At 55.4% G+C, this 56,538-nt stretch carries 55 protein-coding genes (1 of these 55 cut by a window edge); 31 read left to right on the top strand and 24 right to left on the bottom strand.

Annotation, left to right across the window (positions count from 1 at the left end):
• The 5 genes from BLR09_RS13020 to BLR09_RS13000 all read left to right on the top strand — a co-directional run.
• On the top strand, positions 1-583 hold the 3' portion of the coding sequence (locus BLR09_RS13020) for an aldo/keto reductase (protein WP_093202660.1). It extends 389 nt beyond the left edge of the window; 583 of the gene's 972 nt are visible here — the last part of the coding sequence; the start codon falls outside the window, past its left edge; its stop codon occupies positions 581-583.
• A 74-nt stretch (positions 584-657) separates the two neighbouring features.
• The gene (locus tag BLR09_RS13015) at positions 658-1,665 is read left to right on the top strand and encodes a sugar kinase (RefSeq protein WP_093202658.1); all 1,008 of its coding nucleotides are present in this window, start codon (positions 658-660) and stop codon (positions 1,663-1,665) included.
• A 25-nt stretch (positions 1,666-1,690) separates the two neighbouring features.
• Positions 1,691-2,356 carry a bifunctional 4-hydroxy-2-oxoglutarate aldolase/2-dehydro-3-deoxy-phosphogluconate aldolase gene (locus BLR09_RS13010; protein WP_093202655.1) on the top strand — a complete coding sequence of 222 codons (666 nt, stop codon included), beginning with the start codon at positions 1,691-1,693 and terminating at the stop codon, positions 2,354-2,356.
• Between the two features lie 72 nt (positions 2,357-2,428).
• The gene (locus tag BLR09_RS13005) at positions 2,429-3,061 is read left to right on the top strand and encodes a LysE family translocator (RefSeq protein WP_093202653.1); all 633 of its coding nucleotides are present in this window, start codon (positions 2,429-2,431) and stop codon (positions 3,059-3,061) included.
• Positions 3,062-3,104: 43 nt separating this feature from the next.
• Positions 3,105-3,737: a LysE family translocator gene (locus BLR09_RS13000; RefSeq protein ID WP_093202650.1), complete on the top strand. Its 633-nt coding sequence runs from the start codon at positions 3,105-3,107 to the stop codon at positions 3,735-3,737.
• On the opposite strand, the gene BLR09_RS12995 is transcribed toward BLR09_RS13000, so the two are convergent.
• Positions 3,722-5,533 (bottom strand): ABC transporter ATP-binding protein, encoded by a 1,812-nt coding sequence (locus tag BLR09_RS12995; protein WP_245689925.1) that lies wholly within the window; start codon positions 5,531-5,533, stop codon positions 3,722-3,724. The two genes, BLR09_RS13000 and BLR09_RS12995, sit on opposite strands and share 16 nt — an antisense overlap.
• A 240-nt stretch (positions 5,534-5,773) precedes the next feature.
• Between BLR09_RS12995 and kduI the strand changes: the two genes are divergently transcribed.
• Positions 5,774-6,604: a 5-dehydro-4-deoxy-D-glucuronate isomerase gene (gene kduI, locus BLR09_RS12990; RefSeq protein WP_093202647.1), complete on the top strand. Its 831-nt coding sequence runs from the start codon at positions 5,774-5,776 to the stop codon at positions 6,602-6,604.
• A 60-nt stretch (positions 6,605-6,664) separates the two neighbouring features.
• A complete protein-coding gene (locus BLR09_RS12985) occupies positions 6,665-7,849 on the top strand; it encodes a glycoside hydrolase family 88 protein (RefSeq protein ID WP_093202942.1) in 1,185 nt (394 codons plus the stop codon).
• A gap of 65 nt (positions 7,850-7,914) precedes the next feature.
• Here the strand turns inward: BLR09_RS12985 and BLR09_RS12980 are convergent, their stop codons facing one another.
• On the bottom strand, positions 7,915-9,252 hold the full coding sequence (locus tag BLR09_RS12980; protein ID WP_093202645.1) for an Nramp family divalent metal transporter: 1,338 nt from the start codon (positions 9,250-9,252) through the stop codon (positions 7,915-7,917).
• Positions 9,253-9,400: 148 nt separating this feature from the next.
• Here BLR09_RS12980 and BLR09_RS12975 point away from each other — a divergent pair, with 148 nt between their 5' ends.
• From BLR09_RS12975 to BLR09_RS12960, 4 genes are all read left to right on the top strand, one after another.
• Positions 9,401-10,063, top strand: coding sequence for a metal-dependent transcriptional regulator (locus BLR09_RS12975; RefSeq protein ID WP_093202642.1), 663 nt, complete (start codon positions 9,401-9,403; stop codon positions 10,061-10,063).
• Between the two features lie 81 nt (positions 10,064-10,144).
• The gene (locus BLR09_RS12970) at positions 10,145-11,224 is read left to right on the top strand and encodes an LptF/LptG family permease (protein ID WP_093202640.1); all 1,080 of its coding nucleotides are present in this window, start codon (positions 10,145-10,147) and stop codon (positions 11,222-11,224) included.
• A gap of 30 nt (positions 11,225-11,254) precedes the next feature.
• Positions 11,255-12,187 (top strand): DMT family transporter, encoded by a 933-nt coding sequence (locus BLR09_RS12965; protein ID WP_093202637.1) that lies wholly within the window; start codon positions 11,255-11,257, stop codon positions 12,185-12,187.
• A 55-nt stretch (positions 12,188-12,242) separates the two neighbouring features.
• On the top strand, positions 12,243-14,711 hold the full coding sequence (locus BLR09_RS12960; RefSeq protein ID WP_093202940.1) for a S9 family peptidase: 2,469 nt from the start codon (positions 12,243-12,245) through the stop codon (positions 14,709-14,711).
• A gap of 143 nt (positions 14,712-14,854) precedes the next feature.
• Here BLR09_RS12960 and BLR09_RS12955 read toward each other — a convergent pair whose 3' ends face one another.
• Positions 14,855-15,772, bottom strand: coding sequence for a hypothetical protein (locus tag BLR09_RS12955; protein ID WP_093202633.1), 918 nt, complete (start codon positions 15,770-15,772; stop codon positions 14,855-14,857).
• A gap of 168 nt (positions 15,773-15,940) precedes the next feature.
• Between BLR09_RS12955 and BLR09_RS12950 the strand changes: the two genes are divergently transcribed.
• The 9 genes from BLR09_RS12950 (at position 15,941) to BLR09_RS12910 (ending at position 26,861) form a co-directional block, all read left to right on the top strand.
• Complete coding sequence (locus BLR09_RS12950) at positions 15,941-17,125, top strand: glycosyltransferase family 87 protein (protein WP_093202631.1); 1,185 nt, start codon at positions 15,941-15,943, stop codon at positions 17,123-17,125.
• The gene (locus BLR09_RS12945; RefSeq protein WP_176785533.1) at positions 17,109-17,885 is read left to right on the top strand and encodes a glycosyltransferase family 2 protein; all 777 of its coding nucleotides are present in this window, start codon (positions 17,109-17,111) and stop codon (positions 17,883-17,885) included. The genes BLR09_RS12950 and BLR09_RS12945 overlap by 17 nt, the downstream gene beginning before the upstream one ends.
• Entirely contained in the window at positions 17,882-18,682 is an 801-nt protein-coding gene (locus BLR09_RS12940) for a polysaccharide deacetylase family protein (RefSeq protein WP_093202625.1), read from the top strand. The genes BLR09_RS12945 and BLR09_RS12940 overlap by 4 nt, the downstream gene beginning before the upstream one ends.
• Positions 18,683-18,878: 196 nt before the next feature.
• The gene (locus tag BLR09_RS12935) at positions 18,879-21,950 is read left to right on the top strand and encodes an amidohydrolase family protein (RefSeq protein ID WP_093202623.1); all 3,072 of its coding nucleotides are present in this window, start codon (positions 18,879-18,881) and stop codon (positions 21,948-21,950) included.
• A gap of 24 nt (positions 21,951-21,974) precedes the next feature.
• The gene (locus tag BLR09_RS12930; RefSeq protein ID WP_093202619.1) at positions 21,975-23,261 is read left to right on the top strand and encodes an amidohydrolase family protein; all 1,287 of its coding nucleotides are present in this window, start codon (positions 21,975-21,977) and stop codon (positions 23,259-23,261) included.
• Between the two features lie 138 nt (positions 23,262-23,399).
• Positions 23,400-23,939, top strand: coding sequence for an RNA polymerase sigma factor (locus BLR09_RS12925; protein ID WP_093202616.1), 540 nt, complete (start codon positions 23,400-23,402; stop codon positions 23,937-23,939).
• Positions 23,940-24,020: 81 nt separating this feature from the next.
• Positions 24,021-24,593 carry a DUF4136 domain-containing protein gene (locus tag BLR09_RS12920; protein WP_093202614.1) on the top strand — a complete coding sequence of 191 codons (573 nt, stop codon included), beginning with the start codon at positions 24,021-24,023 and terminating at the stop codon, positions 24,591-24,593.
• A gap of 154 nt (positions 24,594-24,747) precedes the next feature.
• Positions 24,748-25,428 (top strand): response regulator, encoded by a 681-nt coding sequence (locus BLR09_RS12915; protein ID WP_093202937.1) that lies wholly within the window; start codon positions 24,748-24,750, stop codon positions 25,426-25,428.
• Between the two features lie 56 nt (positions 25,429-25,484).
• Positions 25,485-26,861 carry a HAMP domain-containing sensor histidine kinase gene (locus tag BLR09_RS12910; protein WP_093202611.1) on the top strand — a complete coding sequence of 459 codons (1,377 nt, stop codon included), beginning with the start codon at positions 25,485-25,487 and terminating at the stop codon, positions 26,859-26,861.
• Positions 26,862-27,038: 177 nt separating this feature from the next.
• Here the strand turns inward: BLR09_RS12910 and BLR09_RS12905 are convergent, their stop codons facing one another.
• On the bottom strand, positions 27,039-27,347 hold the full coding sequence (locus BLR09_RS12905) for a winged helix-turn-helix transcriptional regulator (protein WP_093202609.1): 309 nt from the start codon (positions 27,345-27,347) through the stop codon (positions 27,039-27,041).
• Positions 27,348-27,462: 115 nt separating this feature from the next.
• On the opposite strand from BLR09_RS12905, the gene BLR09_RS12900 reads away from it, so the two are divergent.
• Entirely contained in the window at positions 27,463-27,858 is a 396-nt protein-coding gene (locus BLR09_RS12900; RefSeq protein ID WP_093202606.1) for a DUF6194 family protein, read from the top strand.
• Positions 27,859-27,911: 53 nt separating this feature from the next.
• Here BLR09_RS12900 and BLR09_RS12895 read toward each other — a convergent pair whose 3' ends face one another.
• Positions 27,912-28,382 (bottom strand): DinB family protein, encoded by a 471-nt coding sequence (locus BLR09_RS12895; protein WP_093202603.1) that lies wholly within the window; start codon positions 28,380-28,382, stop codon positions 27,912-27,914.
• Between the two features lie 186 nt (positions 28,383-28,568).
• Here BLR09_RS12895 and BLR09_RS12890 point away from each other — a divergent pair, with 186 nt between their 5' ends.
• Both BLR09_RS12890 and BLR09_RS12885 read left to right on the top strand, forming a co-directional pair.
• Positions 28,569-29,759 carry a sulfite oxidase gene (locus BLR09_RS12890; protein ID WP_317039219.1) on the top strand — a complete coding sequence of 397 codons (1,191 nt, stop codon included), beginning with the start codon at positions 28,569-28,571 and terminating at the stop codon, positions 29,757-29,759.
• The gene (locus tag BLR09_RS12885; RefSeq protein ID WP_245689924.1) at positions 29,756-30,154 is read left to right on the top strand and encodes a hypothetical protein; all 399 of its coding nucleotides are present in this window, start codon (positions 29,756-29,758) and stop codon (positions 30,152-30,154) included. Before BLR09_RS12890 ends, BLR09_RS12885 begins: the two co-directional genes overlap by 4 nt.
• A gap of 71 nt (positions 30,155-30,225) precedes the next feature.
• Here the strand turns inward: BLR09_RS12885 and BLR09_RS12880 are convergent, their stop codons facing one another.
• The 5 genes from BLR09_RS12880 to BLR09_RS12860 all read right to left on the bottom strand — a co-directional run bounded on the left by BLR09_RS12880 (position 30,226) and on the right by BLR09_RS12860 (position 34,364).
• Complete coding sequence (locus tag BLR09_RS12880) at positions 30,226-30,762, bottom strand: YceI family protein (RefSeq protein ID WP_093202934.1); 537 nt, start codon at positions 30,760-30,762, stop codon at positions 30,226-30,228.
• A gap of 7 nt (positions 30,763-30,769) precedes the next feature.
• A complete protein-coding gene (locus BLR09_RS12875; protein WP_093202595.1) occupies positions 30,770-31,684 on the bottom strand; it encodes a DUF5777 family beta-barrel protein in 915 nt (304 codons plus the stop codon).
• Positions 31,685-31,755: 71 nt separating this feature from the next.
• A complete protein-coding gene (locus BLR09_RS12870) occupies positions 31,756-32,190 on the bottom strand; it encodes a QcrA and Rieske domain-containing protein (protein ID WP_218126651.1) in 435 nt (144 codons plus the stop codon).
• A gap of 175 nt (positions 32,191-32,365) precedes the next feature.
• A complete protein-coding gene (locus BLR09_RS12865; protein ID WP_093202592.1) occupies positions 32,366-33,805 on the bottom strand; it encodes an outer membrane beta-barrel protein in 1,440 nt (479 codons plus the stop codon).
• The gene (locus BLR09_RS12860; protein WP_093202588.1) at positions 33,777-34,364 is read right to left on the bottom strand and encodes an RNA polymerase sigma factor; all 588 of its coding nucleotides are present in this window, start codon (positions 34,362-34,364) and stop codon (positions 33,777-33,779) included. The genes BLR09_RS12865 and BLR09_RS12860 overlap by 29 nt, the downstream gene beginning before the upstream one ends.
• A gap of 246 nt (positions 34,365-34,610) precedes the next feature.
• Between BLR09_RS12860 and BLR09_RS12855 the strand changes: the two genes are divergently transcribed.
• Positions 34,611-35,405: a c-type cytochrome gene (locus tag BLR09_RS12855; protein WP_093202584.1), complete on the top strand. Its 795-nt coding sequence runs from the start codon at positions 34,611-34,613 to the stop codon at positions 35,403-35,405.
• Positions 35,406-35,458: 53 nt separating this feature from the next.
• On the opposite strand, the gene BLR09_RS12850 is transcribed toward BLR09_RS12855, so the two are convergent.
• Positions 35,459-36,484, bottom strand: a complete 1,026-nt coding sequence (locus tag BLR09_RS12850; RefSeq protein WP_093202581.1) for an amidohydrolase family protein — start codon at positions 36,482-36,484, stop codon at positions 35,459-35,461.
• Between the two features lie 249 nt (positions 36,485-36,733).
• Here BLR09_RS12850 and BLR09_RS12845 point away from each other — a divergent pair, with 249 nt between their 5' ends.
• A complete protein-coding gene (locus BLR09_RS12845) occupies positions 36,734-37,174 on the top strand; it encodes a nuclear transport factor 2 family protein (protein ID WP_093202579.1) in 441 nt (146 codons plus the stop codon).
• Here the strand turns inward: BLR09_RS12845 and BLR09_RS12840 are convergent, their stop codons facing one another.
• The 6 genes from BLR09_RS12840 to BLR09_RS12815 form a co-directional block, all read right to left on the bottom strand.
• The gene (locus BLR09_RS12840; protein ID WP_093202576.1) at positions 37,175-39,475 is read right to left on the bottom strand and encodes a phosphatidylglycerol lysyltransferase domain-containing protein; all 2,301 of its coding nucleotides are present in this window, start codon (positions 39,473-39,475) and stop codon (positions 37,175-37,177) included.
• 64 nt (positions 39,476-39,539) lie between these two features.
• Positions 39,540-40,175: a hypothetical protein gene (locus BLR09_RS12835; RefSeq protein WP_093202573.1), complete on the bottom strand. Its 636-nt coding sequence runs from the start codon at positions 40,173-40,175 to the stop codon at positions 39,540-39,542.
• A gap of 33 nt (positions 40,176-40,208) precedes the next feature.
• Entirely contained in the window at positions 40,209-40,775 is a 567-nt protein-coding gene (locus BLR09_RS12830; RefSeq protein ID WP_093202571.1) for a DUF4136 domain-containing protein, read from the bottom strand.
• A 21-nt stretch (positions 40,776-40,796) separates the two neighbouring features.
• Positions 40,797-41,345, bottom strand: a complete 549-nt coding sequence (locus tag BLR09_RS12825) for a hypothetical protein (protein ID WP_093202568.1) — start codon at positions 41,343-41,345, stop codon at positions 40,797-40,799.
• 119 nt (positions 41,346-41,464) lie between these two features.
• Positions 41,465-42,841, bottom strand: a complete 1,377-nt coding sequence (locus BLR09_RS12820; RefSeq protein WP_093202566.1) for an AcvB/VirJ family lysyl-phosphatidylglycerol hydrolase — start codon at positions 42,839-42,841, stop codon at positions 41,465-41,467.
• A gap of 112 nt (positions 42,842-42,953) precedes the next feature.
• Entirely contained in the window at positions 42,954-44,462 is a 1,509-nt protein-coding gene (locus tag BLR09_RS12815) for a peptide MFS transporter (protein WP_093202563.1), read from the bottom strand.
• A gap of 77 nt (positions 44,463-44,539) precedes the next feature.
• On the opposite strand from BLR09_RS12815, the gene BLR09_RS12810 reads away from it, so the two are divergent.
• Positions 44,540-45,226, top strand: a complete 687-nt coding sequence (locus BLR09_RS12810; RefSeq protein ID WP_093202560.1) for a peptidoglycan DD-metalloendopeptidase family protein — start codon at positions 44,540-44,542, stop codon at positions 45,224-45,226.
• 1 nt (position 45,227) lies between these two features.
• On the opposite strand, the gene BLR09_RS12805 is transcribed toward BLR09_RS12810, so the two are convergent.
• The 3 genes from BLR09_RS12805 to accC are packed head-to-tail and all read right to left on the bottom strand — an operon-like array spanning position 45,228 to position 48,882.
• Positions 45,228-46,808, bottom strand: coding sequence for a D-apionate lactonase family protein (locus tag BLR09_RS12805; protein ID WP_093202558.1), 1,581 nt, complete (start codon positions 46,806-46,808; stop codon positions 45,228-45,230).
• 47 nt (positions 46,809-46,855) lie between these two features.
• The gene (locus BLR09_RS12800; protein WP_143011082.1) at positions 46,856-47,392 is read right to left on the bottom strand and encodes a hypothetical protein; all 537 of its coding nucleotides are present in this window, start codon (positions 47,390-47,392) and stop codon (positions 46,856-46,858) included.
• Entirely contained in the window at positions 47,392-48,882 is a 1,491-nt protein-coding gene (accC, locus tag BLR09_RS12795; RefSeq protein ID WP_093202552.1) for an acetyl-CoA carboxylase biotin carboxylase subunit, read from the bottom strand. Before accC ends, BLR09_RS12800 begins: the two co-directional genes overlap by 1 nt.
• Before the next feature lie 434 nt (positions 48,883-49,316).
• On the opposite strand from accC, the gene BLR09_RS12790 reads away from it, so the two are divergent.
• Together BLR09_RS12790 and BLR09_RS12785 are read left to right on the top strand one after the other, a co-directional pair.
• Positions 49,317-50,465 (top strand): aminotransferase class I/II-fold pyridoxal phosphate-dependent enzyme, encoded by a 1,149-nt coding sequence (locus BLR09_RS12790; RefSeq protein ID WP_245689923.1) that lies wholly within the window; start codon positions 49,317-49,319, stop codon positions 50,463-50,465.
• A 231-nt stretch (positions 50,466-50,696) separates the two neighbouring features.
• Positions 50,697-50,879, top strand: a complete 183-nt coding sequence (locus BLR09_RS12785) for a histone H1 (protein WP_093202550.1) — start codon at positions 50,697-50,699, stop codon at positions 50,877-50,879.
• 57 nt (positions 50,880-50,936) lie between these two features.
• Here the strand turns inward: BLR09_RS12785 and BLR09_RS12780 are convergent, their stop codons facing one another.
• Both BLR09_RS12780 and BLR09_RS12775 read right to left on the bottom strand, forming a co-directional pair.
• Positions 50,937-51,338 carry a MaoC family dehydratase gene (locus BLR09_RS12780; protein ID WP_093202547.1) on the bottom strand — a complete coding sequence of 134 codons (402 nt, stop codon included), beginning with the start codon at positions 51,336-51,338 and terminating at the stop codon, positions 50,937-50,939.
• A 64-nt stretch (positions 51,339-51,402) separates the two neighbouring features.
• Positions 51,403-51,834 carry a YybH family protein gene (locus BLR09_RS12775; RefSeq protein ID WP_093202927.1) on the bottom strand — a complete coding sequence of 144 codons (432 nt, stop codon included), beginning with the start codon at positions 51,832-51,834 and terminating at the stop codon, positions 51,403-51,405.
• A gap of 212 nt (positions 51,835-52,046) precedes the next feature.
• Here BLR09_RS12775 and BLR09_RS12770 point away from each other — a divergent pair, with 212 nt between their 5' ends.
• Complete coding sequence (locus BLR09_RS12770; RefSeq protein WP_093202544.1) at positions 52,047-52,151, top strand: 30S ribosomal protein THX; 105 nt, start codon at positions 52,047-52,049, stop codon at positions 52,149-52,151.
• Between the two features lie 130 nt (positions 52,152-52,281).
• Positions 52,282-53,217 carry a malate dehydrogenase gene (gene mdh / locus BLR09_RS12765; RefSeq protein WP_093202542.1) on the top strand — a complete coding sequence of 312 codons (936 nt, stop codon included), beginning with the start codon at positions 52,282-52,284 and terminating at the stop codon, positions 53,215-53,217.
• Positions 53,218-53,290: 73 nt separating this feature from the next.
• On the opposite strand, the gene BLR09_RS12760 is transcribed toward mdh, so the two are convergent.
• Entirely contained in the window at positions 53,291-54,610 is a 1,320-nt protein-coding gene (locus BLR09_RS12760) for a DUF3667 domain-containing protein (protein WP_093202925.1), read from the bottom strand.
• Positions 54,611-54,801: 191 nt separating this feature from the next.
• Here BLR09_RS12760 and pgeF point away from each other — a divergent pair, with 191 nt between their 5' ends.
• Positions 54,802-55,554 (top strand): peptidoglycan editing factor PgeF, encoded by a 753-nt coding sequence (gene pgeF, locus BLR09_RS12755; protein ID WP_093202539.1) that lies wholly within the window; start codon positions 54,802-54,804, stop codon positions 55,552-55,554.
• Here the strand turns inward: pgeF and BLR09_RS12750 are convergent.
• Positions 55,535-56,383, bottom strand: a complete 849-nt coding sequence (locus BLR09_RS12750; protein ID WP_093202536.1) for a glycosyltransferase family protein — start codon at positions 56,381-56,383, stop codon at positions 55,535-55,537. The two genes, pgeF and BLR09_RS12750, sit on opposite strands and share 20 nt — an antisense overlap.
• Positions 56,384-56,538 lie beyond the last annotated feature (155 nt).

The raw sequence follows: 56,538 nt of genomic DNA, 5'->3' as shown, positions 1-56,538 counted from the left end.
GGAAGACAGCTGGGCCGATCAGGATGAATGGAAGGAAGCCATTCAGCAGCTCACCAAAGAAGGAAAAGTTGCCCACTGGGGCATCTCCGTCAACCGCTGGGAGCCGGACAATGTCCTCAACACCCTCCGGACGGGGCTTATCTCGTCTGTGCAGGTTATCTACAACATCTTTGATCAGGCTCCGGTAGACAACCTGTTCCCGCTTTGCAAGGAACTCGACGTGGCGGTTATCGCCCGAGTTCCGTTCGATGAAGGAACACTGACCGGTACTTTGACAAAGGAAACGACGTTTCCGGCGGACGACTGGCGCTCCACCTATTTCGTCCCCGAAAACCTCAACGCGAGCGTCGACAAGGCCGAAGCCTTGCGGCCGCTGATTCCGGCAGGTATGACCATGCCGGAAATGGCTCTCCGGTTCATCCTCAGCAACCCGGATGTGGGAACCATTATCCCGGGTATGCGCCGGCTCCGGAATGTCGACGCCAACATGGCCGCGTCGGATGGTCAGGGCCTGTCTGCCGGACTGCTCGAACAGCTCCGTCAGCACCGCTGGGACCGCAAACCGACCAAATGGAGCCAGTAGCCTGCCCGTGTCGGGGTAGGCGAGGCAGAACAGCGTCTCATAGTTAAACGCGGCCGCACCGGCCGCTACCTTTCATGAAAAAAGTTGTCACCTTCGGCGAGGTCATGCTCCGGCTCAGCACGCCCGGCTTCGCCCGTTTTGTACAGTCCACCAGCCTGAATGTTAATTTTGGCGGAGGGGAAGCCAACGTGTCGGCAGCACTGGCTTACCTTGGTGTTCCGGCCAGCCACGTCACGCAGTTTCCGGATAACGACTGGGGCTACGCAGCGGCAGCGGCCTACCGGCGCTACGGCGTGGATACCCGGGATATTCTCTTTCAGGGCGATCGCATCGGTACCTACTTTCTCGAAACAGGCGCTATGATGCGCGCAAGCCGGATTATCTACGACCGGACCAACTCGGCTTTTGCCCAGCTGGACCCGGCGGCGTTTAACTGGGAAGAAATCCTCGCCGATGCCCGGTGGTTCCACTTTACCGGGATTTCCCCGGCGATTTCCGAAGGGGCATACCTGGCATGCAAGCAGGCTGTCGCGACGGCCAACCGGCTGGGTATCACAGTTTCGGCCGACGTCAATTCCCGCAAGAACCTCTGGAAATGGGGGCGCGAAGCCGCGGATGTCATGACCGAACTCACGGAAGGTTGTGATATCATTGTTTGCGGAAAAGGCGATGCCGAAGAACTTTTCGGTATCGTTCCGGTTAACAATGAACCAGGGTTTGTGTCGGTCTGCAAACAGATTCAGAAGCGGTTTCCACGGGTGAAGAAGGTCATCAATACGAAGCGCGGATCGGTTTCTGCTACGAACAATACCCTTTCCGGCCGGATTTGGAACGGTGAACGCCTGTTCCAGACACCTGTTCATGAAATGTTTCCGATGGTCGACCGCATCGGTGGCGGAGACGCCTTCATGGCGGGCTTTATCTACGGACAGGTCAACGGTTTCACCGACCAGAAATCCATAGACTTCGCTACCGCCGCGGGTGCGCTCAAGCACAGCGTCGAGGGCGATTTCAACCTGGTGACGGTCGCCGAAATCGAAACCGTCATGAGCGGAGACGGCAGCGGCCGCCTCAGCCGATAATTTTTCGACAACAGAATTAATCAATATGGCAAGTTTCACCCGGCTTCAGGTATACCAGACGCTGCTGGAAAATCCGATTATGCCGATTTTCCACCACGCTGACCTTGAAGTCTGTAAAAAAATTCTGACCGCCTGCTACGAAGGCGGCATCCGGATCTGCGAATTCACCAACCGCGGGGATTTCGCACATGAGACCTACTCCGAACTCCGGAAATTCGGGAAGAAGAATTTCCCGGATATGGTGATCGGTGCGGGTACCATCATGGACGCCGCTTCTGCGACACTGTTTATTCAGCTGGGCGCCGACTTTGTCGTCGCGCCGGTCCTCCAGCAGGAAGTCGCGATTACCTGCAACCGCCGGAAAATCGGTTGGATGCCGGGCTGTTTTACGCTTTCCGAGATTTCCCAGGCAGAAGAATGGGGCGCTGAAATCGTGAAGCTTTTCCCGGGTCAGGCGACCTCCCCCGAGTTTGTCAAGGCAATCAAGGGCCCGATGCCGTGGACCGATATTGTCGTGACGGGTGGCGTTGAACCTACCGAAGCCAGTCTGAAAAGCTGGTTCGATGCCGGCGTACGCGGCGTAGGGATGGGTTCACAGCTTTTCCCGAAAAAACTCGTCGAAGCCAACGAATGGACGGCGGTAGCCGAACGGATAGCCGAAGCGGTCCGGGTGGCGAAGTCAGTGCAATAGTGCAGAGGGCATGGAGCATGGAGCAGAGGGCTTTCGCCCCATGCCCTCTGCTCCATGCCCCAAGCTTTTTAAATGTTGAAAGTAGTCGTTCTCTTCAGTACCACGTTTCTCATCAGCTTCCTGGGGTCCATTCACCCGGGGCCGGTCAATCTGTCTGTGATTCAGGCAGTATTGAGGAAAAATTTCCACGCTGCGCTGTGGATAGGTCTCGGTGGGGCGTTGGTAGAAATACCGTATGGTTTTGTGGCGCTCCAGGGAGTACGGTTGATCGAACGCTATCCCTACTGGTTCAATCGGCTCCAGTTGCTCATGATTCCGGTGATGATCGGCATGGGCGTCGTCACGCTTTTGCGGCAGGCGAAAACCGATGTCCCGGAACCGGAGCAGAAATCGGTTTCCTTCTTCAAGGGCGTCGCCCTTTCGGCCCTTAACGGGCAGCTACCCGCCTATTGGTTTGCGATTTTACTGACATACAGTGGCTATCCCCTGCTCCGGGTAGGAGATCGCTATGATCAGATCGCGTTTCTTGCCGGCGCTTTCCTCGGGGCTTTTCTATTGCAATACACGTATGCCAGGCTTACGGCGCGTTATCAGCACCGCATCCTCCGCCACCTGCGCGTGGAGTGGATGGAACGTCTCATCGGAATACTTTTTATCGGGGTAGGGCTTTGGCAGGGAATTTTGTACCTTCTCAGAAACCAATAATGACCCCGTTTCTGTTTGAGGAACAGGGTATTCCGGAGGAAAAATGAAGGTGCTGTTTCTGTTTGCCGCGGCGTTTGCCGTCGGTTTTTTCGGATCGATGTATCCGGGACCGGTGAAGTTAAGCGTGGTCCAGTCGGTCATCCAGCGCAACCTGCGCGTGGGCGTATGGGCGTCGGTCGGGGCATCACTGCCGGAGATTGCCGGTAGTGTCCTGGCGATCCACGGCGTACGCTGGCTGCAGGATGTACCGGATATACTGATCTGGTTTCAATGGTCAGCGATACCGTTGCTGCTGCTGATCGGCTGGCTGATTCTCCGGAAAAAAACCGCGGAGCAGGAGCAAACGGAAGAAGACTCCCTTCCCGCCGACGGTTCGGCCTTTGCCCGCGCACTCTTTCTCAACCTGTTCAATCCGCAGCTGATACCGTTCTGGCTCGTGACGGCCGTCTGGTTCAACAGCAAACCGGGACTGGCCCTGAATACCTTTTCAGATGAGCTGGCATTTGTGGTCGGCGCGACGGCCGGTTCCTTTTGCATGAACGGCGTCTACGCGATGATGACAGATCGCCACCGCGACCGCATCCTGGACCGCGTCAACCCGCATACCATTCAATTACTCATGGGCTGGGGGTTCATCGCGCTGGGCGTGTGGCAGGCGGTTCAGGCGTTTGCCTGATCGTCTTCTTCAGAAGTAATTTCTTCGCTTTGTAACTGCTTGTCGTACAGTTCTTTGTAGAGGCCGTTGCGGGTCATAAGATCCTCGTGCGTACCCTGTTCGACAATCTGCCCGTCGTCGAGCAGTACAATCTGATCGGCGAGCCGCGCCGACGAAACCCGGTGGCTGATGATGACCGACGTACGGTTGTCCATGATGCCTTTCAGGTTGTCGAGGATGGTCGCTTCGGTCTGGGTATCAACCGCCGAAAGGCAGTCGTCGAGGATGAGTACCTTCGGTTCCCGCGCGATGGCCCGGGCGATGCTGAGGCGCTGTTTCTGTCCGCCGGAGAGGGTAATACCCCGTTCGCCGATTTTCGTCCCGAAACCTTCCGGAAAGTCCTGGATATTGCCGTAGAGATCGGCGTCTTTGGTCGCCTGTACCACTTTTTCTTCCGAAAGCTGCGGCAGGCCGAAACGGACGTTATTTGAAATCGTTTCGGAGAACAGAAAAACATCCTGCGGTACATAACCCATCTGCCGTCTCAGATCGTGCAGGTCGTAGGCCTGGATAGGCTCGTTGTCGATGCGGATCGTTCCGGACGATACGTCGTACATCCGCAGCAGCAGGTTGGCCAGGGTACTCTTTCCGGAACCGGTACCGCCGAGAATGGCGACCGTCTGCCCGGCTTTGACATGCAGGCTGAAATTCTTCAACGCGATGATACCCGAGTCGGGATAAATAAAGGTCACGTGTTCAAAACGAAGGTCACCGGCGATGTCTTTCTGCAGGTTTTCGGTCGAAACGATTTCCGTTTTTTCCCGGAGAAATTCATTGATACGCTCCTGGGAAGCTGCTGCCCGCTGGGTTTGGGAGGTAGTCCAGCCGAGGGCCGTCACCGGCCAGGTCAGCATGTTGACGTAAATGAGAAACTCGGCGATATTTCCGGGTGTCAGTCGGCCGGCGATGACTTCCTGCCCGCCGACGTACACGCAAAGCACGTTTGAAAGCCCGACCAGCAGGAAAATCAGCGGGGTAAATAATGCGTCTACTTTCGTCAGGTTCAGGGATTTATGCCGGTAGCTGTCGGATTGTTCCGCAAACTGCTTCGTCGAAAACGTTTCCTGGACATAGGCTTTCAGCACCCGGATACCGGAAAAGGCCTCCTGCGCATTGGTAGAAAGCTGGGAGAGGTTCCGCTGGATTTCTTCCGAACGCTTGTTGATAATACTTGACACGAAGAAGATACTCACCGACAAAACCGGTAGCGGCAGCAGTACATACATCGTCAATTTCGGGCTGACAGAAACCATGTAGCTGATCACCATGATGAAAAGGGTAATCAGGTTGAGGCCGTACATGATACTGGGACCCACATACATCCGGACTTTGGAAACGTCTTCGGAGATACGGGCCATGAGGTCGCCCGTGTTGTGCCGGCGGTAAAAGCTCAGCGGAAGAGTCTGGTAATGCGCGTAGATTTCGCTTTTGAGGTCGTACTCGATCATCCGCGACATCACAATGAGCGTCTGGCGGACGAGGAAGAGAAATACGCCCTTCAGGAGCGCCATCGCGATAATCAGCAGCCCGTATACCAGGATATTGAAAGCGAAACTCTCGTACATCGAAGCCTGCACCTTCGTCCCGTCAAAAAGCGAATACAGATCGAGTGTTTCTTTGACGAGGTCGAGGGCATGCCGGACGATTTGCGCCGGAATAATGCCGAATAAGTTCGAAATAACTGTGAAAAGGGTGCCTAATAAAAGCATGCCTTTGTACTTCCACAGGTATTTGTTGAGGTATGCAAGTGATTTCAAGGTAGTTGTCGTCGATAGTCCGCCCGTAGTTCAGACAAACAAAGATAATGCGGAAAGGTTCGTTGGTGGCTATGGAGGATAGGCTTTAAGCAATAGGCGTTAGGCTATAGGCAACAGCCGGTAAGCATGGCTTATAGCTTACAGCCTAAAGCCTATTGCACATTGGAATAAACGCCTCAATTGAAGGGTAACTCCCGCCTCCCGTCGTCTCTTTCCTGTCAAAAGCAATTATTTTTTATCATGCAGACCCGTTATGCGCATCATCCCGACGACGTCCGGCACTACGATACCGAACGCCTCCGGGACCAATTTCTGATCGAGAATGTCATCGCCGCCGATCAGTTTCACTTTACTTACTCGCATTACGACCGCTTTATTGTCGGCGGAGTAAAACCCGTCAGCGGGGAGTTATCCCTGCCGACTTACGAGCAGCTGCGTGCCGATTATTTTCTGGAACGCCGCGAGCTGGGCATTATCAATGTTGGCGGCCCCGGCGTGGTGACGGCCGGCGGAGAGCGGTATGAACTGGAGAAGCTCGAAGCCCTCTACATAGGCAAAGGAACAGCCGATGTCCGGTTTGCCAGTACGGATGCTGCGAATCCGGCCGTGTTTTACCTGGCGTCTACGCCGGCGCACCGGGTATGCCCGACGGCAAAACTGACCCGAGACGGGGCCTCTCCCGTCAAGGCAGGCACGCTGGAAACGTCCAACGAACGCACCATTTACAAGTATATCCACGCGGAAGGGCTGGAATCCTGCCAGCTCGTCATGGGCCTCACGATTCTGAATACCGGTAGTGTGTGGAATACCATGCCGTCGCACGTACACGACCGCCGGATGGAAGCCTACTTCTACTTCGACGTACCTCAGGGTCAGCGGGTATTCCACTTCATGGGGCAGCCGCAGCAAACCCGCCACCTGCTGGTGGATAATTACCAGGCGATTTTGTCGCCGCCGTGGTCGATTCACTCCGGCGCCGGTACTTCGGCGTATTCGTTTATCTGGGCGATGGCCGGTGAAAACTACACGTATACCGATATGGACCCGGCTCCGCTGGAAGACCTCCGTTGATTGCCGCGGACCGTATTTCCGGCCCGCCCGTTCCGATTACCCGACTATAACGATCCCTGGATGAACAAATCATTAGCTGCCCTGGCCGTCGCGGCCGGACTGGTCATCGCTGCCAAGGCGCCCTCTCTCGTTCCGAAAGCGGAACTTCTATTCGCTGAAAATCAATTGACGCTGGCGGATAAAGCCCGGACGTCTACCGAAAAAATTCCCCATTCCCTGAACGCCGACGGAAGTCTGCGCGACATGAAATCCGACTGGTGGTGCAGCGGATTTTTCGGCGGAAACCTCTGGTACCTGTACGAATACTCGAAAAACCCCGCGATGAAGGCGCTGGCCGAGAAATGGACGGCTCCCATCACGAAAGAACAGTACAATACGCATACCCATGACCTGGGTTTCATGCTGTACTGCTCGTTCGGAAACGGGTACCGGCTGACGAAAAACCCGGAATACAAGCAGGTATTGCTGACCGGTGCGAAGTCGCTCGCTACCCGCTTCGATCCCAAAGTAGGCCTGATCAAGTCGTGGGACGGTTTCAAGAGCCGCGACGGAAAGCGCTACGAATACCCTGTCATCATCGATAACATGATGAATCTGGAATTTCTCTTTTGGGCAGCGAAGGAATCGGGAGACAAGAGCCTGTACAATATCTGCATTACCCATGCCGACAATACCCTGAAAAACCATTTCCGCCCGGACGGATCCAGCTACCACGTGGTATGCTACGGTCCGAACGGCGAAGTACTGCTGCGGACAACCCACCAGGGCTACGCACAGGAGTCGGCCTGGGCACGCGGCCAGGCCTGGGGCTTGTATGGATACACGGTGATGTACCGGGAAACGAAGGACAAAAAATACCTCGCCCAGGCACAGAAAATTGCCGATTTCTACCTGTCGCACCCGAACCTGCCGGCCGACAAGATTCCGTACTGGGATTTCAATGCGCCCAATATTCCGAACGAAGAGCGTGACGCTTCCGCCGGAGCGATTACGGCATCCGCGCTGCTCGAACTGAGCGGATACACCAAAGGCGCGAAGGGCAAGGAGTACTTTGCCGCTGCCGAAAAGATGCTGCAAAGCCTCTCCACCCCGGCATACAAAGCCAATCTGGGGGAAAACGGCAACTTTGTCCTCAAGCACAGCGTGGGCCACAAGCCGGGTAACTCGGAAATCGACGTACCCCTGGTATACGCCGATTACTACTACATAGAAGGCCTGATGCGCTATGACAAGCTGAAGAAGTAAGGTTTGATACAAAGAGAAAGGCCGGCCCGGAGATTTCCGGGCCGGCCTTCTTGTATTTCAGGCTTTTACAGGTCGACCGACGAATAAATCAGGTAAACGTTCAGTACCAGAATCACCGCTGCGATTGCCCAGCTCGCTAACCGGAGCCAGGCGGCATTGACAAACCGTCCCATGATATCCGACCGGGAGGTAAACCACACCAATGGAATAACCGCGAAACTCAACTGCACGGACAAGACCACCTGGCTGAATACCAGCAGTTCCGATGTCCCTTTTTCGCCGTACCAGAGGGTAGCAAAAAAAGCGGGAATGACGGCGATGGACCGCGTCAGGAGGCGCCGCACCCAGGGTTTGAGCCGCAGGTTCAGAAAACCTTCCATCACGATCTGGCCGGCCAGCGTACCGGTGAGCGTGGAGTTTTGGCCTGCCGCCAGCAGCGCCACGGCAAAGGAAACGCTCGCCAGTTTGACGCCGAGAATGGGGTCGAGGAGACGGTGCGCATCGGTAATATCCGCGACGTCGTGATTGCCGGAAGTATGGAACGCGGCGGCCGCCACGATCAGAATAGCTGAATTGATGAAAAAGGCAAGAAAGAGCGACAGCGTCGAATCCAGGGTCGCGAACTTGATGGCTTCCTTTTTGCCGGCAGACGTCCGGGAATAGCTGCGCGTCTGAACGATGCTGCTGTGCAGGTACAGGTTATGCGGCATGACCGTCGCCCCCAGAATCCCGATCGCTACATACAGCATGGAGGGATTGGTGACGATTTCCGGCTTGGGCAGGAGGTTTTGCGCGACGGCCGGCAGGCTGGGATGGGAAACGATCATCTGGTAAACAAAACACACCAGAATGACGGCGATCAGCCCGCCGACGATGCTCTCCAGCACCCGGAAGCCCCGGTTCTGAAACCACAGAATTACAAATACATCGAGAATCGTAACGAGCACGCCGAGCGTCAGCGGCAGGCCGAAGAGCAGGTTCAGGGCCAGCGCTGAACCGAGTACTTCGGCAACGTCTGTTGCAGCAATCGCAATTTCCGCCAGAACCCACAGCGTAAGGCCGACGGGGCGGGAAAACTGGTCCCGGCAGGCCTGCGCCAGGTCGCGGCCGGTAGCAATCCCCAGCTTCACGGCCAGGTGCTGCAAAATCATGGCAAACAGATTGGAAATCAGGATAACAGACAGAAGGGTATAGCCGAAGCGCGCGCCGCCGGCGATGTCTGTCGCCCAGTTGCCCGGGTCCATGTAGCCTACGGCTACCATGAGGCCGGGTCCGGCGAAGGCCAGAAATTTCCGCCAGGCGCCCGCCCCTTCCGGTACCGGCACCGTTGCGTGCGACTCCGGCAGGGATTGGTCCATCAACGAAGAAAATCGGTTGCGGGGTGTAAGGGTCGGTACTTCCATCAGCTTACAGGGTCATGTGTCAAACGGGAAGAAAGACGAAACAAAGGTACCAGTAGTTTTGTAAAATCAAAATAGTTTTTTAGGGTAGTCTAAAATTTTATTTTCGGGGATAGTGAAGTACCTTTGCGGGGTCGCATCGATTTCCCGAATGGCTTCATTAACAGAAGAGAATTATCTAAAGCTGATCTACCACCTGTCTGGCGCGCTGCGGGAGGAGGTGAGTACCAGTGCCCTGGCCGAGCAGACGCAGACCAAAGCTGCTTCTGTCACAGACATGCTGAAGAAGCTGGCTGAGAAAAACCTGATTCACTACAAGCGGTATCAGGGCGTCCGGCTGACAGAGGAGGGGGAGTACATGGCGCTGAAAGTCATCCGCCGGCACCGGTTGTGGGAGGTATTCATGGTGGAAAAACTGGGTTTCCGCTGGGACGAAGTGCATCCGATTGCCGAGGAGCTGGAGCATATTGCTTCGGATGAATTGATCAACCGGCTCGATGCTTTTTTGAATTTTCCCGTATCAGATCCGCACGGCGATCCGATTCCAACTGCTTCTGGGAGTATGCCGGAAGCCGATTACCACAAACTTTGCGATACGTCCCTGAACGATCAGGTTACTGTCATGGGCGTATCTGAGCATGCCTCGTCGTTTCTGCAATTTCTGAGCAAGGCAGGGCTGGTGCCGGGAAGTACGGTGCAGGTGGTTGAAATCAACGCATTCGACCGCTCCATGCAGATCCGGATCAACGGCCTGGAACCGTCTTTTATCAGCCATGAGGTCGCCCGGAACATCCTCGTCAGCCCTGAATCGTGACTTTCGCCGGCATATCTTTGCAATTTTTAACGGCTGGCGTCCGGAATCCGTCCTAGCTTTGCCGACCGAATCCCTGCATCCGTGAAAATATTAGACTGGTATATATTCAAGCGATTTCTCCGGACCTACCTCTTTGTGGTTTCCATGGTGACGCTGATCATTCTCGTGGTCGACTACACCGAGAAAGTCGAGGATTTCATCCGGAACAAGCCGCCTACCTACGAATTGTTCGTCACCTACTACCTCAACCTGGCGATCTTCTGGGCAAACTATGTCAGTCCCCTGATGGTCTTCATCACGGTCGTATTCTTTACGGCCAACATGGCGGCGAAGACGGAAATTATTGCCATTCTGAGTACCGGAGTCAGTTTTTTGAGGTTTACGAGGCCCTATGCACTGGCTTCGCTGCTGATTGCAGGGCTGATTTTCTACCTGGTATCGTACGTTATTCCCATTGCAGATACCAAGCGCCTGGCTTTCGAACAGAAATATGTCCACGGCGGTACGTACTATTACGACAAGCGGGACGTCCATATTCAGGTCAGCCCGAACGTGTATGCCTACCTGTCGAGCTACAATAACTCCACCCAGCAGGGAGACAAGTTTACGCTCGAAAAAATCGAGAATAATCGCCTGGTTCAGAAGCTGACGGCATCCTATATCGTCTGGAAACCCGAACTGAAGAAATGGTCGGCTGTGGATTATTCCATCCGCACCATCACCGAAACCGGGGAGACGATGACCTACGGGAAAAGCCTCGATACCACGCTTGCCCTGGAGCCCAAAGACTTCGAAAGTACCCAGGATATGGAGAAAACCTTCACGCTGACGGAACTCAACAAGCACATTCAGAAGTTGCAGTTACGCGGCGCGGAAGGGGTGGAGCTGTACCAGATTGAACGGTACTCCCGCATGGCCAATCCCTTCGCAATCATCATCCTGACCGCTATCGGGGTGATCGTCTCGGCGCGGAAGTCCCGGGGAGGAGTCGGGTTTCAGATTGCCCTCGGCTTTGCGCTTGCGTTTTTGTACATATTGTTTTTCATGATGAGCAGCGGGATCGCCAAGAAGGGAGCCTTCGATCCGTTCTGGGCCGTGTGGCTTCCGAACATCGTTTTCTCGGTTATTGGCGTCGTGCTGTATCGTACTGTTCCGAAGTAGCGGACGCGGAGTCCGGCTTCTGAAGTCCCTATGAAACCCACCCTGCGCGATTACGTCCAGTTGCATTTTCTGGTGCTGATTTTTGGTTTTACGGCGATTCTGGGCCGGTTGGTGAGCATTCCGGCGCTGACGCTCGTGCTGTGGCGAACCGGATTGGCGGCGGCCTGCATGTGGGGACTGTATGCCTGGAAAAAGACACCTTTATTTTCCTCAGACTTGTCATCTCCCGAAAAACGAAACCTTCAGGTACGTATGCTGGGTACGGGCGCTATTATTGCCGCGCACTGGATCTTGTTTTTCGGCTCAGCGCGTGTATCAAACGTATCGGTATGCCTGGCGGGTTTGTCGACGGCTTCGTTGTGGACAGCCTTTCTGGAGCCGTTGTTCAGCCGGAAGCGGGTAAGTCCATTGGAGGTATGCCTCGGCCTGCTCGTGATTCTGGGACTATACCTGATATTTCTCTTCGAATTCAATCACGCTCTTGGCCTGGCGATGTCTGTAGCATCGGCGATGCTGTCGGCGCTCTTCTCTGTTTTTAACTCCCATTTCAGCAAGCGGGTGGAGCCGACGACCATCACGACATACGAAATGACCGGCGCGTGGGTCAGTACAGCCTTGTTTCTGCCGGTATACTACCTGTTTCTGGCTCCGGGTGAAACCCCGGATCTGGTGCCGCACGGCGACGACTGGCTCTGGGTAGGTATCCTGGCGCTGGTATGCACGGTTTACGCATACGCGGCCTTTGTTCGGCTGTTCCGGACCTTTACGGCTTTTGTTCTCAACCTGAGCCTCAACATGGAGCCGATTTACGGTATTCTGCTGGCGTTTGTGATTTTCGGGGATGCAGAAAAAATGACCGGCGGATTTTACGCAGGGGCCTCGCTGATCTTCGGCGCGGTGGTGTTGTATCCGATTTTGAATCGTTGGTCGAAACAGGAAGAGAAAACGGCCAGTCTTTCCTAATATTGAAGCAAGCGGTTTGCCGCTGTTTCCTCTTCACTTCAAACTGTATTTCGAAATGATCAGACGTTTCCTTGCCGTGTTGTGGCTGGGAGGGCTCGTCCAGTGCGGTTATGCACAGGATGCGACCTACCTCACGCCTCCGAAACCCCTTGCCGACCTCGTCAATACACCCGCTACGCCCGGTTTCAGCGTCGATTCCAAAGGGGATTGGGTATTGATTACGGAACGATCAGAGCATCCGTCGATTGCCGATCTGGCCCAGCCCGAGCTGCGGCTCGCCGGTCTGCGGATCAATCCGGCCAATAACGGTCCCAGCCGCGGAAGCTTTTTTATCAATTTGAAACTGAGAAAACTGCGCGGGAAGGACGAGATTCAGGTGAAGGGGTTGCCGGCAAACGCCCACCTGGCCAACGTGAGCTGGTCGCCCGATGAAAAGCAAATTGCCTTTACCCATTCAACCGATACAAAAATCGAGGTATACGTGCTCGATGTGGCGACGGCTACCGCCCGAAAGCTGACCGATCTGGCCGTCAATGCCGCGATTACGGGCCCATTGGCCTGGGTATCTGACTCAAAGGCATTGATCGTGGCGACGATTCCTGCTTCCCGCGGCGGCGCTCCCGCTATCAATCGGGTACCTGCCGGACCGACTATCCAGGAAAACCTCGGGAAAAAAGGCCAGGCGCCGACCTACCAGGATCTCCTCAAAAATCCTTCCGACGAAAAGCAGTTTGAATACTATGCCACGACGCAGGTCATTCGCCTGGGCCTTGACGGTACCGCACAGGCTATCGGGCAGCCGATGCTGGTAACCGATGTATCTCCTTCACCGGACGGGAATTATGTATTGGTAGAAAGCATTCACCGGCCGTTTTCCTATATCGTACCCCTGTCGTACTTCCCCACAAGGGTGGAAGTGTATGGAAAGGATGGCAGCCCGGTGAAAACGCTCACCGACAATCCGCTCGTCGAAAATGCGCCCTGGGGTTCCGATGCGACGATTCCCTATCCCCGCGGGTTTAACTGGCGGGCCGATGTTCCGGCTACAGTTTACTGGGTAGAACCGAAAGACGGCGGCGATCCGAAGCGGAAAATAGCGATCCGGGATGTGGTCAAAACGCTTGATGCGCCTTTTGCCACCGAAGCGAAAGACCTGTATGCCACGGCATTACGCTTTGGCGGAATAGCCTGGGGCAATGAAAAGACCGCCATCGTTTACGAGCGCTGGTGGCAAACCCGGAAGCTGACGGCGAAAATCCTGAACCCGAACGATCCGGCGAACCCTGCCGTACTGTTCGAGCGGTCGTTTGAAGACAAGTACTCTGATCCCGGTCAGCCCGAAATGCGGAAGAATGCGTTTGGCCGTTCCGTCCTCGACATCAGCGCGAATAATGAGGTATACTACCTGAATACCACTGGTGCGTCGCCGGAAGGGGACCGGCCGTTTGTCAGTATACTCAACCTGAATACCAAACAGTTCAAACCTGTCTGGCGCTCCGAAGCGCCGTGTTTCGAGGTGCCGGTGACGACTCTGCCGGGTGGCGAGCTGCTGACACGGCGCGAGGCCGTTGATCAGAATCCGAACTATTTTCTCCGGAGTCTGATCGTCCCGAAAAAGAAAAAAGCGACCGTCGCACCCGTGCAGGTGAGTTTCTTCCCCGATCCCTATCCGCAGCTGAAGGGTATTCAGAAACAGGTACTCCGGTATAAGCGGAACGACGGCGTAGATCTGACCGCGACGCTGTACCTGCCTGCCGGCTATAAAAAAGAAGATGGCCCCCTCCCGACATTTCTCTGGGCCTACCCGGCCGAGTTTAAAAGCAAAGACGCCGCCGGACAGGTATCAGGATCTCCCTATAAGTTTAACGCCATCAGCTACTGGGGTGCAGCTGCTTTTGTGACGATGGGCTATGCCATTCTGGATAATGCGTCGATCCCCATTATTGGCGAGGGAGACAAAGAGCCGAACGATACCTATGTAGAGCAACTGGTCGCATCGGCAAAAGCAGCGATTGACGAGGGCGTACGCCTCGGGGTGGTAGACTCCTCCCGGGTAGGTGTCGGCGGGCATTCCTATGGGGCATTTATGACTGCTAACTTATTGACCCATAGTAAATTATTCAAGGGAGGTATTGCCCGGAGCGGAGCTTATAACCGTACCCTGACGCCCTTTGGATTTCAGAACGAGCAGCGTACCTACTGGCAGGCGCCGGAGGTATACAACCGCATGTCTCCGTTTATGAATGCCGACAAAATGAAGACACCGCTGCTGCTGATTCACGGCGAGGCGGATAACAACACCGGCACCTTCCCGATTCAGTCGGAACGGTACTACAACGCCCTGAAGGGAATGGGCGCAACAGCCCGCCTGGTATTTCTGCCTTACGAAAGCCACGGCTATACCGCGAAGGAATCACTCCTTCACATGCTCAGCGAAATGAATTCCTGGCTGGATAAGTATGTGAAAAACGCCGGTACTGCGGGTACCTCAGGGAAAACAGGCGCCGTTGGAGGAAGAAATTGATTCGGTTTTCGGTTTAGTGTTTACAGTTTTCAGTTGAGTGAGAAAGGGGATTGGCAAAACGGTATGAGTGCGAAACTGAAAACACTAAACCGAAAACGCTTCTCTTGGGGAAAAATGAATGGGCGGCCCGCAGGGCCGCCCATTCATTTTTCCCCAAGAGAAGCTACGGAGAGCATCAGGCTCTGCAAATCCTGGTGCAGGGCGCGAATGGACGATTGTAACTGGTTGAGGAGATTGGCGCGGGTATGCAGGTCGTCGGCTTCGTACCAGCCTCCGTTTCCGAAAAAGAGACTGCCTGCCTGCCCCGTGCCGTCAAATTCATAGGCCGCCCAGCGTTTCCGGATGGAGCGGGCGAGCCCGGTATGATCGTTGGAAAAGCTCTCTTCCGTCAGCATATACCAGATAAAGGGGGAATAGATAGCGGAGCGTTCGGGGATTTCCCAGAGATCGCGTAGCGGGTTACGCGGGTGATCGAGGCGGATTTTTCTTCCGGGAATCAGTGTCAGCGCGCCAAGCCCGGCGCTGGCAATCCCTCCCGAAAACCCGATGATTTTCTGCCCCTGATCAGAGGAAACGGCAACGGTCAGGAGGGTAGTCACCGCACCGGCGACGATCGAGGCGACTGTCAGGCGCTTGGTCCGCCGGTCGTTGATCCGATCGAGGTAGGAGGCGAGCTGATCCGCCCGTTCTCCTTCACAATCCAGCTCAGCCGATACCGAGCCGATTTCGTTGACGGCGAGTATCAGACGGGACATAAGCTCGGCGCGTACCTGCCTGAATTGCCGGGGATCGCCCGTGCGGGTGAGATCGTCCAGGAGGGCGAGCGTGCCGGTGGCATTCGCCACCAGCAGGTCATGCCGGGAAAACTGCTTCTGCAAGGCAGGGTAGGCGGCCAGCAGCGAGTCCGTATTCCGTACCGGCTGGTACCGGTCGCTCAGCGGGACCGGCGGTTCGCAATACCCGTAGCCCGGCGCGCGCAATCGGGGGGAACAGCCGGTCAGAACGGCCGCTACGACGAAGATCCAGAGAAGTCGGGTGCTATTTTTCCGGTTGATAGTCAAGTCAATGAGTGCGGGAGCGTGCGCGAAACAAAAGGAATGGACCGTTTCTGTGTCACATATTAGAATATTTTAATCAGAATTAACATTATATGCTATAAATCCGCTAATATTTGCATTGCGATCGTTGAGTATGTCGTTGTGGCATACCGGTAGAGTCTCACCCCAAACATGAAAAAAAGTAAGGCATTCTTTTCGAAAGAATGTGTCGTGCTGGGCATGTATGTCCTGCTCAGTCTCATTATCGGGATCCAGCACTACGTGCAGGGCCCGAGGGAGTACAACAACTTCATCATCTTCCGGGAGTCGTTCCACCATTTGCTGGAAGGAACGAACCTGTATGTTCCTTACCCGAGCGAGTATTACGATCTTTTTCTGTACCACCCGACGTTCAGCGTGCTCTTCAGCCCGTTTGCGGTTATGCCGGTGTGGATGGGTATTATCCTGTGGCTGACGGTTTGTTCGCTGGCGGTGTTTTACGCCATTCGCGAATTGCCGATTCAGGCAAACCAGAAGGTCTTTTTCTGGTGGTTTGTGTTTATCGAACTCAATACGTCTCTGCATAATCAGCAGACCAACCCGCTGATCGCGGCGCTGGGCCTGCTGACGTTCGTGTTTCTGGAGCGCAATAGGCCGGGATGGGCGGCTCTTTTTCCCGTTCTGGCTTTCTGTATCAAGGGATATGGGATTGTTTTTGCGGGAATGGCGCTGTTTTATCCACAGCTGTGGCGGTATATCCTGAGTTCTGTTTTCTGGATGGTGATTCTGTCGCTGCTGCCGGTCCCCTTTGTGGGCTGGAGTCGCCTGATGGAAGTATACCAGGACTGGGGCAATTGCCTGGTCGACGACCACAAAGTCAATTTCGGATTCTCCGTGATGGGTCTGCTCAAGGTAGCTTTCCCGTCGTACACGTCGGTGCTGCCGGTTCAGGCGGCGGGCGTGGTCTTCCTGCTGTTTACGTGGCTGTTGTACTGGAAAAACGGTCAGACGACGGTCGAAGGCCGTTTCCTCCTTCTGGGTTATCTGTTTCTGTGGGTCATTTTATTTAACCATGCATCTGAATCGCCAACGTATATAATTGCCGTTCAGGGAGCCGCCATCTGGTATCTGCTGACAAAGGAGATCCTGAGTCCCTGGTCGACTATTCTGATTATTTGTGTATTTTTCTTTTCCATTCTCGCGCCCACCGATGTATACCCTGTAAGCTGGAGACAGCACTTTTTCCGACCCTATCTGATCAAGGTTATTCCTGTATCCCTCATTTGGTTTGTCCTACAATTTCAATTGATTATCCGTGGCTTGCAACAACACAAAGTCAGAGCGATCAAGAGTCAGTATAGTGGTCCCGTGCTATAATCCGGCGGAAGGATGGAGCGGTATCATACTGAAACGGATTGAAGAGCTGAACGATGCTCTACCGGCGTACGAGCTGGAGTTTATTATTTCGAATGACGGTTCCACCCGCATCAGCCGGCTGGAAATAGAACGCCTGTTGTCTCACCCGCAGGTAACCTTTCTGGATCACCGGCTCAACCAGGGCAAGGGCGCATCCATCCGGAAAGGCGCGGCCCGGTCGCACGGGGATTTCATCGTCTACACCGACATCGATTTTCCGTTCGGAATCGAGCCTGTTGTCCAGATGGTGCAGGTGTTTGAAAGCAATCCCCGGTGCCAGTTTGTGTACGGCGCCCGCAACAAACAGTACTTCCGGCAACTGCCCGTCAAACGGCGGATCATCTCGTTCTGCCTGAAAATGCTCAACCTGCTGATCCTGTCGCCACGTATCCGCGACACACAGGCCGGTATCAAAGGACTGCGCCGCGATTCCCTGACAGATATCATGGAAACGCGGACCAATAGTTTCGTCTTCGAAATCGAACTCATCCGGAAGCTGGTTCGCCGCAAGGCCGAAATCCACTCCGTAGAAGTAGCTGCCCAGCCGTCGATTACCTTCAGCGATTTCAGCAGTAAGGTACTCTGGCGGGAAGTAGTCAGCCTGACCCGGATCTTGCTTGGTTCCCGCCAGGAGGAGCCGTATTTTGCCGGTGAAGACATCCTCGAAGATACCGTGTTGGAAGAAGAACTGTCGTCTCTGCCGGCGGCTACTGTTATATGAAAGCCGTACTCTCGTTTGATCTGGAAGAATTTGATATTCCGGAAGAATACGGACAGAAAGTTTCCGTACAGGATCAGATGGAGGTCAGTGCGCGCGGAACCGACGCGCTGCTGAACCTGCTCGACCGGTACGGCATTCCGGCTACGTTCTTTACGACCGGGCACTACGCGCGTGAAAACCGCCCGCTGATGGCCCGGGTAGCCGCCCGCCATGAGATTGCGTCTCATGCGCTGTATCATTCTCCTTTTCATGATTTTCAGATAGAAGACGTCCGGGAATCCAAAGAAATCCTCGAAGCGCTGACAGGCCAGGAGGTAGTCGGTTTTCGCATGCCCCGGCTCAAGCCGTTCGACCTGAGCAAGCTGGCCGCCTGGGGTTTTGAATACGATGCCTCCCTCAATCCGACCTGGCTGCCCGGGCGGTATAACCTGCTCCATGAAAACCCGCAGCCGCACATTCGGGAAGGGCTGATTGAGCTGCCGAGTTCGACGACGCCGTTGTTGCGTTTTCCCTTGTTCTGGCTGTCGTTCAAAAACCTGCCCGTCCGGCTTTTTGCCTGGCTTTGCTACCGGACGCTCCGGAAGCGGGACTTTCTCATTCTCTATTTTCACCCCTGGGAGTTTGCGTCCCTGGCTGCTTACCAGCTTCCGTCTTACGTCAAACGGGTAGACGGCGAGCGCCTCCTGGCCCGTCTCGATTTCCTCATCCGCTACCTGCAGAAGCGGGGCGTTACCTTCACCACCAGCCGGGACTATTGCCGCCGGGAAATGCCGCAGATCGCGGACCTGTCCCGTTAAGGCGATTGCTACTTTACCGGTATTTTCTTTTGTTTTTTGAGGGAAAGTCCGCGGATTCTTTTTGGGAGAGCCGCGGTCGTCGCTACTTTCGGGAAGATGGTCGTTGCCCGGGCATGCATCGTGTGTCCGGATGCACCGGCCTTTCTATCTTTGAAGTTGTTGATTTCCTCGTTTCATCCTCACTTCATCTTCGTCTATGAAGAAAAGCGTTCTACTTTGGCTATTTTTCTCGCTCATCATTGGCAGGGGAATAGCGCAGACTCCTACTTTCCCCGTTAACGGGGTTCAGGACGAGCGGCCCGACCGGGTCGCTTTCACCAACGCCACCATCTTTACCGATGCGACTACCTCGCTGGAAGGAGCCACGCTTCTGATCCGCGGCGGCGTCATCGAAGCGGTCGGCAAAACCGTCAAAATTCCGGCCGGTACGCGGGTGATCGACCTCAAAGGCAAGCGGATTTATCCGTCCTTCGTCGAATCGTATGCTGCCTATGGCATGCCGGAAGTAAAGCGGGAAGCGCGCGGCTTCCGCGGAACTCCGCAAATGGATTCCAAGAAAAAAGGAGCCTTCGGCTGGAATCAGGCCGTATTGCCGGAAGTACGCGCGGCAGAGGTATTCACGGGTAACCCCCAGGAAGCCGCCGAACTGCGCAAGCTGGGATTCGGATCCGCTGTTACCCACTCGCAGGATGGTATTGTCCGCGGAACGTCGGCACTGGTGGCCCTGCTCGATGCGAAAGACCAGGAAGCCCTGATCAAAGGCCCCGTTTCTGCGCATTATTCCTACTCGAAGGGCTCGTCAACGCAGGATTATCCCAATTCGCTGATGGGCTCCGTCGCGCTGCTGCGCCAGACCTACTACGATGCCCAGTGGTACAAATCGGTGAAGGGCAAAACCGAAACCAACCTCTCGCTTGAGGCTTTTAACCAGAACCAGTCCCTCCCGCAGGTAGTAGAGGTAACCGACAAGCTCGGCGCGCTGCGTACCGCCAAAATGGGCAAGGAATTCGGCGTTACGTACATCCTGCGCGGTAGCGGGGACGAGTACCAGCGCCTGCCGGAAATCAAGGCGACGGGCCTGTCCTTCATCCTGCCGGTTAACTTCCCGGTAGCGCCCGACGTAGAAGATCCGTTCGACGCCGGTATCGTTTCCCTGACGGAAATGAAACACTGGGAAATGGCGCCGTCAAACGCCGCGCTGCTTGCGAAAGAAGGTATTCCTTTCAGCCTGACGACGGCGACGCTCCGGAATAAATCGGAGTTTCTCGCCAACGTCCGCAAAGCTATCGCAGCGGGCCTGGAAGAATCCGCCGCCCTCGCCGCTCTGACCAGCGTACCGGCCCGGCAGATGAAAATCGAAGACCTGGTGGGTACCCTGAAGCCTGGCCTGCTCGCGAACTTCCTTATTACGTCTGACAACCTGTTCTCGGAATCGGGGACCTGGTATGAAAACTGGGTGAAGGGCGTTCGCTACGTCCTGACAGACATGAACCAGACGGATCTCCGGGGCAGCTATGACCTCGCTGTAGGGGGTCGCCAGGGACTCAAGCTGAATATCACCGGTAAATCCGATAAGCCTGAGTACCAGATTGTTGTCAGTGATTCGGTGAAAGTGACGCCGAAAGTAAGCCGCCAGGGAGACCTGCTGACCCTCTCGTTCAACCTCGATCCGAAGAAAACGAAAGGCGAAAACCGCATTGCTGCGTACATCGACGGCAAAAACATCAAAGGTGACGGATACGACGCTGCCGGAAAGGAACTGACCTTCCTCGCGTCTTACAAGGAAGGCGCCCGCGCCGCCCGTCCCGACTCGGCCCGCAAGGCTCCCCTGGCTATCGGCAAGATCATCTTCCCCTTCACCGGCTATGGTACGGAAGAGAAGCCGAAGCAGGAGACAATCCTGATTAAAAACGCGACGGTCTGGACAAACGAAAAAGAAGGTATCCTGACCAATACCGACGTACTTCTTCAGAATGGGAAAATCGCGAAAGTCGGGAAAGGACTTTCTGCTCCCTCCGGCGCGAAGAGCATCGACGGAACAGGCAAGCACCTGACCAACGGTATTTTCGACGAGCACTCGCATATCGCGTTGTATTCCGTCAACGAAGGCACACAGTCTGTCACCTCGGAAGTACGCATGGGCGACGTCGTGAACTCGGAGGACGTCAATATCTACCGGCAACTGGCCGGTGGCGTCACAACCTCGCAGCTGTTGCACGGCTCTGCCAACTGTATCGGCGGGCAATCGGCCGTGGTGAAGTTCAAATGGGGAGAAACGCCGGATAACATGCTGATTCCGGAAGCCCAGTTCATCAAATTCGCCCTTGGTGAAAACGTGAAGCAGGCGAACTGGGGCGACGCGGCCCGCGTGCGGTTCCCGCAGACCCGGATGGGTGTGGAGCAGGTCATGATGGATGCATTCCTGCGTGCGAAGGCCTATGAAAAGACCTGGAAGGAATACAACGCGGCTTCAAACAAAGCCGGACTGGCGGCTCCGCGGAAGGACCTCGAGCTGGAAGCGCTGGTGGAAATCCTCAACAAAAAGCGGTTTATCACCTGCCACTCCTACGTACAGTCTGAAATCAACATGCTGATGAAGGTGGCTGATTCGCTCGGTTTCACCATCAATACCTTCACGCACATTCTGGAAGGGTACAAAGTGGCCGATAAGATGAAGGCGCATGGCGCGAACGGTTCGACGTTTTCGGACTGGTGGGCCTACAAGATGGAAGTAAAAGACGCTATTCCGTACAATGCGGCAATGATGTCGAAGGTAGGGGTGAATACCTCCATTAACTCAGATGACGCCGAAATGGCCCGTCGCCTGAACCAGGAAGCTGCGAAAACCGTCCTCTACGGCGGCGTATCGGAAGAAGACGCCTGGAAAATGGTGACGCTGAACCCGGCGAAGATGATGCACCTCGACGGCCGTCTCGGCAGCATCAAAGCCGGCAAGGATGCCGACGTAGTGCTGTGGAACGCCAATCCGCTGTCGGTCTACGCCAAACCGGAGAAAACCATCATCGAAGGAACGGTGTATTTCGACCTCGAAAAAGACAAGGAACTGCGCCAGTCCATCGCTTCCGAGCGTAACCGGCTGATTCAGAAACTGCTCACGGCGAAGGCAGGCGGCACGCCGACCCAGCGCCCGCAATTCCAGCGCCCGCGCCACTTCCACTGCAATACCCTGGGTGGTCTGTCGGAAGAAGAAGGACAGGTCCGGTATTTCGGCGGTCAGTTCACGTGCGACGGCTCCTGCGGTTATTAGTCATCATCAACGAAATTCAGCGATATGAAACGCTTATTTGCAGCAATCATCTCCCTGTCCGTCCTGGCGCCGGCAGCGAAGGCGCAGAATGACGCCGCCGCCGCGCCCCAGAAAGCGCCGATCGCGCTGACAGGAGGGACTATTCACACCGGGACCGGTCAGGTGATCGAGAACGGGACCCTTATTTTCGACAAGGGAAAAATTACCTATGTCGGCGCGGCTACCACGTCGTTTCCGGCGGGAACCGAGACTGTTTCGGTAGTTGGCAAACACGTATATCCCGGGCTTATTTCACCGGCAAACCAGCTGGGCCTGGTGGAAATCGCTTCGGTACGGGCGACAAACGACCAGCAGGAAGTGGGCGACTACACGCCCAACGTCCGTGCGCTGATCGCGTATAACACGGATTCGGAAGTTATTCCGACCGTCCGCGGCAACGGCGTCCTGATTACCCAGGCGACGCCGGTGGGCGGCGTGGTATCGGGTATGTCGTCGGTGATGCAGCTGGACGGCTGGAACTGGGAAGACGCCGTCCTGAAAAAAGACGACGGGGTACACCTCAACTGGATCGGCTATTTCCGCCGCTCGTTTGACGGCACCGGCGTTTCCACTGTTAAAAACGACAAGAAAGACGAACAACTCCACGAACTGGACCAGCTTTTCAACGATGCGATCGCCTATGCGCAGTCGACGCCCGCGACGGTCAACATGAAGCTGGAAGCGATGAAAGGGCTGTTTGACGGTTCGAAAAATCTCTACGTTTCGGCTGACTACGGCAAGGAAATCATCGAAGCCGTGAAGTTTGCCAAAGGCAAGGGTGTGAAGAAAATAGTCATCATCGGCGGCGAAGAATCCCTGCTGGCGGCGGATTTTCTCAAGGAAAACCAGGTACCGGTGATTGTCAATACCACGCACCGCCTGCCGAACCGCACCGATGACGATACGGATCTTCCGTACAAGTTGCCTTATCTGCTTCAGAAGAAGGGCGTACTCGTTGGCCTGGGCTACATCGGCCTGCACTGGCGCACGCGGAACCTGCCGTTCCTGGCCGGAACCGTCGGCGGGCATGGCCTGACGCCGGAACAGGCGCTCCAGCTCGTGACGCTGAACAATGCCCGCATTCTGGGGATCGATTCCTACGTCGGAACGCTTGAAAAAGGCAAGCATGCCACGATTGTGGTGTCAGCCGGGGATCTGCTCGACATGCGTACTGCGAAGGTTGAGAAGGCCTATATCCAGGGAAAATCCGTGAACCTGGACGACAAGCAGAAGAAGCTTTACCGGACATTCTCCGAGAAATACGGCAGGTAAAAAGCGCCTGAAAAGATTACACCGGAGGCCGGCCCCGTCAGGGAGCCGGCCTCCGGCTTTTAATACCCATTTAATTTGGCTTTAAAACCGGGTTAACCCATTGCTTTCACTTTTGGATCAACGAAAACGTCAATCCTTATGAAAGCGGTCGTCTTCCAGCCTGAAAACCGGTTCGGCACCTTCAACTCGCTCGTGAAGGTGTATGAACGCAAGCTTCATTACCACATCCGGCGGTATGTCCGTGATCCGGAAGATGCCCGGGATGTGACCCAGGATACCCTGCTGAAGATCTGGCAGGGGCTGCCCCAGTTTCGCGGCGATTCCCAGCTTTTCAGCTGGATGTACCGCATTGCCACGCACGAAGCGCTGAATTTCCTTCGCCGCCAGAAGCACCACCTGCTGGTGCCGGCCGACGGGGAGATGATGGAAACCCGCGGGGCTTTTGCCGACGTGGATACGACATGGAACGGGGAGGACGTCAGTCTGTGGCTCGGTCAGGCCATCGATACCCTGCCCGAAAAACAGCGGATGGTATTCCGGCTGCGGTATTTCAGCGAGCTTCCCTACGAGGAAATCGCGAACCGGACCGGTACTTCCGTCGGCGCCCTGAAAGCCAACTACCACCTGGCCGTTCAGAAAGTGGAAAAGTTCATTCTGAGCCGCCGGAACGATTTTTAAGCGAACGCTAATCCGGGTTTTAAGCGGTTTTTATCCGAGGGAGCTACCTTTTCGTAGCAGATCAAACAGGAGGTGAAAGCGATGAAAACTGTCGTCAAAATATTGGGAATGGCCTTCGGACTGCTGGGAGCGACAGTCCTGACCAGCTTCGCACAAGTCACGACCGACCGTGATAAAAGTGCGGATTTCAATCAGTATCATACCTTTAACTGGGGCGATACCGATGTGAAGACCGGGCCGAATCCGGTCTATCAAAGTGACCTCATTACGCGGAGTATCCGCGATAACGTCGGGTATGAGCTGTCCCGCCGGGGGCTGACCCAGTCCGACAACCCGGATCTGCAGGTCGTAGTCCATACCTATACCGAACGGAAAAACCAGCGGGTATACAACGGCCCCTATGGAGGCTATCCGTACTACGGCTGGGGATGGGGGATGCGGTATGCGCCGTTTATGTATTACGGCGGGCCGTCTTACTACAACCAGACGATGACGGAGGGGACGATGGTCATAGACTTTGTCGATACCCATACCGGACACCTTGTCTGGCGCGGCGTGGCCCAGAGCCCGCTGAGCGGTGCAAGAGGCCTTGACCGGCTGATCGCCAGAGGAGTACACAAAATGATGAAACGATATCCGGTGGCAGAAGCATAGCAACCGGTTTTTCATGGCCGATAGGAGAGTGCATAGCCCGGAGTCTTCCGGGCTTTGCCTGTCCGGGATTCCGTCAACACAATTACCCAGTGAAGAGATGTTGCTCTATCAAAATATTGCTACTTTCCGGGAAGAAAACGTTCCGACTACCCCCATGAAGGTTTTAATTGTCGAAGACGAACCCAAACTGGCTGCCTTTGTCAAGCGGGGGCTGGAGGCCGAGGCTTTTGAAGCTGTCGTCGCTTTTGATGGCCTGATGGGTCAGAAGATGGCATTGAGTGAAGCGTTCGATGTGATTGTACTCGACGTCAACCTGCCGCATATCAACGGATTCGACCTGGTGAAACGGCTCCGGGCGGAGGGCGTCAACACGCCTGTCCTCATGCTGACTGCCCTGGGCGAGCTCGAAGACAAGGTGACGGGCCTGGACTCCGGCGCGGATGACTACCTCGTCAAGCCCTTTGAATTCAGGGAATTACTGGCCCGGCTGCGGTCGCTGTACCGCCGGAGTCAGGCGGCTCCCATGAGCCAGCAGGTATTGCAGGTAGCCGACCTGGAGCTCGATCTCGAGGAAAAGGTAGCCCGCCGGGGCGGTCGCCGGATAGACCTCACCGCCAAGGAATTCAGCCTGCTGGAATACCTGATGCGCAACAGAGGCCGCGTCGTATCCCGCGTGGACATCGCCGAAAAGGTGTGGGACCTTCACTTTGACACCGGTACCAACACCATCGAAGTATATATCAATTTTCTCCGGAAGAAGGTCGACAAGGACTTTCCCAAAAAGCTGATCCATACGGTTATCGGCATGGGATACGTACTGCGTGACGAAGGATAGCGCCGGCATCCGAACGGGGCGTATATTTGAGTCTTTGTGCTGCAATTTTTCTGCCCATGCTCATCCGGAACAAACTGATTCTTCTCTTTACCCTTCTGACGATGGGAGTACTGGGATTGCTGTCGACTTTCCTGTACTCGACGTTTTCCCTCTACCGTCAGGTTATTTTCCGGACGCGCCTTACCGAAAAGGCCGAAACCGCCGCGGGCCTGCTCATCAACCGCCGCCACCAGTTTGACGACTTCTTCAATCAGCTGATGCGGAGCGATATGCTCACGATCGTCGACGAGCACATCATGATCTTTGACGAAAAGGGCGTACTCGTGTATACCAACCGGCGCGGCGATGCTTCTCCCGCTGTCAAGGCGCATTTGCCCAAGCTGACCGGAAAACATCCCCTGTATTTTCAGGTCGGGGAAAACGAGGCGGTAGGTATCCTCCACGCTGATTCCAGCAAAGTCTTCCATGTCGTCGCGATGGGCTATGACCAGGTCGGGTTTACCCGTCTGATTATGCTCAAGCAATTGCTGCTCTGGGGAAATCTCGGAAGTATGATATTGCTGGTAGTCGTGGGCTATTTCTTCGCCAGCAGGGTGCTGAAGCCTATCTCGAAGGCGATGGACGAGGTGGATACCATTTCGGCGCAGCACCTGGACCGACGCCTGGACGAAGGAAACCGCCGGGACGAAATAGCCCGTCTGGCGATGACGTTCAACCAGATGCTCAACCGCCTGGAAAAGTCGTTCGAAGCCCAGCGCAGCTTCGTCTCCCATGCGTCACACGAATTGCGTACGCCGCTGACCAACCTGCTGGGTACCCTTCAGATTTCCCACGACTACGATCAGGATACCGGCGAACTGAAGCAATCCATCCGTTCGGCGATGGACGAGATCCGTCAGCTTATATCACTCACCAACAGCTTGTTATCTCTGGCCAGAACGGGCGAGGGGCTTGTCGGGCTGGAGTTGATTTCGGTGGATGACTGCATCACCAATGCGCTCTCACATCTGTACAACAAGTACCCGGGCCGGCAGATCCGGTACGAATTCGGCATACTACCCGAAAACTCCGATCATTTCTTTGAGATTCAGGGGAATAGTACCCTGCTGACGACGTGTATCCTGAACGTGGTCGACAACGCCTGCAAGTACTCCGACGGACCGGTGGAGATTGTCCTCAGCCAGGAAACGGAACACAGCCTTTCGCTCACCATCCGAGATCAGGGGCAGGGTATTGCCCAGCAGGATCTCCCGCATTTGCTGGAACCGTTCTTCCGCAGCAACGAAGTATCGCATGTAACGGGCTTCGGCATCGGGCTGGCCGTGGTACAGAAAATCCTGACGCTTCATGGCGGCAGTATTGAGTTTCAGTCGGAAGTAGGTCAGGGGACGACGGTAATTATGCGGCTGCCGCTGGCGGGAGAGGGGAGTTGAGTATTCAGTTTGCGGTTTCTAGTTTTCAGTTTACGGTTGGGCGGGTGCGTATCCTGGCTCGCCGCTTCGTTGCAATAGCACACCCGCCTGCCCGCCGTGCGTAGCATCCGCTACGCACTTTTTAATTGGTAGGCTGTGCCTACCCCCCGCCGCGTCAGACGATGAAGAAGAAAATAATCAGGTCACAGCCCAACCCTGTATCACCTGAATAACCGGCCCCAAAGACCTGCCTTTTTCTGTCAGTGCATATTCGACTGTCGGAGGAACGGTGGCATAGGCTGTTCTGTAAACGACTCCGTTGGCTTCCAGCGCCTTCAGTTCCCGCGCCAGCATACGGGTATTGATACCGGTGACAGCCCGCTCAAGCTCATTAAAGCGCATTGTGCCCGTCATGAGGGTATTGACGATGGACAATGTCCATTTTCCCGAGAGCAACTCCATCGCCTCCGTAAACGGACATTTATTTTCTATTTTTTTTACTTCCATGACCCGCTGATTATCTGCAAGACTTTACTGCGTGTTACCTGGTGACGTTTTTGTGCCCTCTTGTAAAAGTAAATCCGGACGAAGAGCTTCGCAATCCCAGCAAACACAGCCGGTTATGACAATAGACGCTCTTACTCAACACATCCTGGCCGATTTTTCCGGAAGCCATGTGCAGATCATCGCCAATGGCGACCGTTTCTTTTTCATCAAGGGGGAAGACAAATTTCCGTTTGCTACGATTGTGACCGGAGATAACGACTACGACAACCTGTCGAACCTGAACCGGGAAGGGTTTTTCCGCCTCAATATGGGCGTCGGAAGGGAAGTTTTCCGGGAGTTATTTCCGGAAGAAGAAGCAACCTACGATTTCACGGCCCAGCATACCCTTTTCCCGCACCCGATGTATCACAAGTTATTCTGGATCAGTATCATTAACCCCGCAGCGTATGAGCCGCTCCGGCAGTTTCTGACCTCGGCGTGGGAGAAGTCGGTACGGAAACCGGGGTGGTAGGGCGGGGGGCAGAGGGTATAGGGCTTCTAACCCCATGCCCTTTGCCCAATGCCCTACTGCATTTTCTTCAGAAGCGCAATCTGTCCGCTGTGGTAGATGTCGTGGTGCATCAGGCCGTGCAGCAGGGTGTAATAGTTATAGCGGCGACCGGGAACCGGCTCGCTCAGGCGGGCTGTATGCACCCGCGTCAGGGTTTCGAGGAGTTCATCCTGCGTATCCTTCAGGTTTTCCTGGATTTCGGCCCAGCGTTCGGGGGTGAGTTCGTCGATGACCGACCAGTCGGCTTCCGAGTTCAGGATAATATCAAATGACTCGGAGCCCGTCAGTTTTTCAAGCACGAAAATGCGCCAGTTGGTCAGGTGAACGACCAGCTCGGCAATGTTATGAACGCGGGGAGACGGACGGAAAACCGCCGCTTCCGGCGTGATTTCTTCCAGGATTTCGTGCGTACTCGGGCCGTGCCAGGCTTCGCCGCCGTACTCGGCTGTCAACAGGGTCGAGATCCGATCAACTTCTACTCTCATGGCTGCTTCGTTTGTGATAAGGGTAAACTGTCCGAAAGTTGGCGATTTTTATGCGTTCGGTGAAAGGGAAACTTGAATCTGTCATAACTTTTACCCTGTTTTGAACCGCCCAACGGAAGACCGGCCCGCCCGGCGTCACCTCAGGAAACAGGAATGGAGAACCGCAGACAGTTTATCAGAAAGTCTATGCTCAGCGCACTCGCGGCGTCGCTGGGGACTGAAATCGTTTTTGCCCGCCACATGCCCGACGGCTACATACCGGTGGGCCTGCTTGATAACGACCGCGATGCGCTGAAAGGCAAGCATCCGGATATGGTCGTATTGAACGACCGCCCCTGGAACGTCGAAACGCCGGCGCACCTCCTCGACGATGCCATTACTCCGGCTGACAAAATGTTCATCCGTAACAACGGCATCGTCCCCGAAAGCATCGATGTCAAAAAATGGACCCTGACAATCAAAGGCGAATCCGCCAAAACGGTTAAGACCTATACCCTGGCCGATCTCAAAACCAAATTCAAGGTCCATACCTACCAGCTGACCCTCGAATGCGGCGGGAATGGCCGCGCCGGCTACTATCCCGCTACTTCCGGTAACCAGTGGACGCAGGGCGGAATCAGCTGCGCCGAATGGACAGGGGTACGCCTCCGCGACCTGCTCGAAGACGCCGGTATCAAAGACGATGCGGTCTACATCGGTTACTATGGCCAGGATATTCACCCCAGCCGGGAGCCGGGGAAGGTGGTCATCTCCCGCGGAGTACCCATTAAGAAAGCGCTTGAAGACGAAACGCTCGTTGCCTGGGCGATGAACGGGCAGGATATTCCCGTCGTACACGGGTATCCGCTGCGCCTGGTCGTCGGCGGATGGCCTGCCTCCGTTTCCGGAAAATGGCTGCATACCATCGCCATCCGGAACAAGGTACACGACGGTCCCAAAATGACCGGAAAGAGCTATAAAGTACCGAAAGAACCGGTGGAGCCGGGCGTAGATCCCCCGGAAGATCAGTTCCGGATTATCGAATCCATGCCGGTGAAGTCGGTGATTACGTATCCGAAGTCCGGCGCCATGATCGACAACGGGCGTACCCTCGCCCTGCGCGGGCATGCCTGGGCGGGAGACCTGGAAGTGAAGGAGTTACACGTGTCGATCGACTTCGGCGCTACCTGGCAAAAAGCAACCTTACAGGCGCCGAAAAACCGGCTCGCCTGGCAGCACTGGACGGCTGAAATCCGCTTCCCGCAAAAAGGCTATTATGAAGTATGGGCCCGTGCGACGGACACCGGCGGCGTCAGCCAGCCGATGGTCATGCCGCAATGGAATCCGGAAGGATACATCAACAATTCGTGCCACCGTATCGCTGTGAAAATTGTATGAAGTATGTCATGGCAGCGTTGCTGGCGGTAGGGGGGCTATCCCTCGCCGCAGGGGGCAGAGGGCATGGAGCAGAGGGGAGACCGGTGATAATCGCCGATTCGGTGAAGACGGATCCGGAGACGGGGTTGGCCGTAGATGCCAACCTTCCGCTGATCAAGGCACATTGTACGGCCTGCCATTCGAGCAAGCTGATCCTGCAGAACAAGTTCACGCGGGAAGGCTGGCTCGGGAAAATCCGGTGGATGCAGAAAAACCACAAACTGTGGGATCTGGGACCTTCTGAACCGACCGTCCTGGATTACCTCGTGAAATACTATGGCCCGGTGAAGCAGCCGTTTGACGGGCGCCGCCGGCCATTGGAAAAGGTAGAATGGTATAAACTAACCCGAAAATAATTTCTGTGTAGTCTGTGTTTTCTGTGAGCAACATTTTTTATTTCTCACAGAAAACACAGACTACACAGAAATTATTTTTTCACCAGAACAAACGTATTCCGCACATCCACCGTCTCCGCTATCTTCTGGAAGACAATCTTCGGAATATCAATTTTATGATCAACCAGGGCTACCTGAAACTCTGAAGTCAGGGTAATCTTCTCTCCATCTACCACCAGCTTTCCTTTCAGTACCCGGTCGAGTTTTACGCCGTGAAGGTCGAAACTGCCTTTGGCCGAGACGTCATACGACCCCGGTTTGCTCAGATCCGGCACGTCCTGAAGCTTTCCCCGGAACATTGCATACGGAAACTTGTCTGATTCCAGGTAGTTTTCGTTGAAGTGCTCCTGCATCAGTTTGTTGGGAAACTGAAACTCGGTGATAGGGACACGTACCACGACATCGCCGTTCTGGGTATTGAGTACCGCGCCGGTTTTCTTGTTGATGGCGGAGATATCTTCCAGCGGAGCTTTGGAGAAGAAACGGGTCTCGCCCGTTTGCGTAAGGAATAGCTGAGCCCGCGCCTGGAACGTCAGTGCCAGGCCCAGCATAAGCAGTACCGTTTTCATATGCATGCTACCAGGCGGCAGCTTTTTTGGTTTTCCGGTCGAAACTGAAAGTCCGGGAAATGTTGAATCCGTAGTTGATATCACCCTTGAAAAAGTCTCCCGTAGCCTGCGTGAGGAACTGCTTCTCGATCATGCCCTGGGAGTTGGTGAAGTGAAGCTGGAAAACGTGTCCGCCGGTTTCGATATCCACTCCTACTGCAAATACATTGTAGGTTTTGGCGCCGCCGGGAGCGGTAAACCGGTCGGCCTCGCTCAGGAACCGCGCAAAGTATTCGGCGTTGACCGATACCCGCTTGCTCACTTTATACCTTCCCCCGATACCCACAGAAGCAACCGTCTTGGGCGCCGCTTCCGGCTTGCCGAGTACCACGATTCCGGGCGTCACCTGAAGGGAGAATTTCTCGCTGAACTTCCGGGCGATGAGTACCTGGCCAGTCCAGTTCTGGCGTTCGCCGTTGTTGTAGTACAGCACAGCGGCAGCGTTTTGACGGGTCGGCTCTGTGACGATGGCGTCCGAACCGAAGAGGGTGATACTCACCGGAGATCCCTGGCCGGCCTGCCGCAGCAACCGGTATTTGAGGTAGAGGTCGACCGTCTTCTGTACCGAACTCCGGCCGATCCCGACCGTCAGCCGGTCGTTGATCCCGTATTCGAGGCCCAGCCGGATCGTCGCCTCATCCATTCCGTAAAAGTTATCCACACCCGAATTGAGCCGTCCGAACCGGTGGGAAATCAGGAAGTCGAGCGTCTTGCCGCGTACCGTCTCGACGGTATGCCCGTTGATCAGGCGCGTGCCTTTGAATGTCGCCGTTGTGGTGGTCTTCGGTTTGGCCGGATCGAGGTTATTAAGCAGGTCGTCCTGCGCCAGGGCCGGAGTAGCGAAAAAGCCTCCGGCCAGGAGGAAAATGAGGGTCTGTTTCATGGGAGCTGGGTGCTGAGAAAGGGAGATCGGAAAAAGGGTTGGAGCAGGCAGAACCCACTCCAACGCCCGTACTATTCAAACACCCGAAGCGTGTTACCGCTGAGTTCCGTTTTATACTGTTTCAGGGCGGTGACGGCCGGTCCGTTCGTAACCGTCCCGCTGGTAGTGAATGTCGACCCGTGGTTGGGGCAATAGATGTCGTCGGTTGCGAGGCGGTACTGCACGCTCGTTCCCTCATGGGTACACGTCTGGGAAACCGCGATGTAGCTGCCGCTTTTGGTACGGGCAACGATGATGCCGTTGCTGTAGAGGTAGCCGCCGTTTGTCGCCAGCTGTGTCGTCGTGGTCAGGTTGAGAGAAAAGTCGACCTTGGTGCCCGATCCCGGCGTAGTCGGCGTAACGGAGTCTTTTTCGTTCTTGCAGCCGGAGAGACATTGCTGCAGGACGATTGCTCCGATGCTGGTACCGACCAGGGCCATGAACTGCTTGCGATCCATCGTGTTCATACTCGTTTTGGGTTTAGTTGTCAGTTGTGAAAAGTTTGGGCAAAGGGAATCCTGCTCCGGCGACGGCGTTTGTCGGGAAGAAAGACCAGAAAAGAAAGAATTGCCTGGTTACGCACCTATACTTCCGAAAGCGGAAGGACGTTGCAGGTGCCTGTTTAAAAGTTCGGTTTACGGGTTATCGTCCTGCACTTTTCAAGCGGTAGCGGAGGGAGAAAAAGACGCCTTCCGTCCGCAGTTTCACGTTACCGAATCCGAGGGTACCCAGCGGCAGCTTGACAAAGGGTTCCGCCCGCAAGGTCAGCCGGGGGCCAATAGGCCGCTCCAGGCCGAGGGACAGGTTGGCCGTTGACAGCCAGCTGTTGCCTCCGTTGTACTTCTCGATCGTGTAATCGTAGGTTTTGTACTCGTACCGGTAATCTTCTTTCAGCAGGACATAGGACGTACTTCCTACGCTTACGAAGAAGGTATTCTTTCTGACCTTCCAGGCATCGAAGGTGACGGCTATGGGTATATCCAGCATTTTGCACGTCGCATCGATGTTGTCCGGGCGGTGATACAGTTGCCAGTAGCCGTCATACGGTCGGTAATCGTAGCTGCTGGCTCCATAGTTTTTCAGTGAATAGATGACTCCGGCAGAGGCACGCCAGCGCGGAGCAAATCGGTAATCAACCTGCAGGCCGGTATTCAGCCCCGTAGAGGCGGCCCGGCCCTGAACATGGGTAAAGTCCGGCGAAAGCATGAGCTGCAACGCCCAGCGTTCGGGTGACGGTGGTATTGGTTTGCTGATTTCAGGAGCAGATTCCACACTGGGGTCGGACAACCGAAGTGTAACCGGAAGAGGCTGCCAGGGTTTCGTTTTCAGCAGATATACGGCCTGTTGAATCCGTTGGTTTGTGTCTGCCGAAATAACCGGTACAACAGTAGGTACCGCTGCCTTTTCTGCCGGCCTCCGCGCCCCGGATGTGCTGCCCGGTTTTTCTTCTTTTGTGGAATAGGAACGTGAAACCAGTTGAGTATCATTGGAGACGGCCGGTTCTTTTTTCTGCCGGAGCGCCCGGATTGTCTGCTTTTTCGCCTGGGTACGCTCCCCGGCTGCATGGATTGGTTTCGCCGGTATACCGGCCGTTTCCGGTACAGCGGTTTCCCGGATGGTTTTCTCTTTTCCGGATGCTTCAGGCTCCCTGCGGGCCGTCTCTTTTCCGGGCGCAGATACTTCCCTGCCGGCTATTTCTTTTCCGGATACATCCGCCCGGGATGCTTTGTCGGTGTCAGTATGTCGGGTCTGCCTGCTTTCAGGCACGCCCTTGCGGCCAGCCGGTATACTTACTCCTGCTTCAACAGCCGCTCGGGTTGCGGCAAGATCGCCTTGCTTCTTCCCGGCATCAGACAACGAACCCGCACCCAGCCAGGCCAGACCGCCCAACAACCCTACTACCACAAGGCCTTCCAGCAACCGGTTTTTCCAAATACTTCCGGGTTGGTCCGAGGGGCCGTCGAGCTTGCGCTCCATAGCTTTCCAGGCTTCGGGGTCGAAGGCCGGCTCGTACCCCGCAGCAGCTTGTCGGAACAGGCTGTCGAGCTGTTCGTCAGGCGTATTTGGAGTATCTTTCTTCATGACTACGTTTTAACAGTTCCCGCAGATTCAGACGGGCTTTTGCCAGATTGGACTTGGACGTTCCGACGGAAATATCCAGTTGCCGGGCAATTTCCTCGTGGGAATACCCGTCGATCGCATACAGGTTGAATACCGCCCGGTAAGCGGGACTCAGCTGCCGGATCAGTCCGATCAGGTCTTCATAAGCCAGTCCGTCGAGCGGACTTTCGGTGTGGTCTTGTGCAGGCACAAGGTGTTCTTCCAGTTCCACGGTCTGACTGGTACGGATCGTACTCCGGTACTGGTCTATTGCCGTGTGTATCAGTATCTTCTTGAGGTACCCGACAAACGAGGGTACCGGTTCATGTTTTTCAGGTTGAAAGTGAGAAATGTTGTTAAACACCTTCAGAAAGCCGTCGTTCAGCGCCTCAAGTGCCTCCTCCCGGTTCCGGCAGTATCGCAGACAAACTCCCATCGCAAACGAATAGAAAAGCCGGTATAAATTCTCCTGGCTCTTCCGGTCGCTGCGGGCGCAGCCCTCCAACAAGGGCAGTAGCTCGGCGGAAGTTGTCTTAATCACATTCAGGGTGTTTTCAATTGCATACTCGGGAAATCCCGGGAAAAGGTTGCCTCTCTGTCAAAATAAACCTGCATTTTTGAGTATCAGACAGGGTAGTTGATCTTAAATGTCCTAACTGTCAGTAATTTACGAAGGAATCCCGGGAACTGCCGCTACCGAAAAGGTCAGAATTTCCAGCAGGATAGCGATTGAACGAGCGGCGGCTTCCTCCCTCCAACCGAAAACCCAAAACCGAAAACGTTTCCCATGTTCCGGGTTCTGCTTCTGTTGTTGTCCCTCGTCGTCGTTGCCTGCCACTCTGCCGGTACGGGCGAGAACCGCGTCGTCGGTGACTCGGTATCCGTAGACCTGGAGGCCTGGAAAGCGGCCGGCTTGCCGAAGACGGAGAAGGTAACCGTCCGCAAAGACCCCGTTTTCCACATGCGCAAGCGGTTTGAGGCTGTACCCGTGGAAGACGTCCTGGAGCGGATCCCGCTGTATGCCTCCACCAAACCGGACGAGCTCGAAGTCGTTTTTGAGTGCGAAGACGGCTACCATCCGACCATGCCCCTGCCGCTGTTATTGAAAAGCAAGGCGTGGCTGGGCGTGCGCGACCTCGACGCCCCGGCCGGGCAGGAATGGACCACCCTGCAGAAAGGCGCCGAAACCAAGAAGATTGCCCCGTTTTACCTCTTTTATACCAATGTTTCGGGTGATGACCCGGCCTACAAATGGCCGTATAACCTCGTCCGTATCCGCCTGGTGAAAAACGCCGAGCGGCGGGAGGCGCTGTTGCCCGATTCCACCGCCGCCAAAGGGTACGCCCTCTTCAAGCTGCATTGCCAGACCTGCCACTCGGTCAACGGCCTCGGCGGCACGCTCGGCCCCGAGCTCAACCGCCCCCGCAGCGTCACCGATTACTGGAAGGAAGACGAGCTCAAAGCCTTCATCGCCAACCCCGCCTCCTTCCGCGACCGCGTCAAAATGCCGCAGCTGGCGCTGGAAAAGGAAGAGATAGAGGAGATTGTGGGGTATTTGAGGTATATGAGGGGGAGGAGGTGAGAGATAGCGTGTATACCCCAGATTGCTATTCTTTCGCCGGCTTTAACGTTTGATCATCTCTTCTGATACTTCTGCGTCACAGTGGGATCAAGACGCAGAAATCTCGCCGCATTGTTGTAGAAAATATCCCTCTTTTCCGCTTCCGTCAGAAAGGGAGCTTCTTCAATGGCTTTAATGCCGACTTCGATGGCCGCAGGCCATACCATCTGATCCGAACCAAACATCACCCGCTTTCCAAAACCGGATTCCATGATGCGCTTCAGGTACGAATGAAACTCCTTTCTAGGCAAAACGTAACAAATGACGCCCAGGTCTACGTATGCCTGCGGGTGGGTATACAGTGTAGCCAGCAAATCGTCCAGCAACGGCCAGCCCGCATGGGCAATTGCGACGCGCAGAGTTGGGTGTTTAATCATCGCTTCTTCCGCGGTAAAGGCACTGTGAAGTCTTGCCCGGTACTTCGGCGTTCCGAAATAGGCAACTCCGGGAGGGCCGGTACCGATGTGAACACTCAGCGGAATGTCGAACTCCTCCGCCAGCTTCAGGTATGGCTCCATCACCGAATCGGAAAGCGCAATGCCCTGGTATTGCGTGGAGATTTCTCCGAATACTTTGACAGCGCCCGTTTGAAAAAAATGCCGCATGGAATCCGGCGTCAGCGCCGGGTCGCCGATGGTAAACAACACGCCCGGAATGATCCGGTCCGGCGCCTGCTGCTGCCAGCGACGGACATATTCCATCGGACCGCTCGTAACGCCAATGATATTGTATTTGTCGAGAAGGCTGATGGTCTGATTCCGAAGCACATCGTCCGACGGAGCGGATGTCAGACAGGTTGCACACATCGACGACGACCCAAGCAACTGCTTCATATAGCCCATCCCGCCTCCCTGTTTGGGGTCGAGGGCGGACCAGTCCCGATACGGCGCCCCGATTGTCACCGGATAAGGCCCCTGACCTGTATAGGGGAGAGCATGCAGGTGCATATCGATAATAGGCGGCCGCTTTGAGGCCGGCTGCGACCAGGCAGAAATTCCCGCCGCTAACACGAAAATCCCGGGAAGAAGAAAATGCTTCATACCTGTGGCATTTTGTTGGATATACTTGCTAATTGATAAGTAAGTTACGCAGGCTTTTTTAATAATACCCAACAACTGTCGTCTGGAAGAAGGTGCGAGTTATTTACCGGTGTAGAGCTGGAAAAGAGGGCAATATATCCGTATCTCACGAGAAAGAAGACTGGGCACATGCTGAAATGATGGTGAAAGTGTGCTATCTTATGATCCTGTAACTGCCCAATACCTTCGACGATCCCTTTTTTTAAAACCATGCGCCTTCAGATCCTCCCCCTCCTCCTTCTCCCCCTCTCCACCTACGCCCAATCCGACGACGAAAAAGCCGTCCGCGCCGTAGTAGACCGCCTTTTTGAAGGCATGGCCAAACACGACACCACGATCATCCGGAGTACGTTTCACGCCAGCGCGCGCCTGCAATCGGCCGGGACGAACAAACAGGGTGAGGCTGTCCTCCGAACCGATGCCGTGGATTCCTTCATCAAGTCCATTGGCTCTATTCCGGCTACAACCAAAATCGAAGAACGGTTAACGGGCTACGAAATCCGCGTGGACGACCGCCTCGCTACCGCCTGGACGCCGTACGAGTTTTACGTCAACGATAAACTCAGCCACAAGGGAGTAGATGCATTTCAGCTTTATAAAACGGCCGACGGCTGGAAGATCATCCAGATCAGCGATACCCGGCGGAAATAATCAATCCCGCCACTTCGATACCTTCCGGATGGCCGTCGCCGCCTGGAGCAGATCCAGGTCTTCCTCGTAAATGAGGTACTTGTCGCGCCATTCCGTCGCATACTTTTCCTTGAAGGCGCGCAAGCCCTTGAAGTGGGAAAAAGCGCGTTCATATGCGACTTTCATGACCTGCTCCGCCAGACTATGCGCATCCGAAATGCCCGACAGCGGCGCCAGCCCCATGTTCAGGGTATGCAGGCCTTCGCTTTGCAAATGCCGGATGATGGCTACCAGGAGTACATCCACAACGCCGTTGGGCGCATCGCTCGTCTTCCGGATCAGGTCGTATGTTCCTTCTCCCGGCGCATAGTCGGGAATCAGGTTGGCGAAGGCCACTACCTTACCCTCCCGGTTTTCAATCGTGATGATCGTTTGCTGCTTCAGGGCGTCCGGAACAAAAACACCTTGTGAAAAAGCGGTTTCTGCCAGGTTCTCCGCCGTCAGCCATTCGATCGATACGGCCTTCAGTTGTTGCAGAAGTGCGTCCCGTTGCGGGGCCGGATACGTATGCGCCGTGTAGCCCGAGCCTTCGATGCGGTTCAGGGCATTGCGAAGCGCTTTCCGGTCTTTGCCTTCGAGGGTAAATGTCGTCAGGTCCACCAGTGCTTCCTGTCCGATGTGGAGATAATGCCGGGGCTTGAACGCCGGCAGATCGTCCTGATCTACCCGGTAATACAGGACCTGAAACCCGCGCTTCCGGCATTCGTCTTCAAACTGGCGGAGCAGAGCAGGAAGTGATGCTCTCGGCGGGCAAACGGGCGTTTCGAGCACGATAACCGACGTCCCGGAAATCCGGTAGCTGAAGTACGCGTCTCCAAAAAACAATACCTGCTTATCCGGGTAATACTTGAAGTAGTCGAGCGGCGAGCGACCGAACTGCGTTGTCAGCTGCTGCGCCCGGAGGCGGTCTTCCGCCGTCGTTTCTTTCAGGGTGCTGTTTCCGGAAAGCTGTACGAGTCGCCGCGCCGGAGGACTGCTGATCCGGTATTGTGATTGCGTGAAGAGCAGGATGATCAATACCCCGCCGCCAAAAAGGGCCTCTTCGTAATCAATCGCCTTGGTCAGGTGCGTCAGAATCGATAGAAATACCAGCGTCGCCGTACAGAGCCACGCCAGCCGGTAGCCGCGAAGCAGGCCTACCGACAAGAGTATCAGGAAGATACCGAAGACGATGACGGCGTCGTTCGACAACTGCGTCCATTCCGGTGAAAGCAGCTCATGCAGCAGGCGCAGCCGGTGCGTCAGCGCGGGCGTAAAGGCCGAAACCAGGTTCACCACTCCCATCACCAGCGTCAGAAACACCGGCAGCATCCGGAGGAAAAGATTTCCTTTCTGCCAGAAAAAACTGAATAACCCGACTACCAGCGGCAGCCAGAACTCGAAAATCCGGTAGTACAGCGTAGCGGCTACTGCGGGCGCTTCTTTCATGTGGCCGTACCGGATGAGGACAAACGTCATCGCGACTTCCACCGCGCCCAGCCCGCGCAGGGCAGGGGAGAAAGCATAGAGCAGCGTAGCAGCGATGTAGGTATTCAATGCCAGGAAAAAGCCGGTATCCCCGCCCAGCGCATGGATCGCCAGCGCGACGTGTGCGATACCGCAAAGCTCCACACCTACCGATGCCAGCAGCGTAGCCCAGATGTACCGGGAACGGATCGATTGCCCGCTCAGCGCATCCAGGTCGCGGACGAGAGAAGGCGTATACTTTTCCAATAGCCGCCGTACCAATCCGGCTTTCCTGTAGGACCATATCCCGAGCGTCACCAGCAGTACCAGCGCCACAACAACCAGCACCGGACCGCCTACCGATAGCCCCGGCAGAGGTAATCCGAACGCCAGAACCGGCAACGCGACCAGCAGCAGCGAGCCGTATCCGGCCAGTACATACACAAAAGAACCAATGTAAATCTGTTCCCGCGTGAGTGCGTCGCGGAGAGGCCGGTTGTAAAACGCCATCGCCGAAACGCCTCCGGCCGGCAGAAATACACTGACGAAATTCCGGCGTATCCAGAGTTTGGCAGCCTTCCCGAACGAGAGCTTCCCGCCGGCTGCGGCGAAACTCCCGACATACATATAGCTGCTCAGTATCAGGTAAAGCGCCGTAACCGACGCCGCCAGGAGGCCGGTCAGAAACGAAGTATCGGGCAACAGGTAAATGGCACGCGCCAGGTCGGGGCCTTCGCTGCGCACAAACCAGACTGCTACACCCAGCATGAGCAGGGTCAGGACAAGCTTGCCGGTTTTCGGAGAAAGCCACTTCATACAAAAAAGTTTGGCGGCGGAGGGCCACCAAACTTACATATTTTTTGGGGTGAGAACAGGGAAATCAGGAATGCGTACTGTGCTTTTTTACGTACTCTTTCAGCTCGCTCAGCCGCTGGCGGAGGTGTTGCTCGGCCTGGGCACTATCGGCCTTCGCGGCATGTTTCCGTGCTTCGAGCGCTTCGCGGGTACCCTGAATCATCTGAAGACCTTTCGTTTGCTCGTCGCCGGACAGGTGACGGACGTTCTTTTCCAGATCATCCAAAGTCACCTTCAGTGGATCTTCCTGAATGACAGGCAATACCTCGGTCTGTTCGATGACGCGGTGTTTGACGAGCAGCTCGGCGACGTCCGTCGTCCGCGTGAGCTCATCGGCGGTCAGCTTACCGTCTTTTGCCTTCGCAATCAGGTTTGTGACCTGGCGGTAGGCTTCGCCGAAGTCCCCGTTTTGCGGATCGGCAAGGTTTTTCGCTTCGGCTGCGAGAGCGGTTGCCCCGGTGGAAAGCAGGCGTGCTGCCGCTTCGTTTTTTCCTACTTTGAGGGAATCAGCCGCCTGGTCGAAATAGACGTTCGACGGGTTGTCGACGGCTACTTTTTCTTCCACCGGGACGAGCTTCGTATCCGTCTCGCCTTTTTCATTTTTGGACTGACAGGCGCTCAGTGCGAGCAGCGCCATCAGCAGTATGGCCTGGGTTTTCATGGTAGACAGGTTATCCGGCGGGTGCCGGGGTGATTATACGTGTGCGGGATATTTGGTGAGAATCTGCCGGGCTTCGCGCGCAAACTGCTTGCCGAGCCGGGCCGGGTCGTTGACCGGGTTGGCGATGGAGCCGCGCCAGATCAGCTGGTTGGTACGGGCATCGATAACGTCCACGATCAGCGTGCCTTCGGTATAGTGTTCGGTGTGATAACCGGTATTCCACGGGTGGTAGTAATAGCTGTATCCTACCGGAATCCACCGTCCGCGGAACCAGACGCTATACGGAACCGGATAGGCCGGCGCCGGATTGGCTACCTGCCGGGATTCCTGCTGAAAGTACTCGTGATAGGTCAGCAGGAGGTCGGGCTGGTTATCGTCTTCCGTAATACCTTTTTTATTCAGCTCCGCAGACAGGGCCTGACGGATATTCGCATCCGCCAACTGGCTGTGATAGAGCGGGTTGCTGTTGGCCTGGATATCAGGTTTTACCCAGGTAAACTTGCGGTACTGATCGAACGGTACTGAATGATTTTGTTCGACATTGACAGATGCGCAGCTACTCATCCCGAGTACCAGCGCGGCTAGTACCAGCGTTTTCATGGCTTGAAGGGAAAGACTTTCCTAAAGACGTGATTTCAGAATGGCGCCGGTTTGATCGGCAACGGCATAGCCGTGTTTCTTATTCTGAACAAAATGAACGAGGTAACGTACTTCTTGTCCTTTGGCATTCAGGTGAATCTTTTCCTGATCGCCGGTGATGCGGGCTTCCGGAAATTTGGCCGTGACTGCGTCGACTACTTCCCGCGGGAGCGCTACGTCAGACGCCTTTTCAGAGAAGCTAACCAGACGGCCATCCTGGTTGTAAACAGCCTGACCATGTACGTTTTTGCCGTTGAGATCGATGGTATAGTAAACATCGGTAGCCCCTTTCATCGAATCGTCGCCGAGCTGGGTAATGGCAAATTTTTCATCGAGGACCTGTTTCGGCAGCAGCTTCCAGTCGCTGATCGCTTTGCCATCCGGGAAATCATGTTCGTATGCTTTGAGAACGCTTTCGGGGATGGATTTTTTGGAAGAGCCTTCGGCAACGAGGGTTTGTTCTACTGTTTGGGCGAAAACGCCGGCGGAGGTTGCTGCAACCAGTCCGACAGCCACAAGAATCGTTTTCATGATCACAATGGTTTGAATGGGTGAAAACGCGCCGGCCGGAGCCGGGTGTTGATCAGTTTGAACGATTCAAAGGTCCGCCCGCGACCTTAAACCCGTGTGTAAATATTCTTAAAACGACCTTAAAGTGAGACAATCACATTCGCGATCGCCGCATAGGCGTCGTCGAAATGATGGCTGCCGGGAAGCGTCCGGACAGGTACACCGGCGGCGGCAAAGCGGTCCCGCGTCGGAATATCTTCTTCACTTCCGAACAGGCATACCGGCCGCAGCGCCTTGATTTTTGTGGTTTCAGCGAGGACGTCATACTGGTCCGACGGACTGCCGATACTCAGCATATCCGAAATATGAATCTCAAAGTCTCCTTTTTCAGAAGGGGAAAGCAATACAACCTGCCGGAGATTCGCCTTCAGGTCAGCCGGCAGCCGGTTCGCCACAAACGGCGCCACGCACGCGCCGAAGGAGTACCCCGCCAATACGAAGTCTTTCCGGTTGAATTTCTGCTGGTAGTACCGGATGACGCGGACGAGGTCGGCCGTGGTACTTTCCGGCGTACGTGCCTGCCAGAAATAGTGCTGGGCGTCGAGCCCCACTACTGCCGAGCCTTTGGCTGCCAGAGCTGATCCGACGGACTGATCGAAACTCGTCCACCCGCCATCACCCGATAAAAACACCGTAAAAGGTGCCGTATCCGGTCGGGCAGGGGCGACGACGGTCAGGGGTAGTTCCGGCAGGGAGGCGACAGCCCGGGCAGGCGCCGCGTCTTTTGCCAGCCGGTCATAGGCAGAGAGATAGGCAGGAAGCCAGTGCGCTGGCACGCCGAAACCATGCCCTACTTTCGGAAGGGCTACCAGGCTGGCGTTCGGCAGGCCGGTCAGGTAGGCCTGCGTCGCTTTGGGCTGGCATACCTGATCGGTCATACCCTGCAAGGCGATAAACGGAGCGGGTAGTTTGTCGAAGCGTTCGAGGAAATAGCTCTTGCCCGGCTTGAGTACCCGGTTCCGGAGGCCCGCGCCGGCGCACAGGGGCTTCGGAAGTTCGATATCGGGGCAGAAGCCCAGCCCGAGCGCCCCGCGGAAGGTTCCGGCCGGCGCCTGCGCCAGCATGCCGTATACCAGTGTTGCCCCGGAGGAATACCCCACCAGCACCGGCTTCAGGTACTGGCGGATGCGGAGTTTTTTCTGGACAGACAGGCTCATCGTCTCGAAATCAGCAGCCGGATAGTAGCATGCACCGGTTTGCTTCCGGAGCGCCGCATAGTACTGAAGAATATTGACGCCGATGACCAGCGAACCTTTTTCCGCCAGTTTTTCCGCCATGGTAATCACCCCGGCATTCCAGCCTCCGTCTCCGGAAATGAAAATCGCGACAGCCGTCGGCGGCGTCACCGGATGAAACAGGTGCAGCATGCCGAACGGCGCATAGCGGAGGGAATCGACACGAATGGCTTTCGCCGGAAAGGCGAAGAGCAGAAAAGCGAGAAGAGCGAGACGTTTCATGACCGTAAAAGCATGTCAGAGCTAAGACACACTTTCTTCCCGAAAGAAAAGAAAAAACGGGAGGTCCGGACTGTTCCGGGGCTCCCGTTTTTTTTGGGGGTCATACTATTGGTCAGTGCATCATCCGCACCAGCCGGCGCGAAAGCAGAAACAGCAGCACAGCGGCTACTCCCGACATGATGACGAAAAGCAGGAAGAAGTCGTACAGGTTATTCATCTGATAACCAAGCAGTACTGTCGGTTTTCCGGCTTCGGGGTAAAAGGAGCTGAGGGTACCGGCAAACTTATTGGCAATCACATTGGCAAGGAACCAGACGGCCATCAGCAGGGAGCTGTATTTAGTTGGCGCAAGCTGGTTGACCAGGGAAAGACCGATCGGAGAGAGGCACAGCTCCCCGACGGAGTGGAAAAAGTACAGGGCAGCAAGGTAACCCGCGCTGACTTTCACACCCGGAACCGGATCTTTCACCGCCGGAAGCATGATCAGGTAGCCAATGCAGAGCAGGGTCAGTCCGATCGACATTTTATAGGGAGAAGAAGGCTCCAGGCCCCGGTTGCCGAGGAAGGTCCAGACGACGGCCATCAGCGGCGCGCAGGTGACGACAAAGAACGGGTTGAAGTTCTGGAAAAGCGCAGGAGGGATCGTCAGGCCGAACAGCTCGCGGTCTACCTGCTCATCCGCGAAGAAGGTCAGGGAAGCGCCTGCCTGCTCGAAAGCAGCCCAGAAGAAAATGACGAAGAAGGAAACAACGTAAATGACAATAACCTGCTGGCGCTCTTTGGCGGTGAGGGACTTGTCCAGCAAAATGATAATCAGGGAAAGAATACCGCCGACGAGGGGCAGCCAGAGCAGAATCGGGTAGGCGTTGACGTCGAACCACAACAGGCCGAGTCCGGCGAAGAAGAGCAGAGGAAGCGACCAGTAAATCGGCTTCACCTTCGGGGAATCGGGAGGAGTCAGGCCGACCGGCTCTCCCTTCCAGGTAATCAGGTACTTGATTTTGCCCCACTGGAAAATAAAGGTACCGAGGAGCATCGCAATACTACAGGCGAGGAAGGCCCAGCGGAAGTCTTTGGGATCGCCGGTATTGCCGACTACCGCGCAGATCGTCTGGCCGATGAACGAGCCCAGGTTGATCCCCATGTAAAAAATGGTGTATGCGGTATCTTTGCGGCGGTCGGCGGGGTCATACAACGTCCCCACCATCGAGGAAATATTCGGTTTGAAAAAGCCGTTTCCGACAATCATTCCGCCCAGACCGATATACAGCAGCAGGTTGCCGAGAGGCTGGTCGTACATACTGCCCGAACAGAAGAGCAGAAACTGCCCCAGGGCCATCAGGAGGCCGCCGACGAGAATAGAGCGGCGGTTGCCCCAGTATTTGTCGGCGATGTATCCGCCGATCAGTGGTGTGAGGTAGATGAGCGAGGTATACCCTCCGTAAAAATTCGACGCGAGTGCTTTGTCATATAACAGCGCCTGCGTAAAGTAGAGGGTCAAAACGGCACGCATGCCATAGTAACTGAACCGCTCCCACATTTCCGTGGTGAAGAGCAGGAAAAGTCCCTGCGGGTGGCCCAGGATCTTCCCGGAAGAGGGAGATTTGAGGGTTTCAGACATCCGAAGTTTGTGATTAAAGTGAATTCGTAATTCCCAAATATAAACCTGTTTTGTACGACACTCACTATCCGGGCGCGATGAAACCGAATGATGCGACGGCGAAAGGCCAAATTTTCTTTGCTCCTGTAGTACCGTTCGACTGGACGAAAGACTGGTGGGTAATATTGGATTTTACGGCTGAAAATCAGGAATTAACCAAGCTGGACCTGCCGGATACGGCCTCGTTTTCCAACTATGTTTTTGCTGTTTTGAGAGATGCCGGAGCCGTCTGCGGCGTAGGCGGCTATAACGAACACCGGATACTGTACCGCCGGAGTTTGCATTTCAATGCAGCGGATCAGGAACCCCGGGAAATACACCTCGGCATCGACATATGGGCGGAAGCCGGCACGCCCGTCAGCCCGCCGCTCGATGGTACCATTCACAGCTTTCAGGATAATGCCCGTTTCGGAGACTACGGTCCGACGATTATCCTCGAACACAGGCTGAACGACGAAACCTTCTATACCTTGTACGGGCACCTTTCCAGGACATCCCTCATCGGGAAGAAAGCCGGCCAGGTCATCCCGGCCGGCGAAGTATTTGCGGAGTTTGGTACCTTTCCGGAAAATGGAGACTGGCCTCCCCACCTTCATTTTCAGGTGATCCGGGATTTGCAGGGATACTCGGGCGACTACCCCGGCGTCTGCGCGCTGTCACGTCGGGAAGAGTTTCTGGCGAACTGCCCCGACCCGAACCGCTTCCTGGGTATTCCCGGGCTATAGGTCAGTAGACGGCCTTCCATTCATAAGCAGCAAGTACTACAGGGATTCCGCCGGGCAGGCGGACTTCGATCGGCGCGTCAGTATGGTTGGCGAGGAGGGTGGTCTTCCAGCCGTCTGCTTTTTCCAGAATCAAACTGCTGCATACCCGCGGCTGTGAACTCCTGGAGAGAATCACCCGTTCGGGCCGGAACTCGCTCAGAAAAGCAAAAAGGTGATAGGCCGGGGTGGTTTCTCCCCCGTGAATCAGTCCGTACGGGCCGGTCAGGTCTTCAAACGCCGCTGACTCGGCTCCGGCTTCGGAAAGGTATTTCAAACTGCCGACCAGCCAGGACGCGCCAAGGGCTGTATGCTGCCGGGGATCCGGTTCCGCTGCCTGTTTCGGGCGGGGAAACAGTGTCACGTGCGTCGCCGATACAGGCCTGCCGGAGCGTGCCGCCGCCGTGCGTACCTGTTCGGCTTGTGCCGGCAGGTTTTCAAAAAGCGTCCAGGTATCCGGGTTATGCGCGGTGGGAGTCAGCGTAAAGCCGACGAAATCCACGCGGGAAAAATCGAAGGGATTCCGGTTGAAATCAGCGAAATGCCCCAGGGTTCCGCCTCCCCGTTTTTCCGCTGGCGGATTACCGGCCAGCTGGTCGTTGCCGGTCCATCCTTCTTCGGAAACATGCAAGACCTCTTTCACCGCAGGATGGCCCCGCAGCCAGTCCGGCAGTGTATCTGCCGCAATATCCACACGCAGAGGAATACCCGTTTCAGCCGCCCGGTCCAGTACCGATTGGTCTTTCGGGTTGAGTACCCGCAGGAATGCAGGCGAAAGCTTTTTCAGGAGGGTAGTTTCTTCAGAAGACAGTGAAGCCGCCGGCCACCAGCCCAGCCCCCAGCGGACAAAGGGCTTCGATTCTCCCTGCAAATCGATCCGGATAACGGAATCCTCCGGTTCATAAGCGGGTAATGTTCCGTCAAAGGTGAGGGTAATGGTATGGTGAAAGACCTCACCGGCGGCTACATCAGCCGGTTGCGGGTACCGCTGCGGTGTTGAGTAGGTTTTGAACGACGCATCAGACCAGTTGCGCTGGTCTTCCGATTCGAATACTTCCCCTTCAAACTGAAGCCGGGCGGTTACGCCGGGACCGGCGTTCCATTCCATCGCCGAAACATCAAAAAACGGCTGATGCGGATCGATTTTGTCGGGAAACGCCGCCAGGGTTGCAGACCCGTCCGGGTGCGTGATCCGGCAGGGGAGTCCCGGCGCCAGCGGGTGCAGGGCGCAAAGACCAATGCGGTTTTTGGAGAAATCGGAAAGGGCTTCGCCGGTCCAGTCGAAGGTCACGGTACCGTCGGCCATGCCGGTCAGAACCACGGTGCCTTTCATATGCAGGCCGAGGTCTTCGGTGTACCAGTCGTATGAAATCCGGAAGGAATCTTCCTGAATATCCTGCTGCTCATTCGTCCGTGTGACAACGGCGGTACGCCAGTTGGCGTCGCGCAGCGCGGGGTAAATGCGGCGAAGAATTTCCCGGTCGCCGAACCGGAAGTAGCGGAGGGATCCCTCCAGGTAATCGACAGATAAAGAGCCGGCACGCATAAGGGCGGGTATTTGGGTTCAGAGGGAGGAATAAAAAAAGAATGCCGTCAGGGCAGCGGTATGCGCCATTCGGTCAGGAGGCTGTCGCGCAGCAGGCGGGCTTCCCGGCTTTGCGGTAACTCGAACGAGTGAATTGTCGGCAGGTCCTGCGGGACCAGTCGCGCCCGGAACCGCCGCTCGGGCAGGCTATCCGGAAAAAAATCAAAATGCAGCAGGTGGCTGCCTTTGCGTTTCAGGGGAAAAACATAGGTGTCGGTTTCCCGGTAGCGTTTGTTATTCCGGAGAAAGACCTCCTTTTTCCAGAAATAAGGCCGCCCGGCACTGGCGACGGGGCCGGTCCACCGCACGACCATTCCGCTGTCTGCGGGCTGAAGGACAGAGGTATAGGATTCCTGTACCTGTTCGAGTCCGTCTTGCTTACGCTCTTCATTAAGCGGAATTCCGGTACTTTCACGAAGATCGGCTTCGTGTTGTTCTGCCCGGAACAGCCGCCAGCGGTCGCTCAGTATCCGCCAGCCGATTACCGCCATCCCCACTAACAGTACAACAAATACCACACGGTCCAATCGTTTTAAAAAAGCCATCAGGAGCGGTTTTGTTTCCATTTCGAGACCGAAGTACGGACGGGCGCTTTCGCTGTTGCGGCCTTTCCGGACTCCCAGAAACGGGCGGCAAGAAACGCAGCCAGAGCCTCTTCGTCGGCATCCGGCGCCTCGTCAAGTACTTCCGGGGTGAAATAGAGGCTGACAAACCGGGTATCAAACCGCCCGGAAAGGAACGCTTCGTGCTGCATCGCAAAGCGGCAGAACGGAAGGGTCGTCTGTACGCCCGAGATATGGTATTCATCGATGGCCCGTACCATCTTCTGCGCGGCTTCTTCGCGGGTCGCGGCGTAGGTGATGAGTTTAGCGATCATCGGGTCATAATAAATAGGGATATCCATGCCTTCTTCCACGCCGTCGTCTACCCGTACGCCGTTGCCCTGGGGGCGGCGGTAGGTACGGAGTGTGCCGACGTCGGGCAGAAACTGGTTGCGCGGATCTTCGGCGCAAACGCGGATCTCAATGGCATGCCCACGTATTGAAAGATCCTCCTGCCGGAACGGCAATACCTGCCCTTCGGCGACGCGGATCATTTCCTTCACCAGGTCCACGCCTGTAATGAGCTCTGTCACAGGGTGCTCGACCTGAAGGCGGGTATTCATCTCGAGAAAGTAAAAATCGAGGTTTTCGTCGACGATAAACTCGACCGTACCCGCGCCGTAGTACCCGCAGGCGCGGGCAACGTCTACCGCGCATTGCCCCATCGCTTCCCGGATAGCAGGCGTCAGGACGGCCGACGGAGCCTCTTCCACTACTTTCTGATGCCGCCGCTGGATGGAACATTCCCGCTCGAAGAGGTGGACGATATTCCCGTGCTGGTCTCCCAGTACCTGAATTTCAATATGTTTGGGACTGGTAATGTACTTTTCGATGAAGACGGAGCCGTCTCCGAAACTGGCAACGGCCTCTGATACTGCCCGGTCGAGCTGCTCGTCAAAATCCGCTTCCGATGGGACTACCCGCATGCCTTTCCCGCCGCCGCCGGCTGAGGCTTTGATGAGTACCGGGTACCCGACTTCGGCGGCAATGCCTTTGGCGGCGTTCCGGTCGGTAATCGCCTCGTCGACGCCCGGTACCAACGGTACGTTCATGCGGCGGGCGGCCTGTTTGGCGGCGATTTTCGATCCCATCATTTCGATGCTTTCTGCCGATGGACCGACGAAGATCAGGCCCGCTTCCCGCACCTTCCGGGCGAATACCGCATTTTCCGAAAGAAAACCGTAGCCCGGGTGAATGGCATCTGCGCCGGTAGCCTGTGCCGCGGCGATGATGACGTCCATTTGGAGGTAGGATTGCGCCGAGGGCGGCGGGCCTACGCAGACGGCTTCATCGGCATAGCGTACGTGCGGGGCCGCGCGGTCGGCTTCCGAGAAGACGGCTACGGTACGGATACCCATCTCCCGCGCCGAACGCATGATGCGCAGCGCGATTTCGCCCCGGTTGGCGATGAGTAGTTTTCGGATGGCAGACATGGTTCGGAGGGATTGGTCAGCGGCTACGAAGATAACCGGCCCGGCGTGTTTCGCAACGCGGGCAGGGCGTCGCAGCGGCGGTTCTTGAGAGCGAAGTAAAACGGGGTACGTCGCGATTTTCCCGGAAGCTCCTGAGACTCACCCGAACAAGTCGTCGAACTTCCTTTGGTTTGGCCCAGAAAAATCCTATTTTTGCGCCCGAAGAAATTGCGAAGGGTCTCTGCTTCTTCCGGCAAGGCAGGCGGGTTGGTTTCCGATCCGGTGTCCGGCGCCTCCGAAGCGGGCAGAGGCCGAATGTCAACAATAAAAATCGATTGAACGTGGCAGATATTTTCGAACGTCGGTTGGCCAACTTGGGGCCTCTCGGTCAATACTCCGAGAAAGTCCATGGGTATTTTGCTTTTCCCTATCTCGAGGGAGAAATCGGACCCTACATGAACTTCAGGGGTAAGCAGATGCTGAACTGGAGTCTGAACAATTACCTGGGTCTGGCAAATCACCCCGAGGTGCGCCAAACGGATGCGGAAGCGGCTGCTCAGTGGGGCCTGGCGGCGCCGATGGGCGCCCGGATGATGTCCGGACAAACGCCGTATCACGAAGAGCTGGAGCGTCAGCTCGCCGATTTCGTCGGCAAGGAAGACGCATTCCTGCTGAACTTCGGTTACCAGGGGGTGATGTCGGCCATTGAGGCCATCGTGGATTACAAGGATGTCATCGTCTATGACGCTGAAAGCCACGCCTGTCTGATCGACGGGATCCGCCTCCACAAAGCGAAAATGGGTAAGTACTTTACCTTCAAGCACAACGACATGGAGTCCCTGGAGAAGAACCTGATCCGGGCGACCAAACTGGCGGATGAGCAGGGCGGCGGTGTTCTCGTGGTGACGGAAGGTGTTTTCGGTATGTCCGGAAACATCGGAAAGCTCGACGAAATTGTGGCTCTCAAGCAAAAATACAATTTCCGTCTCCTCGTGGACGACGCCCACGGCTTCGGTACCATGGGTGAAACCGGGTCAGGCGTAGCCGAGCACCTGGGAGTGCAGACGGGTATCGACCTGCATTTCTCGACGTTCGCCAAATCCATGGCCAGCATCGGGGCATTTATTGCCGGTCCGAAAGCCATCATTCAGTACCTCCGCTATAATATGCGGTCGCAGACCTATGCCAAGTCGCTCCCGATGCCCCTGGTAATCGGCGGCCTCAAGCGCCTGGAACTGGTCCGGACACAACCGGAACTTCGCGAAAATCTCTGGAAAATTGTCAATGTCCTGCAAACGGGTCTGCGCGCGCGTGGCTTCGATATCGGAACGACGCAGTCGCCGGTGACGCCGGTATTCCTCCAGGGACAATACGACAATGACGTGGTTACCCAGCTTGTCGCCGACCTGCGCGAAAACCTCGGTATTTTCTGCTCAATCGTTGTCTACCCGGTGGTGCCGAAGGGAGTCATTATGCTCCGCATCATTCCGACGGCGGTTCACACGATCGAAGATGTGAACGTGACGATGGATGCCTTCGAGGTCATTCAGGAGAAACTCCGTAAGGGTGAGTATTCCGGCAAAGGTATAGCTGTCTTTTCCTGAAATAGCCCCTGAAAGGCTCTAAAGGCCCTTTTTGCCCCGTTTAATCTGTTTGATACAGGATTAAACGGGGTATTTTTCTGTTTTGTCAAACGAATTGTATAATTTTTCCAAGAACTTTCACATTTTCGTGCCAGGCACTCTTGCATCAATACGCTAAATGCCTAAATTTCGCCAAAAACGCAGTTTTGCGTACTTTCAATCGTTTGTTGAACATTAAAAATCTAGACTCACATGAACAAGTTTGCGGAGCTTAAAAACCTGGTACTGTCGCTCGAAGGTGACTTTGACAAGTTTTACGAAAAGGGAAATCAGGCGGCAGGTACCCGCGTTCGCAAGGGTATGCAAGACCTGAAAGTTCTTGCGCAGGATATCCGCACGGAGGTTCAGAACTTAAAGAACGAGAAAGAAGACTAATCTCGTCGTTCGCTATAGAAAAGGCCCCGGATTGGTGAATCCGGGGCCTTTTCTGTTTCAGAAGTGTTCGGCGTTCATCACGGTCGCCACCCCGCGGGTGGTGACTTTTTTCGTTTTCGGGTCGAAAAACTCGGTTGAGATCTCCGCCGTATGCTTTTCCGGATTAATACTCAGCACCTGAAAGCGGGCTTCGTAAGGAGTATCGACAAACATGGGGCGTAGAAAATCGACCGTTTGTTTGACATAAATACTCCCGGCTCCCGGAAACTCCATGCCGATTACCCGGGAAAAAACGCTCACGCCGAGCATCCCGTGGATGATCGGGCGCTTGAAGGGCGTCGTAGCGGCAAACTCCGCGTCAAGGTGCAGCGGGTTATGATCGCCGGATACCTCCGCAAACCGGACGACATCGTCCTGGGAAAACTGAACCGGGTGCTGGTAGGCGTCTCCGATAGTCATACGCAGTAAAAATAAGTGAATGATACAGGGCAAAGGTCCGGAATAGCGGCCATCCCGGCAAACATCAGGAGGAATGGTCGGCGGTTATGACCCACTGCCCCCTGATTTTCCGCCAGGTCAGGCTGAAGTGTCCGCCGATATCTCCCTTTTCGGGACGGGTCAGGTGCCATTTCCCGACCACAAAGGCGGCGTCTTTGCTCAGTAACTGCACATGCAGGATATCAAATTTCAGCGTACCCATCGCCGCGCGGTCCGGGTAATTCTTCCGATAGTTTTCCAGCGTACCAGCATAGCCATACCGGATGCCGGACTTGCCGATGTACATCAGACTGTCCGATTCCCAGTACCCCTTCATGAAGCCGGGAATGTCGCCGGCGTTCCAGGCTTTGGTCTGACGGTCGAGGATGGAGAGGATCGTCTGGCGATCGGTCTGAGCCCGGACCGAGACGGCAAAAAAAGTACAAAATAGCACAAAAAGGGTCGTACGACGCAGCATGAGAGGTAGTTGGGTTTTGGGTTTCGTCAGAAAGCTTGTATCATTGAACAATGAAAAAGCTCGTGGACTCACTCTATAAATATCGAAAGTATATTGGTGTAGACGGTATGATGTACCTGGCTTTTGCTATTGTCCTCCTGATTTTGTTCCTGTTTTTTTCCTGACCGGGCGAGTCCCTCCTTCACATTTTTCAACACTAAATTTCTCAGACTATGGGCAAAGGTGATGCTAAATCGAAGAAAGGAAAGCGTAAACGCGGGTCCTACGGAAAGACCCGCCGCCGGAGAAAAATCAAGCCGGCCAAAACCAAGTCATAAACCCAAGCGGAGCCTGTCTCCGCTTTTTTTTGTGGTTTTTTCCGGAAAGGTACTATTACATCTTGAGGACTTTCTATTTTTACTGGCGACCAGTTAGACTTCATTTTCACGACATTAAAATCCAATTTGCATGAAAATCACCGTTGTAGGAGCCGGGGCCGTAGGGGCAACTTGTGCCGATAACATTGTTCGGAGAGAGTTGGCGGAGGAAGTCGTTTTGCTTGACATCAAGGAAGGCCTGGCTGAGGGAAAGTCGCTGGACATGTTCCAGACGGCCACATTGCTGGATTATGATTCCAGGATTGTCGGATCGACCAACGACTATTCCAAAACCGCGGGGTCTGACGTGGTGGTGATTACCTCGGGTATCCCCCGAAAACCGGGTATGACGCGCGAAGAACTGATCGGCATCAACGCCGGCATCGTGAAAACGGTGACGGAAAACCTGCTGGCGCACTCTCCGGACGCGATCATCGTGGTTATTTCCAACCCGATGGATACCATGACTTACCTGGCGCTGAAGGCTTCAGGATTACCCAAAAACCGCATCATCGGTATGGGCGGTATCCTCGATTCGGCCCGCTTTAAGACCTATCTGTCGCTGGCGATGAACGTACCGCCGTCGGATCTCCAGGCTACGGTCATTGGCGGTCACGGCGATACGACCATGATTCCGCTGACGCGCCTGGCAACCTATTCCGGCACGCCTGTCGCCCAGTACCTGGACGCAGAAGCCCTCAAAAAAGTGGCTGCGGATACGATGGTCGGCGGTGCGACGCTCACCAACCTGATCGGTACGTCGGCCTGGTATGCACCGGGAGCGGCGGGCGCCCTGCTCGTCGAGAGCATCGTCCGGAATCAGAAGCGGGTATTCCCCTGCTGCGTGTACCTCGAAGGCGAGTACGGGCAATCGGATATCTGCCTGGGCGTACCGGTGGTCATCGGTCGCAACGGTTGGGAAAAAATCGTCGATTTCGAACTCAATGCGGACGAGCAGGCGGCGTTCAACAAGTCTGCCGATGCGGTCCGGAACATGAACAGCGTACTCGGTACCCTCGGTATCTGATTGTTTTTGTGGATAAAAAGTGAGCGGATTCCCGTCGGGAATCCGCTCACTTTTTTATATAATTTACTGTAAATCAAAAGTTTACAAAACCGTAGAGCACTGAGCCCGCCAGCAAAAAGGCCGCGAGTGACAGGTACGTCAGGCTTAAGAGCACAAATTTAAACGTCGTTTTCCACCATCCCTGGGCATATACCCGTCGCAGCGCGACCAGAAAATAGAACCAGCAAATCCAGATGCTGATACCGGCCAGCCAGTTGACCGGAAGCCAGTGCCGGATCAGGAGTTCGAGTGAAATAAACAGGAACAGTACGGAGTGGATATGTACAGAGAAGATGAAATGCTCGTAGTAGCACCGTTTACGCCTGTAGTAAAAGATATAAAGCAGTAGTGCGACGACCGGCATCAGAATAAACATAACCGTCGAAATCGTCTTCGTGATTTTATGCGTCAGCTCGACAAACGCGTGCGTATCCTTGTTTGTCCAGGCGATGCGGGTCTTGGCCAGGGCGCGGACGGCTTTTTTGTGGAGGCTCGCCGACAGCCCTTCGGTTTCTTCCCCGTTGAGGCGGAAGACAGAATCGAGCTGGGCGGCGGTCATCTTCGGCAGGCTCACAAAAAGCGCGGAATCGCCGCGTATACCCAGAAAATCCGAGGTTTTGTCTTCTCCCGTCACCAGTCGGGATTGGTGCGTATCGACGTGAATCGGGATGTAATGGAGCGTATTTTTCAGCCCTCCCATGTCTTCCCGGTATTGATCCATCCAGACCGAATCCGGCTGAATACGCCGGGTACGGAGGCTGTCCTGCACGGCCAGTTCCACAAACTGGAGAAAGGCGCTTTGCAGCTGCGCCTTCGGCTGGTCTTTCAAAACCGCTACTTCGTCGGTATTCAGGGCGAATCCCGTACCGGTATAGGCAGCAAGTTTCTTTTCAATGCTATCCGGGTCGCGCCAGAAATTGTCTTTCCGAAGAAGGGAATCGGTATCAGCAGATGCGGTTTCGCGGTTGACGATGTGCTCAATTTTCTCTTTTTCTTCCGTCACCTCTTCCACTGCCTTGTCGAGCGCTGTATTCAGCACCAGGAAAAAGATAAAGCTGATAAAGATATAGAGCCGGGCAGGCGGCACGTACCGGGCGCGTTTCCCTTCCACAAAATCCTTGGTAATCAGGCCGGGTTTGGTAAAAATGGCCCGGGCGGTTTCCCAGAATTTGGTATCGAAGTGAAAAATACTCTCGACGAATTCATAGATGAGGTGGCCGAGCGGTACGTCGAGGTTGTGATTCTCCTGACCACAATTGGGGCAAAAATTAGCTGCCGGCTTGAGGATTTCCCCGCAATTGGGGCAGGCAGTGGTTTTTCGTCGGTGTTTGTGATCGTGCCAATGAAGTTGCATGTGGTCAGGGAAAAGGAACAAGGACAAAAATATCCCGAAGCCGGATAAAATATGTGTTTTTGCCTGAAAGTATCGTGTTAAATTTTGGAGAAGAGCCGGAAAAACGAATAAACATCCGTAGAAGTGGTCGCATTCGGGCACTGCCGATCTTTGCCGTGGAAGCCGTAACTTGCAGCCTTTTGAATCCGGATATGTCTCCTCTTCTCTTCCGCAAGCCGGCCATTTTCGCCGCGTTTCCCGAATTAATCGCCGCTGAAAGCACCCGCCACGGGGGTGTGAGCCTGCCTCCCTATGCGAGCCTGAACCTGGGCGGGTCGACGCAGGACAACCCCGATGCCGTGGCTGAAAACCGGCGGCGTTTTTACGCGGGACTGGGCATTTCGGCCGATCAGGTAGCTTCTTCCCATCAGGTGCATGGTTCGGAAATCTGGCAGACAGATCAACCGGGCCGGGAGCAGGGGCACGACGCCGTTGTCACGGATGCGCCGGGTGTTTTCGCTCTTGTCACCATCGCCGATTGCACGCCCATCCTTATTTACGACGCCCGGAACAAAGTAGCGGCCGCCATTCATGCGGGCTGGCGTGGCACGGTTTCGAAACTGGTAGCGAAAACGCTTTCTCAAATGCAGGAATCGTATGGGACCAAAGGCGAGGATTGCTACGGCTACGTCGGCACGTGCATCGACGAATGCTCCTTCGAAGTAGGAACCGATGTAGCTGATCACTTTGATTCTGTGTACAAGCGTTTTGACGAAGAGAAGCAGAAATTTTTTGTCAACCTCAAGGAAGCCAATGCGAGCCAATTGCGTGATTTCGGTGTGCCGGCAAATCAGCTGGAAATTTCTTCGTACTCGACGGTACTCAACAACGCCGACTACTTTTCACACCGGGCAGAAAAGGGAGTAACGGGCCGGCTGGTGGCCATTATTGGCCGGAAGAGCTAGTTTCCGGCCTGCCGGTGATCTCCTGGTGATAACGATCCCACTCCCGGCATCGGGACCGGTACTGCTCGTTCATAAACCCGTACAGGCATCCCAGGCGCCGCTGCGCGTCGGGCAGTGCGTACAACGCCCGGTGCTGCGGCTTCGGTCCGTGAAAATGAATGATCTTCGGGCTTTGCCCGTCGTCTTCCCAATAGGGCTTCCAGTTAAACCGGATGGGCAGCGGATCCCATAACGGTCGCCGGAATACGCCTTTCCGGAAATACAGTTTATAAGCGCCCTGATCCCAGGAAATCCGGACCAGTTTATCCAGTTTCCGGATGATAAATTTCTCAAATCCGGCGTGTGCCCGACGCAGGGCCGGGAGGTTCATGAGCATAACCCCGGTGTTGACATTCCGGAAATCGTCTTTCTCCGCTTCGGGCGAAACAGCGAAGTACCCCGGACGAAGTTTCTCCAGCTCCGGCACTACCTCTTCCAGGAATAATACGTCGATATCCGTATACAGGACAAATTCATCCTGGAGGCCCAGGCGGGCCGTAATCAGTGGTATTTCCACTCTCAGAAAGGCTCCGGAACCAATGACGAGGTAATTGATATCGCCCTTTTTCCTGGCGATCTGCTCGAGGTGACGATAGAGAAAGCTACGGTGATAGACCACCCGCACGCCGCGTTCCTCCATCCAGGAAACGAGGCTATCCGGCTCGCCGTCGTACACAAACCAGGGTTCCAGCGTCGTATTCTGTAACGCCGAGGTGACCGCTACCTTGAGCAGTTCGATGTAGGCCGCCGAGAAGTCATTTCCCTGGCGAAAAGCAAAAAACCATTTCATGGATCAGACGGGTCTTCCGGAAATACATGGCCGGAATGAACAGGAATGAGCGGTTTTGCGGAGTTTATAACGGCGGGCTCGCAAGACCGGACATTTAAACGCAGGTCAGACACCCAAAGTACGGTAAAGGGTTGTAATTCAGGAATATATTCTGA

The organism is Siphonobacter aquaeclarae (assembly GCF_900103285.1).
Classification (GTDB): domain Bacteria; phylum Bacteroidota; class Bacteroidia; order Cytophagales; family Spirosomataceae; genus Siphonobacter; species Siphonobacter aquaeclarae.
The sequence above is the reverse complement of the archived record's forward strand: the minus strand, read 5'-3'. Positions and strand labels throughout refer to the sequence as shown.

Coding starts and splice junctions, on each gene's coding strand:
- BLR09_RS12960 (WP_093202940.1), top strand. CDS start 12,243: ATGATCAGACGTTTCCTTGCCGTGTTGTGGCTGGGAGGGCTCGTCCAG.
- BLR09_RS12865 (WP_093202592.1), bottom strand. CDS start 33,805: ATGAAGAAAGATACTCCAAATACGCCTGACGAACAGCTCGACAGCCTG.
- BLR09_RS12930 (WP_093202619.1), top strand. CDS start 21,975: ATGAAACGCTTATTTGCAGCAATCATCTCCCTGTCCGTCCTGGCGCCG.
- BLR09_RS12985 (WP_093202942.1), top strand. CDS start 6,665: ATGAACAAATCATTAGCTGCCCTGGCCGTCGCGGCCGGACTGGTCATC.
- BLR09_RS12840 (WP_093202576.1), bottom strand. CDS start 39,475: ATGAAGTGGCTTTCTCCGAAAACCGGCAAGCTTGTCCTGACCCTGCTC.
- BLR09_RS12805 (WP_093202558.1), bottom strand. CDS start 46,808: ATGCGTGCCGGCTCTTTATCTGTCGATTACCTGGAGGGATCCCTCCGC.
- BLR09_RS12850 (WP_093202581.1), bottom strand. CDS start 36,484: ATGAAGCATTTTCTTCTTCCCGGGATTTTCGTGTTAGCGGCGGGAATT.
- kduI (WP_093202647.1), top strand. CDS start 5,774: ATGCAGACCCGTTATGCGCATCATCCCGACGACGTCCGGCACTACGAT.
- BLR09_RS12885 (WP_245689924.1), top strand. CDS start 29,756: ATGAAGTATGTCATGGCAGCGTTGCTGGCGGTAGGGGGGCTATCCCTC.
- BLR09_RS12760 (WP_093202925.1), bottom strand. CDS start 54,610: ATGCAACTTCATTGGCACGATCACAAACACCGACGAAAAACCACTGCC.
- BLR09_RS12770 (WP_093202544.1), top strand. CDS start 52,047: ATGGGCAAAGGTGATGCTAAATCGAAGAAAGGAAAGCGTAAACGCGGG.
- BLR09_RS12935 (WP_093202623.1), top strand. CDS start 18,879: ATGAAGAAAAGCGTTCTACTTTGGCTATTTTTCTCGCTCATCATTGGC.
- BLR09_RS12980 (WP_093202645.1), bottom strand. CDS start 9,252: ATGGAAGTACCGACCCTTACACCCCGCAACCGATTTTCTTCGTTGATG.
- BLR09_RS13010 (WP_093202655.1), top strand. CDS start 1,691: ATGGCAAGTTTCACCCGGCTTCAGGTATACCAGACGCTGCTGGAAAAT.
- BLR09_RS12875 (WP_093202595.1), bottom strand. CDS start 31,684: ATGAAACAGACCCTCATTTTCCTCCTGGCCGGAGGCTTTTTCGCTACT.
- BLR09_RS12800 (WP_143011082.1), bottom strand. CDS start 47,392: ATGGCTTTTTTAAAACGATTGGACCGTGTGGTATTTGTTGTACTGTTA.
- BLR09_RS12910 (WP_093202611.1), top strand. CDS start 25,485: ATGCTCATCCGGAACAAACTGATTCTTCTCTTTACCCTTCTGACGATG.
- BLR09_RS12775 (WP_093202927.1), bottom strand. CDS start 51,834: ATGCTGCGTCGTACGACCCTTTTTGTGCTATTTTGTACTTTTTTTGCC.
- BLR09_RS12870 (WP_218126651.1), bottom strand. CDS start 32,190: ATGAACACGATGGATCGCAAGCAGTTCATGGCCCTGGTCGGTACCAGC.
- BLR09_RS12835 (WP_093202573.1), bottom strand. CDS start 40,175: ATGAAAACCCAGGCCATACTGCTGATGGCGCTGCTCGCACTGAGCGCC.
- BLR09_RS12790 (WP_245689923.1), top strand. CDS start 49,317: ATGAACTTCAGGGGTAAGCAGATGCTGAACTGGAGTCTGAACAATTAC.
- BLR09_RS12905 (WP_093202609.1), bottom strand. CDS start 27,347: ATGGAAGTAAAAAAAATAGAAAATAAATGTCCGTTTACGGAGGCGATG.
- BLR09_RS12895 (WP_093202603.1), bottom strand. CDS start 28,382: ATGAGAGTAGAAGTTGATCGGATCTCGACCCTGTTGACAGCCGAGTAC.
- accC (WP_093202552.1), bottom strand. CDS start 48,882: ATGTCTGCCATCCGAAAACTACTCATCGCCAACCGGGGCGAAATCGCG.
- BLR09_RS12785 (WP_093202550.1), top strand. CDS start 50,697: ATGAACAAGTTTGCGGAGCTTAAAAACCTGGTACTGTCGCTCGAAGGT.
- BLR09_RS12820 (WP_093202566.1), bottom strand. CDS start 42,841: ATGAAACGTCTCGCTCTTCTCGCTTTTCTGCTCTTCGCCTTTCCGGCG.
- BLR09_RS12830 (WP_093202571.1), bottom strand. CDS start 40,775: ATGAAAACGCTGGTACTAGCCGCGCTGGTACTCGGGATGAGTAGCTGC.
- pgeF (WP_093202539.1), top strand. CDS start 54,802: ATGTCTCCTCTTCTCTTCCGCAAGCCGGCCATTTTCGCCGCGTTTCCC.
- BLR09_RS12940 (WP_093202625.1), top strand. CDS start 17,882: ATGAAAGCCGTACTCTCGTTTGATCTGGAAGAATTTGATATTCCGGAA.
- BLR09_RS12965 (WP_093202637.1), top strand. CDS start 11,255: ATGAAACCCACCCTGCGCGATTACGTCCAGTTGCATTTTCTGGTGCTG.
- BLR09_RS13015 (WP_093202658.1), top strand. CDS start 658: ATGAAAAAAGTTGTCACCTTCGGCGAGGTCATGCTCCGGCTCAGCACG.
- BLR09_RS13000 (WP_093202650.1), top strand. CDS start 3,105: ATGAAGGTGCTGTTTCTGTTTGCCGCGGCGTTTGCCGTCGGTTTTTTC.
- BLR09_RS12920 (WP_093202614.1), top strand. CDS start 24,021: ATGAAAACTGTCGTCAAAATATTGGGAATGGCCTTCGGACTGCTGGGA.
- BLR09_RS13005 (WP_093202653.1), top strand. CDS start 2,429: ATGTTGAAAGTAGTCGTTCTCTTCAGTACCACGTTTCTCATCAGCTTC.
- BLR09_RS12815 (WP_093202563.1), bottom strand. CDS start 44,462: ATGTCTGAAACCCTCAAATCTCCCTCTTCCGGGAAGATCCTGGGCCAC.
- BLR09_RS12750 (WP_093202536.1), bottom strand. CDS start 56,383: ATGAAATGGTTTTTTGCTTTTCGCCAGGGAAATGACTTCTCGGCGGCC.
- BLR09_RS12845 (WP_093202579.1), top strand. CDS start 36,734: ATGCGCCTTCAGATCCTCCCCCTCCTCCTTCTCCCCCTCTCCACCTAC.
- BLR09_RS12855 (WP_093202584.1), top strand. CDS start 34,611: ATGTTCCGGGTTCTGCTTCTGTTGTTGTCCCTCGTCGTCGTTGCCTGC.
- BLR09_RS12810 (WP_093202560.1), top strand. CDS start 44,540: ATGAAACCGAATGATGCGACGGCGAAAGGCCAAATTTTCTTTGCTCCT.
- BLR09_RS12780 (WP_093202547.1), bottom strand. CDS start 51,338: ATGACTATCGGAGACGCCTACCAGCACCCGGTTCAGTTTTCCCAGGAC.
- BLR09_RS12950 (WP_093202631.1), top strand. CDS start 15,941: ATGAAAAAAAGTAAGGCATTCTTTTCGAAAGAATGTGTCGTGCTGGGC.
- BLR09_RS12890 (WP_317039219.1), top strand. CDS start 28,569: ATGCTCAGCGCACTCGCGGCGTCGCTGGGGACTGAAATCGTTTTTGCC.
- BLR09_RS12975 (WP_093202642.1), top strand. CDS start 9,401: ATGGCTTCATTAACAGAAGAGAATTATCTAAAGCTGATCTACCACCTG.
- BLR09_RS12915 (WP_093202937.1), top strand. CDS start 24,748: ATGAAGGTTTTAATTGTCGAAGACGAACCCAAACTGGCTGCCTTTGTC.
- mdh (WP_093202542.1), top strand. CDS start 52,282: ATGAAAATCACCGTTGTAGGAGCCGGGGCCGTAGGGGCAACTTGTGCC.
- BLR09_RS12880 (WP_093202934.1), bottom strand. CDS start 30,762: ATGAAAACGGTACTGCTTATGCTGGGCCTGGCACTGACGTTCCAGGCG.
- BLR09_RS12925 (WP_093202616.1), top strand. CDS start 23,400: ATGAAAGCGGTCGTCTTCCAGCCTGAAAACCGGTTCGGCACCTTCAAC.
- BLR09_RS12900 (WP_093202606.1), top strand. CDS start 27,463: ATGACAATAGACGCTCTTACTCAACACATCCTGGCCGATTTTTCCGGA.
- BLR09_RS12825 (WP_093202568.1), bottom strand. CDS start 41,345: ATGAAAACGATTCTTGTGGCTGTCGGACTGGTTGCAGCAACCTCCGCC.